The 43,203-nt window shown below is 46.5% G+C and carries 39 protein-coding genes and 1 pseudogene; 22 read left to right on the forward strand and 18 right to left on the reverse strand.

Going from position 1 to position 43,203, the window contains the following annotated elements; all coding sequences use genetic code 11:
* Positions 1 to 312: 312 nt before the first annotated feature.
* Positions 313 to 1,062, reverse strand: a complete 750-nt coding sequence (locus ACP2WE_RS23480) for a DUF4238 domain-containing protein (protein WP_425217950.1) — start codon at positions 1,060 to 1,062, stop codon at positions 313 to 315.
* Positions 1,063 to 1,369: 307 nt separating this feature from the next.
* On the opposite strand from ACP2WE_RS23480, the gene ACP2WE_RS23485 reads away from it, so the two are divergent.
* Entirely contained in the window at positions 1,370 to 2,209 is an 840-nt protein-coding gene (locus ACP2WE_RS23485; protein WP_425217951.1) for an SWIM zinc finger family protein, read from the forward strand.
* A 315-nt stretch (positions 2,210 to 2,524) separates the two neighbouring features.
* Here the strand turns inward: ACP2WE_RS23485 and ACP2WE_RS23490 are convergent, their stop codons facing one another.
* Both ACP2WE_RS23490 and ACP2WE_RS23495 read right to left on the reverse strand, forming a co-directional pair.
* On the reverse strand, positions 2,525 to 3,358 hold the full coding sequence (locus ACP2WE_RS23490; RefSeq protein ID WP_425217952.1) for a SirB1 family protein: 834 nt from the start codon (positions 3,356 to 3,358) through the stop codon (positions 2,525 to 2,527).
* Between the two features lie 67 nt (positions 3,359 to 3,425).
* Positions 3,426 to 4,574, reverse strand: a complete 1,149-nt coding sequence (locus tag ACP2WE_RS23495) for a hypothetical protein (protein ID WP_425217953.1) — start codon at positions 4,572 to 4,574, stop codon at positions 3,426 to 3,428.
* 318 nt (positions 4,575 to 4,892) lie between these two features.
* Here ACP2WE_RS23495 and ACP2WE_RS23500 point away from each other — a divergent pair, with 318 nt between their 5' ends.
* Positions 4,893 to 5,426, forward strand: coding sequence for a DUF2808 domain-containing protein (locus ACP2WE_RS23500; protein ID WP_425217954.1), 534 nt, complete (start codon positions 4,893 to 4,895; stop codon positions 5,424 to 5,426).
* Here the strand turns inward: ACP2WE_RS23500 and cobT are convergent.
* The 8 genes from cobT to ACP2WE_RS23540 all read right to left on the reverse strand — a co-directional run bounded on the left by cobT (position 5,423) and on the right by ACP2WE_RS23540 (position 11,142).
* A complete protein-coding gene (gene cobT, locus ACP2WE_RS23505) occupies positions 5,423 to 6,502 on the reverse strand; it encodes a nicotinate mononucleotide-dependent phosphoribosyltransferase CobT (protein WP_425217955.1) in 1,080 nt (359 codons plus the stop codon). The genes ACP2WE_RS23500 and cobT overlap by 4 nt on opposite strands.
* Entirely contained in the window at positions 6,499 to 6,642 is a 144-nt protein-coding gene (locus ACP2WE_RS23510) for a DUF2256 domain-containing protein (RefSeq protein WP_425217956.1), read from the reverse strand. The genes cobT and ACP2WE_RS23510 overlap by 4 nt, the downstream gene beginning before the upstream one ends.
* A 21-nt stretch (positions 6,643 to 6,663) precedes the next feature.
* Positions 6,664 to 7,488 (reverse strand): LmeA family phospholipid-binding protein, encoded by an 825-nt coding sequence (locus ACP2WE_RS23515; protein ID WP_425217957.1) that lies wholly within the window; start codon positions 7,486 to 7,488, stop codon positions 6,664 to 6,666.
* Positions 7,489 to 7,517: 29 nt separating this feature from the next.
* Complete coding sequence (locus ACP2WE_RS23520; protein ID WP_425217958.1) at positions 7,518 to 8,264, reverse strand: GvpL/GvpF family gas vesicle protein; 747 nt, start codon at positions 8,262 to 8,264, stop codon at positions 7,518 to 7,520.
* A 40-nt stretch (positions 8,265 to 8,304) separates the two neighbouring features.
* On the reverse strand, positions 8,305 to 9,270 hold the full coding sequence (locus ACP2WE_RS23525; protein ID WP_425217959.1) for a metallophosphoesterase: 966 nt from the start codon (positions 9,268 to 9,270) through the stop codon (positions 8,305 to 8,307).
* Between the two features lie 152 nt (positions 9,271 to 9,422).
* Positions 9,423 to 9,587 (reverse strand): hypothetical protein, encoded by a 165-nt coding sequence (locus tag ACP2WE_RS23530; RefSeq protein WP_425217960.1) that lies wholly within the window; start codon positions 9,585 to 9,587, stop codon positions 9,423 to 9,425.
* A gap of 22 nt (positions 9,588 to 9,609) precedes the next feature.
* Positions 9,610 to 10,200 (reverse strand): Uma2 family endonuclease, encoded by a 591-nt coding sequence (locus ACP2WE_RS23535; RefSeq protein ID WP_425217961.1) that lies wholly within the window; start codon positions 10,198 to 10,200, stop codon positions 9,610 to 9,612.
* A 255-nt stretch (positions 10,201 to 10,455) separates the two neighbouring features.
* Positions 10,456 to 11,142 carry a Uma2 family endonuclease gene (locus ACP2WE_RS23540; RefSeq protein ID WP_425217962.1) on the reverse strand — a complete coding sequence of 229 codons (687 nt, stop codon included), beginning with the start codon at positions 11,140 to 11,142 and terminating at the stop codon, positions 10,456 to 10,458.
* 213 nt (positions 11,143 to 11,355) lie between these two features.
* Here ACP2WE_RS23540 and zds point away from each other — a divergent pair, with 213 nt between their 5' ends.
* The 5 genes from zds to ACP2WE_RS23565 all read left to right on the forward strand — a co-directional run bounded on the left by zds (position 11,356) and on the right by ACP2WE_RS23565 (position 16,908).
* A complete protein-coding gene (zds, locus tag ACP2WE_RS23545; RefSeq protein WP_425217963.1) occupies positions 11,356 to 12,750 on the forward strand; it encodes a 9,9'-di-cis-zeta-carotene desaturase in 1,395 nt (464 codons plus the stop codon).
* A 284-nt stretch (positions 12,751 to 13,034) separates the two neighbouring features.
* Positions 13,035 to 13,415 (forward strand): photosystem II complex extrinsic protein PsbU, encoded by a 381-nt coding sequence (gene psbU / locus ACP2WE_RS23550; protein WP_330483288.1) that lies wholly within the window; start codon positions 13,035 to 13,037, stop codon positions 13,413 to 13,415.
* A 132-nt stretch (positions 13,416 to 13,547) separates the two neighbouring features.
* Positions 13,548 to 15,212: an L-aspartate oxidase gene (gene nadB, locus ACP2WE_RS23555; protein WP_425217964.1), complete on the forward strand. Its 1,665-nt coding sequence runs from the start codon at positions 13,548 to 13,550 to the stop codon at positions 15,210 to 15,212.
* Positions 15,213 to 15,284: 72 nt separating this feature from the next.
* Positions 15,285 to 15,794: a hypothetical protein gene (locus tag ACP2WE_RS23560; protein ID WP_425217965.1), complete on the forward strand. Its 510-nt coding sequence runs from the start codon at positions 15,285 to 15,287 to the stop codon at positions 15,792 to 15,794.
* A gap of 139 nt (positions 15,795 to 15,933) precedes the next feature.
* Complete coding sequence (locus tag ACP2WE_RS23565; protein WP_425217966.1) at positions 15,934 to 16,908, forward strand: ABC transporter ATP-binding protein; 975 nt, start codon at positions 15,934 to 15,936, stop codon at positions 16,906 to 16,908.
* A gap of 92 nt (positions 16,909 to 17,000) precedes the next feature.
* Here ACP2WE_RS23565 and ACP2WE_RS23570 read toward each other — a convergent pair whose 3' ends face one another.
* Positions 17,001 to 17,315, reverse strand: a complete 315-nt coding sequence (locus tag ACP2WE_RS23570) for a hypothetical protein (protein WP_425217967.1) — start codon at positions 17,313 to 17,315, stop codon at positions 17,001 to 17,003.
* A gap of 297 nt (positions 17,316 to 17,612) precedes the next feature.
* Between ACP2WE_RS23570 and ACP2WE_RS23575 the strand changes: the two genes are divergently transcribed.
* The gene (locus tag ACP2WE_RS23575) at positions 17,613 to 18,182 is read left to right on the forward strand and encodes a hypothetical protein (protein ID WP_425217968.1); all 570 of its coding nucleotides are present in this window, start codon (positions 17,613 to 17,615) and stop codon (positions 18,180 to 18,182) included.
* Between the two features lie 94 nt (positions 18,183 to 18,276).
* Positions 18,277 to 18,825 (forward strand): RNA 2'-phosphotransferase, encoded by a 549-nt coding sequence (locus tag ACP2WE_RS23580; protein WP_425217969.1) that lies wholly within the window; start codon positions 18,277 to 18,279, stop codon positions 18,823 to 18,825.
* On the opposite strand, the gene ACP2WE_RS23585 is transcribed toward ACP2WE_RS23580, so the two are convergent.
* Both ACP2WE_RS23585 and ACP2WE_RS23590 read right to left on the reverse strand, forming a co-directional pair.
* Positions 18,822 to 20,825, reverse strand: coding sequence for a bifunctional aldolase/short-chain dehydrogenase (locus ACP2WE_RS23585; RefSeq protein WP_425217970.1), 2,004 nt, complete (start codon positions 20,823 to 20,825; stop codon positions 18,822 to 18,824). The two genes, ACP2WE_RS23580 and ACP2WE_RS23585, sit on opposite strands and share 4 nt — an antisense overlap.
* 178 nt (positions 20,826 to 21,003) lie before the next feature.
* A pseudogene (locus ACP2WE_RS23590) lies at positions 21,004 to 21,327 on the reverse strand (cytochrome P460 family protein); the annotation flags it as partial.
* Positions 21,328 to 21,471: 144 nt separating this feature from the next.
* Between ACP2WE_RS23590 and ACP2WE_RS23595 the strand changes: the two are divergent.
* A complete protein-coding gene (locus ACP2WE_RS23595; RefSeq protein ID WP_425217971.1) occupies positions 21,472 to 21,735 on the forward strand; it encodes a Uma2 family endonuclease in 264 nt (87 codons plus the stop codon).
* On the opposite strand, the gene rfaE2 is transcribed toward ACP2WE_RS23595, so the two are convergent.
* Positions 21,713 to 22,195 (reverse strand): D-glycero-beta-D-manno-heptose 1-phosphate adenylyltransferase, encoded by a 483-nt coding sequence (gene rfaE2, locus ACP2WE_RS23600; RefSeq protein ID WP_425217972.1) that lies wholly within the window; start codon positions 22,193 to 22,195, stop codon positions 21,713 to 21,715. The genes ACP2WE_RS23595 and rfaE2 overlap by 23 nt on opposite strands.
* Before the next feature lie 100 nt (positions 22,196 to 22,295).
* Between rfaE2 and ACP2WE_RS23605 the strand changes: the two genes are divergently transcribed.
* Complete coding sequence (locus tag ACP2WE_RS23605; RefSeq protein WP_425217973.1) at positions 22,296 to 24,452, forward strand: tetratricopeptide repeat protein; 2,157 nt, start codon at positions 22,296 to 22,298, stop codon at positions 24,450 to 24,452.
* Positions 24,453 to 24,504: 52 nt separating this feature from the next.
* On the opposite strand, the gene ACP2WE_RS23610 is transcribed toward ACP2WE_RS23605, so the two are convergent.
* Entirely contained in the window at positions 24,505 to 25,365 is an 861-nt protein-coding gene (locus ACP2WE_RS23610) for a putative RNA methyltransferase (protein ID WP_425217974.1), read from the reverse strand.
* Positions 25,366 to 25,470: 105 nt separating this feature from the next.
* On the reverse strand, positions 25,471 to 26,040 hold the full coding sequence (locus ACP2WE_RS23615; protein ID WP_425217975.1) for a PadR family transcriptional regulator: 570 nt from the start codon (positions 26,038 to 26,040) through the stop codon (positions 25,471 to 25,473).
* 125 nt (positions 26,041 to 26,165) lie between these two features.
* On the opposite strand from ACP2WE_RS23615, the gene ACP2WE_RS23620 reads away from it, so the two are divergent.
* The 9 genes from ACP2WE_RS23620 (at position 26,166) to ACP2WE_RS23660 (ending at position 36,665) form a co-directional block, all read left to right on the forward strand.
* Entirely contained in the window at positions 26,166 to 27,014 is an 849-nt protein-coding gene (locus tag ACP2WE_RS23620) for an SDR family NAD(P)-dependent oxidoreductase (RefSeq protein ID WP_425217976.1), read from the forward strand.
* 1 nt (position 27,015) lies between these two features.
* Entirely contained in the window at positions 27,016 to 28,188 is a 1,173-nt protein-coding gene (locus ACP2WE_RS23625) for an ABC exporter membrane fusion protein (RefSeq protein WP_425217977.1), read from the forward strand.
* 130 nt (positions 28,189 to 28,318) lie between these two features.
* Positions 28,319 to 29,512 carry an ABC transporter permease DevC gene (gene devC, locus ACP2WE_RS23630; protein ID WP_425217978.1) on the forward strand — a complete coding sequence of 398 codons (1,194 nt, stop codon included), beginning with the start codon at positions 28,319 to 28,321 and terminating at the stop codon, positions 29,510 to 29,512.
* A gap of 9 nt (positions 29,513 to 29,521) precedes the next feature.
* Complete coding sequence (locus ACP2WE_RS23635; protein WP_425217979.1) at positions 29,522 to 30,268, forward strand: DevA family ABC transporter ATP-binding protein; 747 nt, start codon at positions 29,522 to 29,524, stop codon at positions 30,266 to 30,268.
* 185 nt (positions 30,269 to 30,453) lie between these two features.
* Positions 30,454 to 32,046, forward strand: a complete 1,593-nt coding sequence (locus tag ACP2WE_RS23640; RefSeq protein WP_425217980.1) for an AAA-like domain-containing protein — start codon at positions 30,454 to 30,456, stop codon at positions 32,044 to 32,046.
* 6 nt (positions 32,047 to 32,052) lie between these two features.
* Positions 32,053 to 35,652 carry a WD40 domain-containing protein gene (locus tag ACP2WE_RS23645; RefSeq protein ID WP_425217981.1) on the forward strand — a complete coding sequence of 1,200 codons (3,600 nt, stop codon included), beginning with the start codon at positions 32,053 to 32,055 and terminating at the stop codon, positions 35,650 to 35,652.
* 82 nt (positions 35,653 to 35,734) lie between these two features.
* Complete coding sequence (locus tag ACP2WE_RS23650; RefSeq protein WP_425217982.1) at positions 35,735 to 35,995, forward strand: ribbon-helix-helix domain-containing protein; 261 nt, start codon at positions 35,735 to 35,737, stop codon at positions 35,993 to 35,995.
* 55 nt (positions 35,996 to 36,050) lie between these two features.
* Complete coding sequence (locus ACP2WE_RS23655; protein WP_425217983.1) at positions 36,051 to 36,185, forward strand: hypothetical protein; 135 nt, start codon at positions 36,051 to 36,053, stop codon at positions 36,183 to 36,185.
* Positions 36,186 to 36,245: 60 nt separating this feature from the next.
* A complete protein-coding gene (locus ACP2WE_RS23660) occupies positions 36,246 to 36,665 on the forward strand; it encodes a hypothetical protein (protein WP_425217984.1) in 420 nt (139 codons plus the stop codon).
* A gap of 171 nt (positions 36,666 to 36,836) precedes the next feature.
* On the opposite strand, the gene ACP2WE_RS23665 is transcribed toward ACP2WE_RS23660, so the two are convergent.
* Positions 36,837 to 38,612 carry a SulP family inorganic anion transporter gene (locus ACP2WE_RS23665; protein ID WP_425217985.1) on the reverse strand — a complete coding sequence of 592 codons (1,776 nt, stop codon included), beginning with the start codon at positions 38,610 to 38,612 and terminating at the stop codon, positions 36,837 to 36,839.
* Positions 38,613 to 38,939: 327 nt separating this feature from the next.
* Between ACP2WE_RS23665 and ACP2WE_RS23670 the strand changes: the two genes are divergently transcribed.
* Together ACP2WE_RS23670 and ACP2WE_RS23675 are read left to right on the forward strand one after the other, a co-directional pair.
* Complete coding sequence (locus tag ACP2WE_RS23670) at positions 38,940 to 40,151, forward strand: DNA/RNA non-specific endonuclease (protein ID WP_425217986.1); 1,212 nt, start codon at positions 38,940 to 38,942, stop codon at positions 40,149 to 40,151.
* A gap of 280 nt (positions 40,152 to 40,431) precedes the next feature.
* Positions 40,432 to 42,699, forward strand: a complete 2,268-nt coding sequence (locus ACP2WE_RS23675) for an FdhF/YdeP family oxidoreductase (protein ID WP_425217987.1) — start codon at positions 40,432 to 40,434, stop codon at positions 42,697 to 42,699.
* Positions 42,700 to 43,203 lie beyond the last annotated feature (504 nt).

Here is a 43,203-nt window from a genome sequence, read left to right on the forward strand (position 1 = left end):
GAGAGGATAAAGGAAAACCAAAAACAACTAGAAAGCCCTCTAGATATTAATTCCTCTTGAAAATATAGAACTCTATAGAAGGGAAGAACTTAAGATTAATCCATCCAATATCGAGAATTCCATTTCTTCGGAATTCTCGATATTGGATGGATTGGTACTGCCTAAATTAGTTCTTGATATATGTTCAAAAAAAGAGGTTTATTTTCCTTGTTGACTTCCGTCCACCTCAGGGACTATGTTATGCAATTAAACTTGTAATATTTCCCCCTGATTCTCTCTATCCGAAATATTCTACGAGTTACCTATCTTTCTCTAGATAAGCCAACCTTTTGCTGCTATATCAACTGCTTCTTTTGATCGACCATATACAGCTATCGAGTCATAAATTGAGTCTTGGTTCCATTTAAGGACAGCTTCTGCATTAGCAGAAATCGGCTCACAAGTTGGATTGCGGTCAGAGCCTCCAAACTGTAGAAGTAGTCGAGAGCTTATTGGAAATAGTCCTAACACAATTCTTCCTTGACTACCACTTTGCAAAAAAACAGGGTCATCAGGACAGACAAAACCGTCATCTTCACTACGAATTAGGAAAAGGGGGAGCTGTTCAAGATCTTTACAGACTGTATGGTAAAGATCCATAAACATTGGCAAATCATATTCTGGATCAAGCTTCATCTGCACTTGTACTTCCATATTCATAGGTGATTCTTTAGCAATGTGAGGTAAAACAACACTGCTCATAAATTTCCTTGTGGCTGGAGAGCGTGCATGTTGAAGTGACGTAAAAAGTCTTAACTCTTTTTGTCGCTCAGATACACTCGGAAGTAGTTCTTCAGAGATGACCTCCTCCAAAGCTGGTTTGAGCCAGTTCTCTAGACCAGTCAATAGCTCCTCATAACATTCGGGTCGTTTATCGTGAAGTGTTTTATATTGATCCTTTTTGACAGCAACATTATTTACCTTAGTCCTTACAGGTAAGCCACCCCGTCGTTGCATCCAAATTTTGCCCTCTGCATCTGCAAAGTGCTTGAGAATAGATCTAGGTATGTGATGTTGTCGCATAACTATAGTATTAGGATATTAGGCAGAGTGTTTCTGAAAAATTACCCTGTATTAGGTTGTTATACGGAAACTTTCTTGATAACAAACCAATTGTGGCATTATACAGAATTTTTCTAGATATGATTCCGCATAGGGGTGTTATACGGAAAATAATAGGAATTTGGTTGCAATTGGTCTAAAACTCAGTCCTATAACGCTGTTTTCTGCGATTAGCTTTTGCTTTTAGACTAAATATTCTAGACTTGTGTAACAACTAAAGTCTCGCACTGCCAAAGTACCGTTTTGATTAGGGTTTTGGGACAATAAAATGGCAAAACACAGTAAAACATGGTGGGGACAAAAATTTATCAGCGCGTTGGAATCTTTCACTGACTCAGGTCGGCTGCAACGCGGGCGTTCTTATGCGGGTGATAGCCGCATTCTCAGTTTTGATATTACCAAAGGGATTGTGACTGCGATCGTTCGCGGCAATGTCAATCCTTATTTTGGGGTTTATAAAGAACCGAAGTATCACACCGAGGTTGCGATGGTGACGATCGCAGCGAAAGACTGGTCAACGATTATTCAGCATATGTCCTCCAAAGCAAGTGTCGTGGCGCGACTATTGCTCAACGAAGTGCCTGAGAATATTGAGGATAGCTTTGTGGAAGTCGGTCAACGTCTATTACCGCGCAGCCGCAAAGATTTGAAAACAGATTGCTCTTGTCCCGATTTTTCCAACCCTTGCAAACATATTGCAGGTCTATGTTATCGACTAGCTGGCGAACTCGATCGCGATCCTTTTCTATTATTTGAGTTGCGGGGTCTATCAAAAGAAGCTTTGCAAGCAGAGTTAGCCAAATCGCCTCTTGGCAAAGCCCTAGCATCGGAGCTAGACGAACATGCCCTTGAGATAAAGGCATCAACCTCTTACTTCACGAAGCCCGAAACTTCTTTGTGCGCGGAAGTACCCACACTCAAACAGTTTTGGCAAGGACAAAAGCGCTTACCCCAAGCCATTCCATTCTCACCGCCTAGTAGCGTGTCAGCGATCGCGATCAAAAAGCAAGGAGACAATCCTCCCTTTTGGCAAAAGGATAGTTCGTTTATTGGAACGATGGAGGAACTCTACGAACGAGTGAAAACAAAGAATTCAGCATTGCTATAGATTCCAGTACTCTATTAGAATTAATCCCCCAAGTATAGGGAGCGCACAAACTTAGAGAGTGTTTGAGAAGTCTAGTATCTCGTATAAATTTCTACTTTTACCCCCCTTAATTCCCCCTTGCAAAGGGTGAAACTTAAATCCTCCCCCTACCCTACGGGAAGTCGCTTCGCGGCTAGTGCAAGGGGGAGCTAGAGGGGTAAAAACTTCTCAAAACTGTCTTAACCCAAAATAATGCAATCAAAAAGGTTGCTACAAATGCTGGTCTTGCGCTATGCAGTCCTAGGTACGGAGTAATGCTTCTCTTAGTTGGATAATTTAATTCATTTCTTCGATTAGCTTCGCAATCAAGCCAGCATCTTCGGCGTAGGGAATTCTTTCCAAATAGTTTTCTAGATCGAGACGAGCCTCAGTAAATCGCTCTAGTTGATAGCAAAGCAAGCCATGGTCTCGCTGTTGCATCGGATTGTCGGGATAGAGCATTAGCAACTTCTCGATCGCAGCAAGGGCTTTCTCGGCTTGTCCTCGGCGCAGGTAGATATGTTTGAGATTGGTTAGCATGCGCTCTAAAATTTTGCGCGTACCCACAGGTTCTAAATACTCTGGGCGCAGGGTCATCTTTTCACCATAGACCTGAGTGAGGCGATGGGCGCAATCGTGCTTAAACAAAATCTCACCTTGATGAAAAGGATCGACAAAGATTTCCACGTCTTCGCGTTGTGGACGAATAATAAAATGCCCTGGTAAACTCACGCCGACAAATGGAAAGTCGATGCGATCGCCGATCGCCATATAGACAATCGAAAGCGTAATCGGAATGCCAGAGCGATGCTCGATCACATCGGTAATAAAACTATTGCACGGAGCATAGTAATCCGTTTCATTGCCACGAAATTTTTGCTCTGCGAACAGGTACTGATTGATCTCCCCAATGATTTTTAAAGGATAGGTGAGGTATTCGATGCGAGGACGCAGATGCTCAGCCATCCGATCGATCTCGGTGCGATAAAAGGCAAGATCGATGCGGGGATATTCTTCCCAAGCGATCGCCAAGGCCCCCTCAAGCAAATGCTCGTTCGTCATGTCTGACTCAGGCACTCTCGAAACTTGCCAAAATTTTTGTCGTGCTGGCGAAAGATTGAATGTGGTCATAGATTGTCTATCAAAAACCTCTCGCACTGATTTGTGCGCTGCATTTTCCGAAGATTGCTAATAATGACTAGAGCGCGTAGACATGACCGCCAAACAACAGGCGCGTGATTCCCTTTTGTGCCAACTTTTCGTGGGTGGCATAGATCAGATCGCCAGGAAACTTGATTACACGCTGATTTTGGTTAGAAAATCTACGGGCGATACGATGGTTGTCAAATAGCGCTACGGTTCGAGCTTGATTTTCTTCGGGGGGAATCATGCCTAATTCTTTAAAGTCACGTAGAGGACGGGTAATGATTTCCGCCGACTTATCTACAACCATGTAACAAGTTGAAGGCAATTCTGCATCTTCTAAGGGAAGTATATTTAGCGTTACACTCGCATCAATAGGATCGCCTCCTACAAACGTGGAGATATCCTCAAACTCACCATCGGGTTCATCGTCTTCTTCAAAGTCTTCATCTAAATCGTCTTCATCCAAAAGATCGGAATCATCGCCGTCTTCTTCATCTTCCTCATCAAACTCATCATCGACGCTGCTTTCAACGATAATTTCGTTGTTGATCTCGCTCAATAAAACTTCTGGATCGACGTCAAGATCGTCACCAGTCTCTGAAGCTAGATCGGAATTCAAGAGGGCTGGGGCATTGTAGGCGATCGCTTGCACGTCTGTTGCGTACAATTCTGGCGAAAGCCGATCTTGTAATACTGCTTGCTGCTTTTCCATCTGCTCCTCAGCTTGACGCTTGAGTTGTGCTTGTTTGGTGATCGGTTTACCAATATTTTTTTCTACAGGCGGAGTTGTTACTGTCGGGTTAACTACCACAGTCTCTCTGTAACCTGGTTCAAAGTCCGATCCAGAAGATGGGATACCAAATGACGACTTAAATGCGCCATGAAAGGAAGGTTGGGGATCGCTCAAATTATCGATTAGATTTAACTGATTAATTTTAGGTTGGGGAGATTTTTGGGGACTGGCTTTCGGTAAAGCGTCTGAAGATGCAATCTCTAAAGGGAATGCAGCAGACTTCTTAGCTTTAGACTGCTTTTGCCCCACAATCTGTTTATATTCCTCGGCTGGAATTAGTTCTTGTAGCAATCTCAAGACTGTACTCGAACTAATTTCGTACTGTTTGGCAAGTTGCGTCGTAGTCGCATCTGTCTCACAGTACAAACGAAGAATTTCTTTTTTATCAGCGATCGACAGTTTAGCCACAGCAATTAAGCCACAAGAGCAGGAGATGGAATTGGAAAGTCAACTTATATCTTAGCGTTAGAGCGGATCGGTTAGAGTTTTAAATGGAACAATTTACACTAGTACTACGTCAATCAGAGACGGTACGATTAGTTGAGGTGTTGGTTAGAAAGGTGTTATTCAAACCAGTGGGGTTTACAAAAGTCATAGGTATGAAATCTATGAAATAGAGTCCTAGTCGCTTCTTTATCCTCGCTTTTATGTCCTATCTTAAGCCTAGTAAATATGCCCTGCGATCTCACTCTAAGTATAAAAACATCAGTCAAATTAAGTAAATCAATGAAAATCAGTACGCTTCTAGTTTCTACCTTAACCTGTGCCACGATCTCAGCTTTTCCGATATCTTTTTTGATCCCCTCATCCGCACAGGCTCAAAATAACTTGGTATTGTTTGGTGCTGGCAAAGATGCAACGCTTGGCTACGTGATTCGCACAACGCGCCCCAATGGTAGGTTAAATTCTATTCGCTTTTTTGCCCCATTGCCCAAAAATAAGGCAGTCTCTGAGCTGCAAGTTCTCTACCCTCAAGGGTTTGGCAGTGCGATCGATCCTGACAATGTAGAAATTGTGATTCGCCAAACCCAGCAAAAGATCAATGTTAGAGAAGTTGTGGTCGATCGCGAAGTCCGCAGCGTCCGCTTTATTTTTCAGGAGCCGATCGCCAGTAAACCCAATCAAGATCTAGAGATTATTGCCAATGGTGTGACTAACCCCTCTAACTCAGGCATGTATCGCTTTGATGTGCAGGCTCTGGGAACAGAGGCAAATCCTTTGTTTGTGTATTTAGGTCAATGGTTGGTCACAATTTATTAATCACCCATTAAATGGCTCCATTGCGCTTCAACTGCTTTAAGTAATTGCGATTGCGTCCAGTTTTGGTATAAATGAGCCGCGATCGCGGCTCCTCCCGCACCGACACCCTCTTTGACAAATCCCTGCTCGTAAGCCCGTAGCTGGGCATATTGGGATTCCTCAAAACTTAACTGTGTGGCGATCAAAGGGACATCACCAATTAAGTTTGCCAAACCTACGGTGTTCCCTGTCTTGTCTTCTGCTACCCAGCGGGTTGTACCCACTACGATTTGAGCAGCATCCCAATCCAACTGTCTTTGGGTAGCGATCGCTCTGGACAGGGCATAGATTGCCAACATTTGGGTTCCTCCTGCTAAAAGCACTCCAACCTTACGACTGGCAGCGATCGCCATGCCTGCCACCACAATTTGCATGGGATCGCCCACGGCTGCCACTGCTGTAAAAGGATCGGCGGGAAGATCTAGAAAATGCTTTATGCCCTGTTGTACCAGTTGCCATTTTTGCGCGTGGTTGCAAGTGGGGTGCGAACTATTCACCTTATCTTTGGCATCAATTCCCAATGCGGTCAAAACAGCTAAAGCTGTCGTCGTGCCGCCCACAACACATTCAGCCAAAACCACATAGGCACCTATTTGAGCCAGTTGTTCGCCCCATGCTAATCCCTGTTCCCACAGATGGTTAACGATTGTAAGGCTGAGGGCTTGCCCCGAACTGAGACATTTAGCTGGCTCACCATGCAAATCGATATGCGGAACTGTTGGGGGTGTGGGCAGTCCCGCATTAAAAATGTAATAGGGCAGCACTTGACCTGCGATTACAGCACGAGAAATTAGTACAGGGGAGGCTCCTGCGGGTAAAGGGGGTAAAGGAAACTGAATCGCTTGACCTGTGGCTAGAAATTCGGCATCGGCGATCGCGGTGTATTTGCGATCTTCTGGTGTTGCCCCCGCTGCGGATATATGCGGAATCAGCCCCGTGTCTGTAAACCCTAAAATGCATGCGAATACGGGTTTCTGCCCTTTATATTTTTGCAACCACGCTTGTGCTTGGTCTGGTTGGGTATAGGCTTCGATCATTGCTTATGCTTGCGGCAGCGATCGCTGCAATATTTGACTTCATCCCAGCAATCAGCCCATTTTTTTCGCCAAGTAAAAGGGCGATCGCAAACTAAACAAGTCTTACTGGGTAAGTTGGCTTTATTGCCCTTGTAGCTCATAGGATTGCTATAGCTGAATTTTTACTTTCTCGACTCCAGCTTTTCGATAGAGTCCATCCGCGCAAAGCCAATCACCTGTAGCTTGCCATCGGTGATTTCTAGTTTTAACACCCTTGCAATGATACCGAGATCTTCTAACTGGTTTAGATTCACAACTTTATTGATCCCCTTGGCAAAGGCATGGGTAATCTGTCTAGGCACCTTTGCGCCTTGTAAATTAATTTGAGGATCGATCAATTCCAACCTTGTACCGTCAATGATTTTTAGCCCCGCTTCGACAACGACATCTAAAGGAGGCTTTTGTTGGGATTGGAGCACATTTGGGTTTGCAGGTACGGGCTGTAATTTGGTCGATAGCTGGATGCGGTTGTCATTTAAAAATTTAATTTCTGGATTCACAAAGTCAAAGATTTCAGCTTTACCTGTGCCAGAGGAGGACATGTCAATCTTAATGCCTTTAAAGGAATTGGCAATGGTGGGCGATCGCAGGGCTTGATTTAAATCTTCTGACTTTAACACCACTCTGACCGCAGCTTGGAGCGGTTGTCGCAACAACAACTTACCCGACTCGATCGAGGAAGGCTCAATACTAATGGGGTCTGTTTCGAGATCGACGGCTTCAACGCGTAGGTAGGGTAAGATGCATAGCCCCCTGCCTGCTAAACGAATGCGATCGACTTTCCCTTGTAAAAGTTGGTAATTTGGCGCATTGTCTACTCTGACCTCTAGGGTCTCAGCACAGGAGAGTTGGTTTCGCAGGGTATCAGCAGCCACGCGATCGATCACAATACCTGGCGTACCTGCTAAACCAAGTAAAGTTGTCAAAATCCCTGCGATTAGTTCCATATCATTCCTTTCTGACAACGAATAGCTGACTACTCTAACGTAACAAAGTTATAAGGAGCGGTGAAGTTGTTGTAACGAATCCTGAGCCGATTCTCAAATTGAGCATCTAGAGACTCTACAAGTTGGGCAAACTGGGGCTCCTTGTCATCATCAATCAGAAAAGAAGCGTTGTAAAGCATATTTTCTGTGAGCAGATCGCCCTCGATATATTTGTGGCAGAGAGGCTGCAAGGCATCCAAAAACGTCTCAATAATCGATCGCTGTCTTTTTTCTAGAGCCGCTTCTAACTCCTGCCCAATTTCGATCGCTTCGTCCATGCTGAGGGTCTTACCCATGAGAGATTCTCGCTTTTGGGCTAAGTCGAGATCTTCGGTCAAAGCGAGATTTAGCTCTAGTACTTGATCCCAAAATAGCTTAATGCCAACTTCTCTTTTGCCTTTAAGGTCATCCAGCAAAGCCATTAATGCTTCTTGGTGACCTTCGATCAAGTCAGTTTGAACCTGTGTCCAATCATCAATGACTAAGCCAAACTGTAAGGGTAAGGGTACTGCCTGCTTTACTTCTAGAGCTTTCATTAAAGACTCCTGCACCGTTTCATGGGCAAGCAAGTTGGCGCGACTAGCTAAATAGCGATCCTGTTGCGATTTGCTATAGGCTATCGCAAAGGGTGCTAAAGCGTGGAACTGGACAGATTGCTTATTCATGCCCTGTAGATCTAGATCCTTGACCGAATTTAGATCGGCTGCGTTAAAAATAGCGTACAGGTACAAACTCATGGGCAATCCTAACTAATCCTAACTATGCGGTGAATTGATTTTAAGTGGATTTGAGCGCAATCGTGCCGCGATCGAACACCTGTCCTTTGGTGTCAATTGCCTCGGTGACGATTTTGTCAGCATAGACCTCAAGCAAGACAAAGCTACGTTCTGCGGCTGAGTAGGCAGTGGTGGCAGATTTTCCAACGGGACGGGTATTGGCTCCCCCCCCATGCACGATGTAGGTTGTGCCTTTAATCGGCAGCGATCGCTCGTAGTCGTGATCGTGTCCGCACAGATATAGTTGCACATTGTACTTTTTAAATAAAGGCGATAGGTCGCGAATAAACTCGGCCGTATTGCCATAATGCCCTGATGAATAGATGGGATGGTGTCCGACCACGATTTTCCAAGGGGCTTCGCTGGCTGCCAAACTCTTGTCGAGCCAAGCTAACTGTTCCTGCCAAGGCGCATTGACATTGGTATCGATCGCAAAAAACTGTACCGCATCATTCGCTCCTGTACGGAAGGTGTAATAGCGAGTAGGCATATGGAAAGGAGCATAGGCAAGTTGATCGGCTCCATTTTTCGTGCGAATGTCGTGATTTCCTAGGACTGCGTGAAACTTTACACCTTGGTTGAGGAGTGGGGCGTAGGGTTCTTCAAACACAGCTTTAACTTTTTCGATCTCGCCATCGTTATAGATATTGTCTCCACCAAGGATGACTAAAGGGTAGGCTTTTTGCTTGTAGGTCGCAGCCATAGCATCGGCAACGGCATACTGTCCGCGATCGCCAGTACCTGTATCCGCCACGGCGGCAAAGCGTAATAGTGGCTGTCCAGAGGTATTAGCCGCAATTTGTGTAGGCTGTGACGTTGAAGGAGTCTGCGGCTTGGAATCTGGTGTGTTATTTGCCTGTGTTGGGTTTGGCTTACCTTGATTGAGCTTGGCAAAAACACCCCCTGCCACCAATGCCCCAGCACTTGCGCCCAAGCCAACAATAATAAAACGACGACCAATTGCCATAAAAATTAATCAGAAATTGCTAAATGTACGGATTTGATAACTAAGTCAGCTACCACTATAAGCGAATCTTTATCTCTGCTTATTTTAGCGATTCAGTCTCTTCCCCTTTACAAATTGCCTTGAGGATTTGCAGCAACTGTAAAGCGCGATCGCTATCGATCGAAATCTTCACGAGTTTGAGCGAGTTCTTCCTGCTCGGGTTGGTTGATGCTTTCTAAATTGAGCAATGTCGAAAATGCACGGCTGGGTAGCTTGCAAAAGCTCAAAAGACGATGTACTTGCTCTAGCGTTAAGTTTTTGGCGTTGAGGGTAAGCATATAGTTTTCTTCCAGCAGTAACTCATTTCTCTGCACTCAGTACTTCGAGGGCGGTCAACCCCAATTCTGGAAACGTTGGAGAAACAATTGTGAGATCGTCAGCAAACACCACATCATTGTAAGCTCCATCCTTCAGTACACAAACGGTTACTTTGAGCGCGATCGGATCGACAATCCAATATTCAGGAATATCTAAGACTGAATATTCGCTATGTTTTGCCCGATAGTCCACTGTTACCGTGGAAGGACTTACCACCTCTACCACCAATAAAGGCGGCAGTTCATTTAATGGAATTAAAGATTCCCGTTTTTTTAAGCCATTCCATTGCTCTAAAGGGAGTACCACTACATCTGGTACTCGAACGGTCTCCCAACGTGTGCCCCTCGGTGACTGAATCCCAATCTTCATATCCTTAGAAACCCAAGGCAGACCCACCCGCTTAATCTCAGCCTTGAATTCATCATTCAGGAATTCACAAATGTCACCATGCTCACCCGTCCCTAATGACATGGGAACTATCTCCCCATCCACCAGTTCGTAACAAGTGTCTGTGCCATCCTCATAGGTGAGGTATTCCTTTAGCGTTATTCGTTTTGTCGTGGCGATCGTCATGGGCTGATCTCTCCATTATTTCATCTTAATATCTGACATTGTAAAAGCTTTCATTGAGAGTTCAGCTCTAACGCATTTATTTGCTTTGCAGTATTTAAGTGGAATATACTCACCTGCGTCGATACATTCGTCAACTTCAGAAGCCTTAGCAATCAATTCTAAATCTTTAACAAACTGACCAATCGTGCACCCAAGTTGATGCCCAAAGATTAACCCTGAAAACAGAGAAAGCTATTCGCAGATCGTTGGTGGTCACTAGGCTTGAGAGACTGGCTTAGATTCGCTGGCGATCTGAAACTGTTTCATTAACCAACTACCAACTTCAGACTGGGACTTTGTGCGACTCATACTTAAAGCCTCTTGCAAAGTAGCGATCGCTAAGCCCGACACAACCTTGGACTGATGAATGCGATAGCTGCCTTGGTTGGCGATCGCAAAGGCAAAAATTAAAGCATTTTGCACATCCACCACCCAATATTCCGCAATCCCCATTTCTTCGTACAATAATCGTTTTTGTCCCAGATCGTCATTCAAAGAAGTATTTGCGACTTCGATCGCTAGATCGGGTGCTGACAGATCGTCTAAATCAATAACCGAATTACTTCGAGTAGCTAACTTGACGCGATCGCCGACATAGTAAGAAACATCAGGCTGACATTCTCGTACTTCCTTTTTTCGATAGCTACAATTGATCAACCCCTGGGCTGGGATACCTTGAAGCGTACAAAATAAGTTAACAGCAAAGTAAATAATTCCGTTGTCAAGTGCATGATTGGTACTAACTGGCATAGTTTCGACTCTCATGTAACCGTCGTGAAAGTAGCATTTTGCTTTGGCATAGATCGGATCGTTAACAAGAGCGAGATACTCATCCCAAGTAGCCGCAACCCATGTATCGGTTAGTAAGTTGGTCTGTATCGTGGCTTGTAATTGGGGGGGCATGACAGCATCCTCTAAATAGGTTTAATGGGAATGGCTGAAATTGTCAGAGCGAAATCATGGAGCGAACTATATAAATTTTAGTTCGATCGCTTTGAGGAGCGATCGCTCGGTAAGTGCTTGTGGCTACAAAAGTTTACAATGGCTTAAAGGTTCAGCAAGCTGGATCGACTCATATTTTAAAACGATTAATTCAGAATTATTAAGCAATAGAAGATGCGAGCAGCAATTATCGGGGCAGGTTTGGCAGGCATGACCACAGCCGTGGAACTTTGCGAACAGGGCTATGAAGTCGAAATCTTTGAATCGCGCCCCTTTGTTGGAGGGAAAGTCAGCAGTTGGCTAGATGCGGATGGCAACCATATTGAGATGGGGCTGCATGTATTTTTTGGCTGCTATTACAACCTATTTGCCCTGTTCAAAAAAGTCGGGGCATATCAACATCTGCGCCTCAAAGAACATACCCACACTTTTATCAATAAGGGTGGCAGGACTGCCGATCTAGACTTTCGCTTTTTTACAGGTGCGCCCTTTCATGGGTTGAAAGCATTTTTTACTACGGGACAATTATCGGCGCAAGACAAGCTACAAAACGCGCTCGCCCTCGGTACGAGTCCGATCGTCCGTGCCTTGATCGATCCTGTGGGTGCGATGAAAACGATTCGAAATTTAGATGGCATCAGCTTTAAAGATTGGTTTTTATCCCACGGTGGATCTCAGGGCAGTATCGACAATATGTGGGATGCGATCGCTTACGGATTAGGCTTCATCGACTGCGAGAATATTTCGGCGAGATGTATGCTGACGATCTTTCAGTTTTTTGCCACCAAAACCGAAGCCTCTGTATTGCGGATGCTGGAAGGCTCACCTGATGAGTTTTTGCATAAGCCAATTGTGAAATATATCGAAGAGCGCGGCGGTAAGATTCATGTGCGGCGGGGCGTGCGGGAAGTTTTGTTTGAAGGCGAAGGCGATAATACCCATGTCACGGGGGTGGTTGTCGGCAAAGATGACACCCAAGAAATTGTGAAGGCAGATGTCTATGTCTGCGCCACGGACGTGCCGGGCGTTAAACGCGTGATTCCAGAGGCATGGCGTAAGTGGTCGTTGTTTGACAACATCTATAAACTCGATGCTGTCCCCGTGGTAACCGTACAACTGCGCTTTGATGGCTGGGTCACCGATATCGACAACCTGCTCTATGCCGTAAAAGTAGACTTTTCTACCTTTGCCGATTTGGCGATCACCAGTCCTACCAACTATTACAAACAGGGAGAAGGCTCGTTACTCCAACTCGTGCTTACCCCTGGCGATCCATTTATTAAAGAAAGTAATGAAGCGATCGCACAGCATACCCTCAAGCAAGTCCATGAAATTTTTCCCTCGTCGCGCCATCTCAACATGACTTGGTACAGCGTGGTCAAATTGGCACAATCCCTCTATCGCGAGGCTCCGGGTATGGATGTGTATCGCCCCAGTCAAGCCACACCCATCTCCAATTTTTTCTTGGCGGGAAGCTACACCATGCAAGACTACATTGACAGCATGGAAGGGGCTACGCTGTCAGGCAAACAATGTGCAGAAGCCATTCTCGCTAGCCAGAATAAATAGATGGTTTCTTATTTGGAATTTACCCCACCCTAGCCCTCCCCTTGCAAAAGGGAGGGAACAAGATTTCAGATCTTCCCCTTTACAAGGGGGAATTAAAGGGGGTAAGTCCGACTTACGCATACACAATGAGATTTTCTATACTAGAAATGTCCAAATTGCCTAACTTTTACGATCGCTTGATTTACACTTATTCACGAAACAATAGCGAGTCAGGGTTCTTGGTTTCCCTTTTTCTGCTAATCTCAAAAGAATATGTAATGTTTTTTTAATTGAGAGATTTGAGCATGAAAGCACTAGTGCGCTTTTCAGTTTTAATACTAGCGATCGCTGTTACTTGGACATTTGGTCTTATCGGTAACCTAAGTCCCTCTGTTTTGGCTGACCAACTCCCCGATACCAGCTTTATCAAACAAGATATAAGCAAAATCGATCTAAACAATGCCAACATCAATGCTTTTCGTAAGGTAAAGGGTATGTACCCCACGCTCGGACGAATCATTGTTGAAAATGCCCCTTATGATTCCTTAGATGATGTGCTAAACATCTCAGGCTTGACGGATACTCAGAAACAAACGATCCGTGACAATGCTGGTGTTTTCACATTAAATAAACCAGACAATTCTATGAACCGCGAACGGATCAACAATAGCGTCTACAGACTCTAAGGCTTGCCCCAACTTACGGTATGTCATGACTATGTCTTTTGGTAGTAGGGGGATAAATTCTCATTCTGGGAGTTTATTCCCTTATTTCTATCTTTAAAATTTGAATAAATGCTTAATCTGTGAATTTAATCTGTGAATAAAAGCCAATTTGACGCAATCGTTGTCGGAGGAGGAGCAGCAGGGCTATATACGGCGCTCTCCCTTGCTAATATGGGCGATCGCCAAATTGCTTTAATCACCAAAGATAATCTCACGATCTCAGCCAGTGACTGGGCGCAGGGTGGCATTGCCGCAGTTGTAAGCGTTGATGACTCCACCATCCTTCATGCCGAGGATACTTTACAGGCAGGTGTGGGACTATGTGAGCCAGAGGCAGTTGAAGTTTTAGTGAACGCTGCCAAGCCACAAATCGAGAAATTAATTGAATTTGGGGTCGATTTCGATCGCCACGGTGATTCGCTGGCTCTGACCCTTGAAGCAGCACACTCTCGCCGTAGGGTTTTACATGCAGCCGATGCTACGGGGCGCGCCCTCGTAAGTACGCTTGCCAAACAAGTTTTAGAACAACCGAATATTCACGTTCTCAAGGAAACCCTCGTCCTCGATCTATGTATGGAGCGAGGTCGTTGCGTGGGAGCCTTTTGCCTCGATTTAGCCCAGAAAAATTTGGGAGAGCCCAATGCGCCAGAGTTATTTCTTGCGCCTGTTGTCGTCTTAGCTACGGGTGGAGGGGCTCAGGTGTTTGCCCAGACCACCAACCCCACGGCAAGTACGGGCGATGGCGTAGCGATCGCGTGGCGGGCTGGGGCATTAATTCGAGATATGGAATTTGTGCAATTTCATCCTACTGCTTTAGCGGTGACGGGTGCGCCTCGTTTTTTAATTAGCGAGGCAGTGCGGGGAGAAGGGGCATATTTGATTGATGCCAAAGGCGATCGCTTTGCCTTTACCTATCATCCTCAAGGAGAATTAGCCCCGAGGGATGTGGTTAGTCGTGCCATTTTTACCCATCTCCAAACCACGGACGAACCAACGGTTTTCTTAGATCTGTCGCCGATTTCGCCCGAAACGATCGCTTACCGTTTTCCCAACATCATCAAAATTTGTCAAAAATGGCAAATCGATATTTTCTCTCACCCCATTCCAGTTACACCTGCGGCGCACTATTGCATGGGTGGCATTGTCACAGACACTTGGGGCAAAAGCTCTTTGCCTGGACTATATGCTGTCGGTGAAACAGCGAGTACGGGCGTTCACGGAGCCAATCGCCTCGCCAGCAACTCGCTGCTGGAATGTTTTGTGTTTGGGGCGCGTTTAGCAGAAGGGGTAAAGCAAAGTTTCGCTACATCAAGTCAAATAGAATCTCTCTCCAGTCCTCAGATTTCCGATCTGGCGCAAGCATGGGAGCAAAGATGGTCAGAAAATCTTCAAATGATGCATTTTCAGTCAGATTCTCAAGCGAATCCTCTTGCAAAACTGCAAGGGATCAAAACAGCTTTGCGAGAGCTAACTTGGCAAGCGGCAGGCATCTGTCGGCTAGCGGACGAAATGGCAGCGGCTCTAGCCCAAATTCAACAATGGCGAAAAGAACTGACCAAGCTTACCTGTAGCGATCGCCTCTGGGGTGAGACCTGTAACCTCGCGGATTTTGCCTACTTGCTGGTGCGATCGGCGTTGTTTCGTACTGAGAGTCGTGGGGCGCATTACCGCAGTGACTATCCCAGCACCGATCCTGAATGGCAATGTCATACTGCGATCGAGACGGAGGTAATGTATCGGCAGCCCCTGAATTCATGAGATAGAGGGTTCTCGTTTAGACCTCCTTATCCTGTACTTTAAACTTAAATAGTAAGAGCATCGTTAAAACATATGAATTATCTGGTTACAGTTTGGCGCGATCGCATTGAAGCCGAAGCAGCTTACTCTGCTCTTGAGAAAGAAGGTTTACCCATGGACGCAATCAGTATCTTGGGGCGAGGCTATAAAAGCGCTGATGAATATGGACTGGTTGACCCCATGGATTCAGCACGCAAACAAGCATTATTTATGGCCTATTGGCTCGTCCCCTTTGGCTTTATCTCTGGTATTGGTTTTAGCGTAATTAGTCAACTTCAAACCTTTGCCTGGGCAGGTGACATTGGCAACCATTTGATTGGTGGTATTTTTGGAGGTATCGCAGGCGGCATGGGCAGCATGTTTGTTGGGGGGGGTGTTGGCTTAGCAACAGGGAGCAGTGACTCTTTACCCTATCGCAATCGCTTGAGTGAAGGGAAGTACTTAGTCGTTGTCAATGGCTCAGACAGCTTAATTATCCAAGCAAATCGGATCATGCGCCAATATCGCCCAGAAAACATAAAAAGTTACGCCGCTCCTTTGTAATACCAATTTTACTTAGATTTGCAACAGATCGAGATTTGAGTTCCGCGCTCCGCGCGGTCTTTCAAAAGATAATGCGTCGCATTATCTTTTGAAAATGGTATAAGCTTTTCGATTTATCCATTTGCATCATAGTAAGCATATGACTTCAGAACTAGCTGTTCGCACGCAGGGATTAACCAAACAGTTCGATAACCAAATTGCTGTCAAGAATGTCGATCTCCAAATCCTTAGTGGTGAAGTGTTTGGGCTAATTGGTCCTAATGGTGCGGGTAAAACCACCCTGATTCGGATGTTAGCTGCCGCTGAGGAACCTACGGCAGGTGAAATCTACGTTACGGGCGAGCGATTCTTAAGGGGGCAGAATAATCCCGACCTCAAGCGCAAACTTGGCTACTTGCCTGATGATTTTCCTTTATACGACGACCTCAGCGTGTGGGATTACCTCGATTATTTTGCGCGTCTCTACTTTCTCAAAGATCCAGTGCGATCGCAACGTCTTCACGAAGTGATTGAGCTAGTAGAACTAGAAAATAAACGGGATAGTCTGATTGGTACGCTATCGCGAGGCATGAAACAACGACTTAGCTTAGCGCGTAGCATTATTCATAACCCTGCGCTGTTGTTGCTAGATGAACCCGTATCTGGACTAGATCCGATCGCGAGAGTACAGGTTCGCAATATCATCAAATCTCTCCAGCAACAGGGAATGACGATTTTAATCTCTTCCCACATTCTCAGCGATCTGGCAGAGCTTTGTGATTCCATTGGCATTATGGAACTTGGCAGCTTAGTTGAAAGCTCTGGCTTACAGGATCTCTACGATCGCAGCAGTCAGCAAGAAATAGTAATTTCCACCTTGGGTAGCGCTGAGGATCTGCAGACCGAACTTCGCAAGCACGATCTGGTCAAGCGTTGTGAAGTTTTGCCAAGTTCAAGCTCAGGTGCAAATTCTGGTGCGAATAATGTTGCGATTCAGTTTGTAGGAAACTCAGAAGATAGTGCGGCTTTATTGCGATCGCTTGTTAATGCAGGCATTCCCATCATCGATTTTCATCGCACCCAAGAGAGCTTAGAGAATATCTTCTTTAATCTCGGCTATAAGCAAACTTCTTAGGAGGATTTTAGCAATTAGAAGCAAGAAAAGTATTTGATACTCGTCCATGAAGATTCCAACTGATCAATTGTCAAATATAGCCCCACATCAGTCTAGCTTTTTTCCTTCCACGTAAGGTCAGTTACCTCAATTGAGTTGATAGATCTTCCATCTCGTGTGAAAGGGCTGAAATTAAATAGAGGTTTACTGTCTTTGTCTTCTCTAATTACCATTATTCCACCAAAAGAATCTCCTTTGAGTAGCGTATCAAACAGAATCTCCATCTTTTCTTCCTCCCACACTAAGCGTCTCTGGATGACTGGAAGCACTATTTTTTCTGTCGTCAATATCACTAATAATGTCTGAAATACGGAATGCTTCCCAATTTGCCATAGTATTTTTCTTTCAGCTTTTAATGTATTGAGCACAATATTTCTATTCCAGCCTGAATTCCTTGTGAAATTTGAGAAAAATCCTCAAAATCTGGAATATATTGAATTCTTGTCTCCGTTTAATCTAGGAATCAATCTGTCTAATACATGATCGCTATACCCTCAATATAGGAATGGTGATGAGTAATGACGCGATCGCTTTGATTGGGCTTGGGGTGGGATTAAAGATCTACTTTGGGTTTTAGAGTGACAAATCACAAAGCTAAAGTTATTTTCAATTATACTAAGGGTGAAGTTTCATACAAAAGTACAAGAAAGTGAGGGGATCGAGCCATGAAATCTTACTCAACCTACTATGTGCGTACTGGTGACATTGAAAACACTCGAAGAGTTTTCTCAAAAGTTGAGGAGATTTCAGGTTCACCTTGGCTCATGTGCAATTATTGCAAAGATGATGGGCCTCCTGATGACGAAATTCTTTTTGGTGAAGACTCACTAGCAGAAGCAAAGTCAGCGGAAGTCGGCGAAGTTATCTTCTTGTATGGCGACACGTCTATAGACTCTTTTGTTTACGAACGCGCAAAGAATGGAGTACTCCTGCGCAAACTTGTTTGGTTTGCACTCTTGGATGATGACTGGACATCTGGATGGGTATGCGTCGAAGGCGAGCCAGAGGAATGGGAAAAAACTCTATTCCGAGAAGATACGCGCGATCGCTTTATTTACAACGAACGGCAAAGATACGAAGATGAAGGCAACGCAGATAGCTTTCCCGATTATGAAGCCGAGATTCGAGAAGCATGGAATGCCAAAGTGATCGTTGCTGGCAAAACCTATCCTAGCTGCGATGGAACCGTTGTTCTTCTCGTTGAGCAGGCTTACGACATCACACGACCAACTTAGCGATTTCAACGTATTTCTACGGTTCGTTCGAGCAAATCCCAAACCGCAGCAAGGTTAAAAGGTGCAGACATGACGTTTAGAGCAGATGATTATCATGAAAAATAATCGCATCACCACAATCAGCAAATTTCTCAGCAAATATTTGCGGCATCAGCCCGAGCAACTCGGCTTGCAATTGGATGTTGGAGGGTGGGTAAAAGTGGAAGATCTTCTCAAGGCTAGTGCGAAGCATAACTTTCCCATAAGTCCTTCTGAATTAGAAGAAGTTGTTGCTACAAACGAGAAAAAACGCTTTTCCTTCGATCCTACAGGTACGTTAATTCGTGCTAACCAAGGACATAGCGTGGAGGTGGATTTACAACTAGAGGCTGTTCGACCACCCGATCGCTTATATCACGGTACGGGTGAAAAAAGTGTGGAAGCAATCATGCAGTCAGGTTTGCAGAAAATGTCTCGCCACCACGTACATTTGTCGGGCGAACTTGCAACTGCTAAAGCCGTTGGGCAAAGACATGGCAAGCCTGTTATCTTTTCGGTTGATACGGCATCTATGCAAAAAGATGGCTATCTCTTTTACTGTTCTGCAAATCATGTCTGGTTAGTAGATTGCGTTCCACCTAAGTATTTACAAAAAATCGATTAAACAACCCTTTCATTCCCTCCGTCGATCGGAACTTGAGCTGCAGTCGTACAGGCGAACAGAGACCCGCACATTTCGGCGGCTAGCTCGGCAACGTCACGGCTAGTAACTTCAACCTTCAAGAGATTATTGGTCTTGTATTCCTCAACGGTCAACCCATAATGCTTGGCGCGGGACTGCAAAACATCCTCCGTCCAGATACCCGTATCAAACACGGCATTGGGATGGAGCGAGTTAATCCGAATGCGATCGCCGCTCCATTCTAAAACCGCAACCCGCATCAGTTGGGTCAACGCTGCTTTAGATGCAGAATAGGCAGCCGCTCCAGGACCTGGGGCGGGGACGTTCTTTGAGCCGATCGCAACAATGCGTCCACCTTTTGGAGCCAATTTGAGAAAAGGATAGCTTTCGCGCATCAAGATTAAATTGGCATCAAGATTTACGCGCATTACTCGCTGCCAAGTTGCCGTGTCAAGGCTATCGATGCGGCATCCAGAGGGGAAAATGCCAGCATTGAGAATCAAAATATCGAGTCCACCAAAGGTCTGGACGGCTCGTTCGAGGGCGTCAGCGATCGCAACTTCATCGGTAACATCGCAAGTAATTCCACAAAAATCTGAGCGATCGTATAAAGCCTCAATGGCAGGATTGATATCCAGACCGACCACTGCGGCACCACGCCGTAGCAGCGAATCGACACAGGCTTTGCCAATCCCCGATGCTGCCCCCGTTACTAAGGCGATTTCTCCTGTAAACGCTGGGGAGGAGCCTCCTTTTTTGAGCTTCGCTTGTTCCAACTCCCAATATTCCACAGCAAAGATATCGCTGGCAGGAAGTGCTTGATAGCCGCCCAAACTGGTGGAACGCTGAATGATTTCGATCGTATGCTGGTAAATATCCGCCACGATCGCCGCATCTTTTGCCGATCGCCCGATCGCACATAAACCCAGTTCGCGATCGAGGATGACTCGCGGCGCGGAATCGAGGATAGTAACAGGCTGTGTTGCCGTCTGGGCATGTTCGTTAAAATATACCTGATAGGCTTCTGCATAGACGCTGACATTCCTTCCAACCAAAGGCAATCGCTTTGTGCGAATCACATGATCTGGCGTGGCACATCCCTGCTGGGAAATCTGTCCGACATCTTCGCGCCTGGCAAAGGCTAGGCTGTGCTCATCGACCTGCCGACTCAAAATCACGGGAAATCCCGCCACCCTTGACACGTTGGCACGCAATTGGGCGAGAACATAGCGTAACGGCTGAGGTTCTAGTGAGTTAAATGAAGGCTTAGATGAGGTTTGGAATAGGGCTATCGGTGGAATTTCCCAGGCTTTATGCTTTTGCAAATAGACTTCGGCGCGATCGACGAGGGCAATCATGCGCTCGTAGGATTCAGCAGCAGTCGCACCGAAGGAGAAGATACCGTGATTCATGAGCACCATGCCAATCGTGCGATCGCACTTCTCAGCAGCGAACCTCTCCGCACAGACTCGGGCTAGGTCAAACCCCGGCATCACGTAGGGAATCACCACGACATCATCACCATAAATCTCGCGAATGCGTTCCCATCCATTCGACGTATTGGTGACAGAGATTACGGCGTCGGCATGGGTGTGATCGACAAACTTATAGGGCAAACTGGCATGTAAAATCGTCTCGACCGATGGCGCAGGCGCACTTGCCATGGTCATTTGGGTTTTTAACTCATTCACCATCTGTGAGTCTGAGAGAACAGACAGTTTGGCTAGCTTTAATAAATGAGCCATGCGGACAGGGGCAAAACCAGCCTCAGCGATCGTCTCTAAATCCCAACCACTGCCTTTGACATAGAGAATCTCTTCTTCTTCACCGACGAGATTTTGTTCGCGAATTTTGACTGAAGTATTGCCACCCCCATGCAGCACCAAGGAAGGATCGCGTCCTAACAAACGTGACGTATAGACCCGCAGGGCTAAATCCCCTTGATACTGCTTCGCTTCGCGATCGTCCCACAAACTTTTCACGGCTACCTCAAAGATGTTCTTTTCCCGAATTCTACATCATATAATCTTTTGGATTTTTGTGAAAATCTTCAGAGCTAGGCGTTTTACGATCTTGGCAACTAAATCGATTTAACGAATTTTCTTGGGGTTGTTGAAGCAGACTCCAAAGATGACAGCTTTTCAGGATCTTTGAAGCAGGTCACTTAGGTAGATAGGTGCGAAAAACATAGTCATTCCGTTGTTGGGGCACATGGCAACCCATACAACTCGCCAAAGCACCCCTTGCTTGTGTCTTTTGACTGTCCCCTGAAACCACGGCGAATTCCCAACCACCAGCTTTATGGTTAAAGGAAGGTTGATGCTTGATCATGACTGTGTATAAAAGAGCGACATCCTCCAGCGATCGCGGATCGACCTTCTTTTTTACAATGACAGAGCCGATTGGAAAGGGGATCGATTTTGCAGACATCATGGCATCCCGCCCAATAGGATTCACAAAGACTGTAATGGCTTTATTGGCATGAGGGTCGTTTTCTGAGCGTAGTTGCGCCTTTTAGAAATGACAAATGTAGTGCAGCAATTAAATTATCCAACAAACTAATTGAGTTGATTTTACTGGGTTGAGCAATTACCTTATAACTTTGGCACAGAGAAAGAGATTTCTGATTTGTGTAAAGAGGTCGTGGTGACAAGTGGAAGTACGCAAAAGCTCAGAAAATATCAATTGTGTGGTGTACCCGAAGTTTGGTTTTGGGAAGATGGGAAGATAAACATTTATTGCTTGCAGCAAGGGAAATACGAGCAAAGGCAGAGCAGTTTATGTTTGCCCGATCTGGATATTCACCATCTAGAGCAATGTTTGTTAATAGATTCTCATCTAGATGCGATGGTTGCTTTTGGGGAGAGTCTTAGAGAGATTGAGAGTTGTTAAGAATCTTTTGAACGATTTTTGTGGTTGAGGTGGGGATTTCTACCTTAATTAATTCTAGACTTGCGCCGCAAGCCTTTACTGCTGGAGTCTCTGGCAAAGTTTCGGGCGTATAGTCCCCACCTTTGACATAAATATCGGGTGCGATCGCCTCAATGATTGCCACCGCTGTTACTTCTGAAAAAATTACCACGGCATCCACAGATTTTAGAGCCGCTAAAACTTCGGCGCGTTGGGCTTCGGGTACATAGGGGCGCGTATTGCCCTTAAGTTGTTGCACCGAGGTGTCACTATTGACCCCTACCACCAAGGTCTTACCTAGTGCCTTAGCCGCAGCAAGATAGCGCACATGCCCCACATGAATCAGATCGAAACAGCCATTGGTAAACACTAAAGGCCGCCAATCTTGTGGCGACTGGGCTATCAGCGTTTGTAATTCTGCTAGGTCGTAAACTAGATGCATAGAGTAGTACGCTATGTGAGCAACTGGTATAGTTTATAGGCAATCTATTAGAATAATAGAATTGCTTATGTGTTGAAATATCCTAATTGAGTGCTACAGATTGAGCGTTATTGAAAGTTTGGCGATCGCCTCACAAAACCTAGAATATAACCCTATGGTGACTAGAATTTTTCTTTGCGATGAGCAAGTTGAGCCCGAAATCAGAGATTTTCTCGCTGAAGCGATCGAGGATATTGCCGAGGGGGAGCAATATATCATCACTTGGAACTGTGCCAATATTCAAACCGTTAAAGTTGGCGACAGGGCATACTTTAAGCGCATTGGTAGCAGCCTTCAGGGCTATTTTGCCAGCGGTCAGGTCGTACCTGCCGATCGCGAATATCAACTAAGACTCAAATCGCCGCGCTACCGAGAACTGAGCGAGGCCTATGACATCGATTCCGCGCCCAATAGCTTTCGGGTGTGGATTGCGATCGATGCTTGCGTCAGCTTTGACGAGCCACTAAGAATTGATAAACTGCGCCAACTACCCCAATTTGAGGGTCTGCCCCTCGAACCTCAAACCGAGGCAGGTGTATTTCGCGAAGAATATACGCGCTTGCTCGATCGCGAATGGGATCGATTTTCTCTACAAGCGGCAAAAAAACGCAAGGGCATCAGGATCGTCGATGTATTTTATCGCTGGGGGCTTGAAGATAGCCAACAGGGATTTACCGAAGATGCGATCGATTCCTTTACCCAAGCGATCAAATCTAGATCTAACTTCGTGCGTGCCTACATTGGGCGTGGCGATGTTTACTTTGGCTTAAAAGAATATAAAGAAGCGATCGTTGACTATACCCAAGCGGTTTCGTTTCGTCCTGACAAGGCAAAAGATGCTTATTACAAGCGCGGTCTCGCCTATTTCAAGTTAGGGCAATATGAAAAGGCGATCGCCGACCATTCCCAAGCGATCGAAATCGACGCAGGCTATACAGATGCTCTGTTTGCCCTCGGCAATACCTTTTTTAAACTCAAGAGTTTTGAGCAAGCGATCTCAAACTACAGCCGTTATTTAGAAATCGATCCCAGCCAAGAGCAGGTGTGGTTCCGACGCGGGCGGGCGAATTTTATTCTTAAGGAATATCCAGATGCTGTGCGGGATTTTGGCGAAGCGATCGCGCTCAAGTCTGACTTTGCCGATGCCTATTATTTCCGTGGTTTAGCCCATTCCCAACCCGAACTCAAGGATGACAATGCTGCCAAAACAAATCTGCGTAAAGCAGCCAAGCTTTATAAGGAACAGGGCAAACTCGATAATTATCAAAAAGCGAAGGTCCTAATCGAAACCCTTGCCGAAGAATCTGAAGCCGAACCCACGACAAAATTACTTACCGAGAAACCCGATTCGTCGAATCTATCGCCCGAGCAAAACTCCCATCAAACCAATGGATTAAACGAGGCAAAGCGAATTGCTTTAGATTTCTCTACGCCCGATCGCGAGCGCGCCAACCTGCCCCATGAAGTCCCAGAGAGGCAACCCCTATCCGCTAGAGAGTCGCGAGAATATCGATCCGAATTCACGCCTGAAGCAGAGCCCAAGCTTGAGTATCGGCAAGATTTCCATCCTGCGGATGAAACAAGGGAACCAGAGCAACGGTTTTCCGAGCGGACTCCATCCCAAGTACCTGTAGTGCAGGACGACGTGGAATCCTCGCCTCAGATCGTGATCCAAAAAGAGATTGAAACTGTTGAGGTTATCGTTGAAAAGATTGTTGAAGTAGAAAAAATTGTTGAAGTTGAAAGAGTTGTAGAAAAAACTGTCGAAGTCGAGAAAATTGTTGAAAGAGTTGTAGAGCAGCCCGTTGAAAAGATTGTGGTTGTGCCCTTAGGTGAATATAACTTCGCCGATCGAACCGCGATCATTACCGTGACTTCGCAATATATTCTTGACGGCTGGCAAGTGCGATCGGTCGAGAGAGCCGAATCAATCTACGATCTGGAATGCACCAAAGAAGATTTGCGCGAGGATGTCTCGATCAAGAGCTTCTCCTTAAATTCCGATCGCCAGATCTCCTTTACGATTACCTGTACGGAAATAGAAGCGGCGAAAACCAATCCCAATTTCGTACTTTGGGCGGTGAGTAAAGAGTTTGATTTTTCCTTGCATCAGTTTACCCACCACCGCTGGACTGGCGCAGAAATTCTGGCTAAATTCGATCTCGAAGCGATCGCGTTTCTAACGAAACAAAAGCAAGAACAGATGGAACCCATGTAGGGGCACTGCTTCTGCTTAGGCTCCCAATGCCTAGCATAGAAAGATTGCCGATTTAAGCCACTACAAGAATGCGGAAGTTGACATCGACCGTAAATGCGAGTTGCTTAAGTTGAGCCAGAGCAGTTTTGCCTGATTGGGGGCTGCGGAAGTAATGAGGGGTCATAGCGAACAAATCTTGAATATCTTCCGATCTGGATACTTCCGATCGATAGGACAGATTGTAACGATCCACTAGGTTAAAGCCTTCTGCTTCAGTCGATGCGATCGCGGGTGATATTTTTTCCCTTAATTCGGAATAAATCACTTGACGCATCTCAATCAGGTGATTTACACCAGGATCGACCAGAATAATTTTCCCCCTTGGCTTGAGGATATGACGAAAGTCTTCAAAACTTGGAAACCCAAACGCGCAAACGATCAAATCAATCGACCTTGCAAGAAATGGCGGACGACGGTTACTGCCTACAATCCAAGTAATTTCTCGACTGCGTTTGGCGGCTGACTGAATCGCCCATTTAGAAATATCTAGCCCGATCAAGACGGCCTCTGAGTTCCATGTTGCAGCTTTTTTGCCCATCCAATCCAGATAATAGCCTTCGCCACAGCCCGCATCAAGAATCGTAACCCGTTCCGCACAAGGGATATGTGCTAGATGCTTTTTTGTCAAATCGGCGATCGCATGGGCAATGGGTTCGTAGCACCCAGTACTCAGAAACCTTGTGCGTGCAGCCACCATCTCTTTGGTATCGCCTGGGTCTCGGGATGCTTTATGTTGGACGACGAGCAGATTTAGATAGCCCTGACGGGCTTTATCAAAGTTATGCCCTTTCGGACAGGTCAAACTATGTTCGTGGGGCGTGAGTGCAGAACCATCAATGGGACAAACAAGATTATTTGCGAATACCAATTTCATCACTCAGCGATCGCTCTAAACAGGAAAGAATCCTATTCTATCCGCAATTGTCCCTTTGCCTACATCTAAAGAAATTGACTTGACTCCTTCGCTTTGCCAGCTCTTTTATTGGGACAAGTCTGTTTTACTCGCTTTAATTTCCCTTTCAATTGCTTGCAGGGCTTCGTCACACCATGCCACCCAATCTTCCTGATAGCGAATGGCACGACGAATGACTAGGTGCATATAGAGATCTTTGAGTTCCAGCGATTCTAAATGGTTGGCAAAGTGTTCGTCTAGCTTTTTGACCTGCTGCGCCATGTCGGCATGGAGCTGTCGTCTTCGTTCGATTTCGCGGACGATCGCTTGATGGGGCACGAGATGTCCCGCCAATCCCATAACGCCGAGATCTTCGCGAATCGCAGTGGGTTCCATGGGTTTGGTCAGCCAATCGGTGAGTTCTTGTTTGCCGCGATCGGTAATGGAATAGATTTTCTTGTCTAGGCGTCCTGGTTGGGGAATTGCCTCATAGGTGACGTCACCTTGCTGTTCTAATTTGGTGAGTTCGGCATAAACCTGTTGCTGGCTGGCTTTCCAAAAGCATCCCCCAAACCCTTCAGCAAATTCTTTGGCAACTTCATAGCCGCTCAGCGGTTGCCGCGATAGAAAGGCGAGAATGGTGTGCTTGAGAGCCATAGACTTGCGTTTTTAAAATATAGAACTTAAAAAATACGGACTAAAAATTGCTTGACGAATTGAATTGTTTCAGTGTACCTTATTTTTTGTACTCAAAAACTTGAATACAAAAAATATAATTTGCAATGGGCAACAGAAATTCGGCAGCAAGATGCCAGAGGCGGTTGTATGACCGCTATGGCTCATGGGCAGTGGTTACGGGTGCTTCGTCTGGCATTGGTCGTGCGATCGCATTTAGGTTGGCTGAGGCAGGGCTAAATCTGGTGCTGGTGGCGCGGAGCCAAGCGGCGCTAGAGGGGATGGCGGAGGATTTGACTGCGCAGCATGGGATTGACGTTGAGGTTGTGAGACTCGACTTAGCATTCGAGACAGCAGTTGAAACCCTCGCTGCTACTACTCGCAATTTGGATGTCGGTTTGCTGGTGGCAGCAGCTGGTTTTGGCACATCGGGGCAGTTTCTCCACTCCCGGCTGGAGCAAGAGATGGAAATGCTCAATGTGAACTGCCGATCGCTTTTGGGCTTGAGTTGGCACTTCGGGCGGCGGTTCGCAGAACGCGGTCGTGGTGGCATCGTTCTGATGAGTTCGATTGTGGGGTTCCAAGGAATGCCCTTTGCTGCTCACTACGCTGCCACGAAAGCCTACGTGCAGACCCTTGCCGAGGCACTATACGTGGAGCTTGCGCCCTTGGGGGTGGATGCGATCGCTTCCGCTCCAGGCCCAACCAATAGCGGTTTCGCCAATCGTGCGGGGATGCAGATGGGCAAGGCGCTGAGTCCAGACGAAGTCGCTGAGGCAACCTTGAAGGCTCTGGGTCACCAGTCCACCGTGCTACCAGGATTTTTATCAAAGCTACTTGCCTATTCGCTGGCACTGTTGCCTCGGTGGGCGAGGGTAAGAATTATGGGCGGCGTCATGCACGGCATGACGAAGCATCAACAAGGAAAAAACTTGGGTGTGGCGAGGGTTGAATAGCATGAGCCTGACATGGACAAAAAATCGCTACTTCTCGCTGGCATTTATAGCGATCGCCTCTTTGAGCGTCGGTGCGATTGGCTATGTCGCGATCGGCAATCGTGCAACAACACCGCCGATCTCCCAAACTCCCCCTAAAGTAGAGTCGGTTTCTGCTTTGGGGCGATTAGAACCCGATGGTGAAGTGATTCAGGTATTCGCTCCCACTTCCTTAGATGGGGCGAGGGTTGAGAGTCTCAAAGTGACTCACGGGCAGCAGATTAGCAAGGGTGAAGCGATCGCACTTTTGGATACTTACGCCCGTAGGGAAGCAGCGTTTCGCGAGGCACAGGAGCAGGTTACCGTAGCATTATCTCGCCTGCGGCAAGTGGAAGCAGGTGCGAAGTCAGGGCAAATTCGAGCGCAGGCAAGGGTGGTCGATCGCCTCCAGATCGAATTGCAAACGGAAACGGCGACACAAGAGGCAGCGATCGCGCGTTTAGAAGCAGAACTTCGCAATGCAGAGCTAGAAGGTCAGCGGTATCAATATCTCCAGACCGAGGGAGCTGTTTCTGCTTCCTTGCGCGATAGCAAACGATTAACCGCAGATACCGCCCAGCAAAGATTGCAGGAGGCACAGGCCGAACTGAGTCGAATTCGCCGATCGCGGCAGCAGCAGGTGGCAGAAGCCCAAGCGACACTCGAGCAAGTTGCGGAGGTGCGTCCTGTGGATGTGGATGTTGCCAAAGCACAGGTGGCACAGGCAGAGGCAAGTCTAACAAGGGCAAAAGCCGAACTGGATCTGGCGATCGTGCGATCGCCACAGGATGGACAGGTTCTCAAAATTCATACCCGCGCGGGAGAACTCGTCGGTAGTAAAGGTGTGATTAGCTTGGGACAAACCCAGCGCATGGTGGCAGTCGCAGAAGTTTATGAGTTGGATATCAGTCGCATTCGGATCGGACAGTCAGCGATCGTCACCAGTAAGAACAATGCCTTTCCCGATCTACTGCGGGGCAAGGTTGTAGAAGTGGGGTTGGAGATTAACAAGAAAGATGTCCTGAATACCGATCCTGCGGCGCAATTTGATGCGCGGGTTGTGGAAGTGAAAGTGCTTTTGGATGAAGCATCTAGCCGTAAGGTATCGGGGCTAACCAATCTCAGCATTCAGGTAGCGATCGATGTCCAGTCTTGAGGAAGGTCACCATGACATATAAGCTGCTCGAATCTATAGCAATCCTAAATAAATTGTAATTAATTTGTAGCGCAGGCATCTTGCCTGCAAGAGCTAGAAGCCATGTTCACAAATAATTAAGGATCGCTGTATGAAAGAAAAGATTGAGAAGAGAGGAACTGGCCAGAAAAAGAAAAAGCCGCTGTTTCTCTCTTGGTTGCAATTACGGAAGGAACGAGCTAGGTTGCTGGTGGCGATCGCTGGGATTAGCTTTGCCGATCTGTTGATGTTTCTACAAATGGGCTTTCGTGGCGCTTTGTTTAGCAGTGCTGTGGAGTTCCATCAAAGTTTAAATGGCGAAATTGTACTCTTAAGTAGCCGATCGCGATCGCTCATTTCCCTAGACAGGTTTACCGAAAGAAGACTCTATACCGCCGCAGGTGTCACAGGAGTGGAATCCGTCAGCCCGATTTATCTCAATTTCATTCAATGGCGCAATCCCTACAGCAAGGAGATTTGGGACATCTATGCCATTGGCATCAACCCCGAACATCACGTCATGAGTTTAGCTGGTGTGCAAGCTAATCGAGCTCGCTTGAGGGAACCCGACACAGCCCTATTTAATGCCAACTCCCGCAGCGAATTCGGCGGGATCGCCCAACACCTTCAGGCAGGAGAACCCGTCACGACAGAAATTAACGAACGTCAAGTTCAGATCGGGGGACTGTTTCGGCTCAGCCCCACCTTTGGCATCAATGCCTATCTGATTACCAGCGACATCAATTTCCTGCGTATGGCTCCCTTCCGTCAAAAGGGGCTGATTGATGTAGGTGTGGTTAAGCTCAAACCAGATGCGGATGTACAAAGGGTTCTGGCAGAGTTGCGATCGCGCCTGCCCAATGATGTCAAGGTCATGACCAAAGAAGAATATATTCAAGCTGAAGTTGCTTTTTGGAATGCCAGTACGCCGATTGGCTACACTTTCGATTTAGGAGTGGTAATTGCTTTTATCGTCGGGGCTGTGATTGTCTATCAAATTCTCTATAGCGATGTCACCGACCATTTGCCAGAATACGCCACGCTCAAGGCAATGGGGTTTCGCGATCGCTATTTACTGATTGTGGTCTTCCAAGAATCCTTGATCTTAGCGGTATTGGGTTTTCTCCCGGGCACAGCGATCGCCTTAGGTGTTTATCAGGTTACGAAGATTGCCACATCCCTACCGATGGCGATGGATCTTGGACGAATTGTGTTTGTCTTCCTTCTTACTGCAATCATGTGTTCTGCTTCTGCTGCGTTGGCAGTGCGCAAGTTGCAGACTGCCGACCCTGCCGATATTTTCTAGGAGCCGCCTATGTTTCCATCTCACGCGCTAGAAATCCCCGAATCTATCCATACATCCTCTGAACCTGTAATCTCGATTACCGATCTCAATCATTACTACGGGCAGGGTTCGCTGCGCAAACAGGTGTTATTTGAGATTAACCTGCAAATTCAGCGGGGCGAAATCATAATTATGACGGGACCATCGGGTTCTGGTAAAACTACGCTGCTAACGCTGATGGGCAGTTTGCGATCGCCTCAGATAGGCAGTTTATCCATTCTCGGGCAGGAATTGCTCAACGCTAGTCGCGAACAGATGACCTTGGCGCGTCGCAATATTGGTTATATCTTTCAAGCCCACAACCTCTTGAACTTTCTCACGGTTTATCAGAATGTCGAAATGGCTTTAGAAATCCACGATATCACCGAAACAGAGGCAGACGATCGCATTCGGCATGTCTTAACAGCAGTAGGTCTAGCCCATCGAATGGATTACTATCCCAGCGATCTGTCAGGCGGACAGAAACAAAGGGTGGCGATCGCTCGCGCCCTCGTCAGCCAACCCAAGATTATTCTGGCGGATGAGCCCACCGCTGCTCTCGACAAGAAATCAGGACGCGATGTGGTGGAAATTATGGAGAAACTGGCGAGAGAACAGGGTTGTACGATCCTACTCGTAACCCACGACAATCGCATTCTCGACCTCGCCGATCGCATCATTTATATGGAAGATGGATATTTGGTGGATCGCTCTGATAGCGAAGCGATCATAAAGTAGTAGTCCCAAAAAGGCAAAGCCCCGAAGTATCTAGGCAGTTTAGGCATTATATAGAGATTAGGCGATATGATGCTACAAAGTCTGAATCTGAAAAATTTGAGTATACTTCGGCTTTTTTAGCCTTGGCATCATAACGTAGGGGTAGAGCTAGTAACAGCTACTTTTAAGCTGTTGGTTTGAAATGTATGGCAACTAAAAAAATCTTGATTTTGGCAGCTAATCCCCTAGATACAGTGAGGTTGCGGCTGGATAAAGAGGTGGAAGAAATTCGCACGACATTGGAGCGATCGGCAAATCGCGATCGCTTTGTTATTGAGTCACGCGGCGCAATACGCCCTCAAGATTTACAGTCGTACTTATTCAACCTTAAACCGCAGATCGTACATTTTTCAGGGCATGGTGGCGGTGAGCAGGGTTTAGCTTTTGAGAATGAGGATGGCGGGGTAAAGCTGGTCAGTACGCAGGCTCTAGCGAATTTGTTTAAGCTGTTTGCCAATCAAATCCAATGTGTGGTGCTTAATGCTTGCTATGCAGAGGTGCAGGCTGAGGCGATCGCGCAGCATATTCCCTATGTGGTCGGCATGAATCAGGCGATCGGTGATGAGGCGGCACGGAAGTTTGCGGAGGGGTTTTATCGGGCGATTTGGGACGATCGCTCGATTGAGGATGCCTTTGCGTCAGGAGTGAATGCGATCGCTTTAGAAAGTATTCCTGAAGAATTTACGCCTGTATTACTAAAGCGCGATCGCAGTTTGCCAAAGCTTAATCGTAATACTGATATTTCGGTGGTGGCAAATAATGGCTACTTTTATATCGTGCGATCGCGGTTAGAGCAGCGCTGTTATGAGGAGGTGGTGAAGGCAGGGACTTTGATCAGAATTAAATCGCCCGAACGCATGGGGAAATCGATGATGATGGGGCGAGTCTTGGAATATGCCACCCAGCAGGGATATCGCACGGCGGCGATCGATTTGCGCGAGGCGAATAAGGAAATATTTGCGGATATTAACAAGTTTTTGCAATGGTTCTGTGCCTATGTTGGTGACTGCTTGGAGATCGAGCAGCGTCCTGAGGATGCTTGGAAAGGATTTTTGGGCGCAAATACTAATTGCACGAAGTATGTCGAAAAGTTCTTTTTAAATAGTGCGGATTCGCCTTTGGTGATTGCGATCGATAATTTTGATTGCGTGTTTAGATATCCCGATATTGAGGCTGATTTTTGCGGTTTGTTGCGCGGTTGGTTTGAGAAGGTGAATACCAGTAAAGTCTGGGGTAAGTTGCGGCAAATGATTGTTTATTCGCAAGAGTCCTATGCTGCCCACAATATTAATCAATCACCGTTTAATGTGGGATTGCCAATCGAGCTAGGTGAACTAGAAGCTCCAGAAGTACTAGCTTTAGCCAATGCCTATGGGTTACCTTGGGCTGAGTTAGAAACTTCTCAAATGATGGATACGATCGGCGGGCATCCCTATTTAGTGCAGAAGGCGATCGATCGCATTGCTCATGAGGATATTGGGCTTGAGGAGTTGGTGCGCACTGCGCCGACGGAAGAGGGAATTTTTGGGGATTATCTCAATGAGAGGTTGCAGCAGTTGGAGGCGAATCCCGAACTGGTGGCGGCGATGCTTAAGGTTGTCAATACTGATGGTGCAACCAGATTGGGATCGAAGGAGGCGTTTAAACTGGACAGTATGGGATTGATTAAACGGCAAGGTAACGATATTGTAACTCGATGCAATTTATATCGCTTATATTTTAAGGATAGGTTGAGCTAGTAGGTTATGCCATCAGAATTACCCAATGAGCCATTAGCTAGTACTTCGGTCTACCGCGTGGGTGGTAGTTTGCCTGTGGATGCGCCAACCTATGTGGAGCGACAGGCGGATCGGGAGCTGTACGATCGCCTGAAAGCGGGGGAATGCTGTTATGTGTTTAATTCGCGGCAGATGGGGAAGTCGAGCTTGCGGGTGCGGACGATTCAGAAGTTAGAGAGGGATGGGATACGTTGTGCGACGCTCGATCCGCAGACGATCGGCACGCAGCTAGATCAATCGCAGTGGTATGCCAGCGTAATTAGCAGCCTTGTGGAGAGTTTTGGGTTAGAGGATCGCTTCGATCTAGAAACTTGGTGGGAAGCGCGACCTTTGCTGTCACCCGTGCGCTGTCTGAATGATTTTATTTCTAAAGTTCTTTTAGTTGAGATTTCGCAGCCGATTGTAATCTTTGTGGAAGAGATTGATAACCTGCTCAACCTGAAGGATGAGATGGCGGATGACTTTTTTATGTTAATTCGCTCTTTTTATGAAAGTCGCGATCAGGACTCGAAGTTCAATCGGTTATCCTTTGCTTTTGTTGGTGTGACTACGCCTAGAGAGTTGATTCGCGGACATAATCACTCGGCTTTTAATATTGGTGTGGCGATCTCGATGGAGGGCTTCCAGTTGGAGGAGGTGCAGCCCTTAGCGATCGGTTTAGAGGGGAAGGTGAGCGATCCATCGGCAGTGATGGTGGAGGTGTTGAATTGGACGGGGGGACAGCCTTTTTTGACGCAGAAGTTGTTGAGTTTGGTGATTGGTGAGTTAGAGCATGGGAACGATCTATCTGGGAAGGATATTGCGGAGTGGCTTGCGGAAGTTGTGCGGGTGCGAATCATTGATAATTGGGAAGCACAGGATGTGCCGCAACATTTAAAGACGTTGCAGGATCGGATGTTGCGGATCGATGAGCGAGGGAGGGGGCGGTTGTTGGGGTTGTACCAGCAGGTTTTGGGAGATGCCCCCCTAGCCCCCCAATTCTGGGGGGAACAAGAGGAAGGTTCTCAGCCCCCTTTTGCAAGGAAGGGAGGGGGGATCTCTTCGGGAGGTGTGAGTGAAGATCCCTCCCAGTCCCCCTTATCGAGGGGGGGAGAAGAAAAGTCTCAGCCCCTGTTTGTAAGGGTGGGAGGGGGGATCGCGGCTGATGATAGTGATGAGCAGATTCAATTGCGGTTGACGGGGTTGGTGGTGAGGCGGGGGAATAGGCTGACGGTTTACAATCCTATTTATGCGGCAGTATTTAATCAGCCTTGGGTGGAGCGGACTTTAGCGGATTTGCGTCCCGCTCTTTATGCGGAGGCTTTGAGTCAGTGGAAGGAGAGTGCCGAGCAGAAAGAGTCATTTTTGTTGCGGGGGCAGGCGCTAGAGGATGCGGAGAATTGGGCGAAAGGGAAGCAGCTAAGTAAGGAAGACGATCGCTTTTTGAGTGATAGTCGGGAGATGGAGAGAGTAGAGAGTAGCCGCAAGTTTGAGGCAGAACAGCAAGCAAGGGAAATCGCCGAAGAAAAAGCAATTATTTTAGGAGAAGCAAAATTAAAAGCCGATCGGAGGGTTTTTGTTGGTTCGGGAATTTTGGCGGTGACGCTTTTGTTGGCAGCAGTGGCGGGGGGATGGGCGACTAAGTTTGTGAATGAAGCGAATGTCAAGGTTGCGGATACTCAGAAAGAGGCTTTGGCTAATTCGAAAAAGGCGGGTGAAGATTTGCGATCGGTAAAAACTGAGGCTGATGCGATCGCGAAAAGGGCGGATGAGATTAAACAACAGGCGGCAAAGACTGAGGCTGAGGCGAGACAAAGTATTAAGGAAGCATTAACTAAGAAAGAAGAAGCGGATCGGAATGTGGAAGAAGCCCAAAAAAATCTAGAAGCGGCTAAGGCTGATGCGGAGAAGGTATCACAAGAGTCGGCTGAGAAGGTGGCGGCGGCGCAGGCGAAAATTGCGGATGCGGAAGGGAAGGTCACGATTGCTTTAGCGGAGCAGGCAAAGGCGGCAAAGGCTGTGAAGGTGGCAAATGAGGATATTCAAATTGCTGATGCAAGGATAAAGAGTCTCGATGCTATGGGCGACTTTAAGGACGAGCTAGTATTTGATGCTTTGATCAGGGCAGTTAGCGCGGGACGGAAACTCAAGGACTTAGGCTTAGATCCTGCAATCTGGAAAAGAGACGAGAAAAATACGCAAATGCTGGTGATGGCTAATTTGTCGCGGTTTGTCTATGGAGTCCAAGAAAAAAATCGCTTTGTCCATAGCGCTATTGTCATTAGCGTAGCCTTTAGTCCCGATGGCAAGACGATTGCTACAGGAAGTTGGGACAACACCGTCAAATTGTGGAATCTCGAAGGTAAAGAAATCCAATCCTTCAAAGGGCATAGCGGTAGTGTCATTAGCGTAGCCTTTAGTCCCGATGGTAAGACGATTGCCACAGGAAGTGGAGACAACACCGTCAAATTGTGGAATCTCGAACGTAAAGAAATCCAAGCCTTGAAGGGGCATAGCGCTAGTGTCATTAGCGTAGCCTTTAGTCCCGATGGCAAGACCATTGCTACAGGAAGTGCGGACAAAATCGTCAAATTGTGGAATCTCGAAGGTAAAGAAATCCAATCCTTCAAAGGGCATAGAGCTAGTGTCAGTAGCGTAGCCTTTAGTCCCGATGGCAAGACGATTGCTACAGGAAGTTGGGACAACACCGTCAAATTGTGGAATCTCGAAGGTAAAGAAATCCAATCCTTCAAAGGGCATAGCGGTAGTGTCAGTAGCGTAGCCTTTAGTCCCGATGGTAAGACGATTGCCACAGGAAGTGGAGACAAAACCGTCAAATTGTGGAATCTCGAAGGTAAAGAAATCCAATCCTTCAAAGGGCATAGCGGTAGTGTCAGTAGCGTAGCCTTTAGTCCCGATGGTAAGACGATTGCCACAGGAAGTGGAGACAAAACCGTCAAATTGTGGAATCTCGAAGGTAAAGAAATCCAATCCTTCAAAGGGCATAGCGGTAGTGTCAGTAGCGTAGCCTTTAGTCCCGATGGCAAGACGATTGCTATTGCTGCAGTAAATGCGGACAACACCGTCAAATTGTGGAATCTCGAAGGTAAAGAAATCCAATCCTTCAAAGGGCATAGCGATAGTGTCTTGAGCGTAGCCTTTAGCCCCGATGGCAAGACGATTGCTACAGGAAGTTGGGACAACACCGTCAAATTGTGGAATCTCGAAGGTAAAGAAATCCAATCCTTCAAAGGGCATAGCGAGCTTGTTTATAGTGTTGCTTTTAGTCCCGATGGCAAGACGATTGCTTCAGGGAGTATGGACAACACTGTCAAATTGTGGAATCTCGAAGGTAAAGAAATCCAATCCTTCAAAGGGCATAGCGCTAGTGTCATTAGCGTAGCCTTTAGTCCCGATGGTAAGACGATTGCCACAGGAAGTGGAGACAAAACCGTCAAATTGTGGAATTTAAATCTTGATGACCTGATAGCAAAGGGTTGCGCGTGGTTGCACGACTATCTCGTTAATAATCCCAATGCCACCGATGACGATCGCCAAATGTGTGGCATTCCTCCAAGGCAAAAGTAAAAAGGTAAAAGGGAAAAATAGGGATAATGTTTATTATTTTCTCGTTAGATATAATCGATATAACAATCGCATTAACTAACCTATGCCTATCACCCTCCAACCCGAACAAGAGCAATTCATTCAAACCCAGCTTGCCACAGGGCGCTACACCAACGCCACTGAAGTAATTGCCGAAGCATTGCAACTTCTAGAAAAACGCAACCATTACGTTAGCTTGCGTGGCGGAGCCAATCGCTGGGTCGAAGAACTCGGCAACAAAATCGACATAGCCGCCGCAGAACTCGATCGCGGAGAAGGCGTTGATGGTGAAACAGCTATTAATCATCTTCTATCGCGTCATTGATGAAGACATAGAAATTATGCGAGTGATTGAGGCGATCGGAATCTAGAAGCCATATTTGAAGAAAATCCTTAGTTCCTTTCCAAACGTCAAGGATTCTCTAGGCTTAGATACAAAGGGTTTAGTATTTGAGCGATCGCAATTTTTGGTGATGAATTTAGCGATCGCTGTTTTATCTACAAGGCTCTATTGACTTTTTGACTTAGCGATCGGCAATATCGCTAATATAGATTAAGCTATCACTAAAAAAATTATGCAAAAACTGACATTAGAGCTACCTGAGCCACTTTTTCAACAGTTGACTCGCATTGCCGAGCAAACTGCTCAACCTTTAGAATCGTTGGCTTTACAGAGTATTACAGGTAATCTGCCACCCTCAGTCGATAACTTGCCATTAGAAATGCAAGCTGAGTTATCGAAAATGCAATTATTAAATGTCAATCAATTATTAGAAATTGCCCATAGTCAAGTCTCAGAAATACATTGCGATCGTCACCAGTATTTGCTTGAGAAAAACCAACAGTCTGAACTTTCAGAAATAGAATATCAAGAACTCCAAGATTTAGGAAAAACAGTCGATCGGATGATGTTAACCAAAGCTCATGCATGGGCAATCTTACGGTGGCGCGGATATCCAATTCCAACCCTAGATGAGTTGCCACCAGAAGCATAATGTCATCTATCCCAAAGTCTATTCGCCAACAAGTTATTTCTGAAGCATCGCATTGCTGTGAGTACTGTCTCACCTCTAGTCGGCTAATCGGTATGCCATTAGCGATCGATCATATTATTCCAAAATCGTTTTTTCGTTCCGCAGCGTTCGCACTTTGGTTCATGTAGGTTGCTATAGTTCGTCCCAATCGCGCCATTCCACTTGCTGTACCTCTAAATAGCGATCGACGGCTTGACCAATGGTCGGGAAAAAATTCTCAGTGCCCAACTTGCTAAACAAACCATAACGTTTCAGCCGATCTTTAACGGGCCCTTTCATCTCAGCAAAACACAGCTCGATGCCCACATCTTGCAAGGTTCGATCTAGATCGGCGATCGCATCGGCTGCGGTGACATCAATATCGGTTACAGGTTCTGCCGCCACGACCACCCATTTGCTTGGGGTTGGCGCATCGGCAACCGATCGCATGACTTGATAGTTAAAGGTTTCGGCATTGGCAAAAAATAAAGGGGCATCCCAACGAAAAAGCACTAACCCAGGAATCCGTCTTGCTTCGGGATGTCTAACAATATCGTGATAGCCTTTGAGTCCATCTACCCGACCGAGTACCGCATAATAGGGTCGCCACGCACTCCAAACAAACGCCAGCAAAGCCAGCCCCACCGCAATAAAAATTCCTTGAATTACCCCCAATAAAGCGACCCCCAAAAAGCAGACAATCGATAGAAAAAACTCAAACCGACGCAGTTGATAAAGGCGCAAAACATTGGAAATTTCCACGATCGCAAAAGTTGCGGAGATCACCACTGCACCGAGGGCAGCGTGGGGCAGGTCTTGCAGCAACATTGGCACAAAAAATAGCAACAAAGCAATACATAATGCTCCCACCACACCCGTAATTTGGGTTTTGGCTCCCGCTGACTCCGCCACGGGCGTACGCGATGCACTGCTGCTGACCGAAAAACCTTGGAAACATCCCGTCGCAATATTCACAATGCCCAAAGCAATTAGTTCCTGGTTGCGATCGACTTTATAGCCACCCCTTAGAGCAAAGGTACGCGATAGCACGCTCATATCGGCAAAAGAGACTAAAGCGATCGCTACAGCACTCGACAATAAAACATTGAAGTCACTCGGCGTAATCTGGGGAATTTGAAAGGTCGGCAAACCCTGAGGCAATATCCCGACAACCGAAATATTTTTAGTCGTTGCTAGCCCAAAGCTCGAAGTAATCAAAGTTGCACCGATCGCGGCAACCAAGACACCTGAGATTTTAGGGAAAAATCGCTTAAATCCCAAGATCGTCGCTAGGCATGATATGCCAATCGCCAATGCCGTCCAATTGGTTTTTCCTGCGAGAATCCCTTGCACCAGTTCGTTCAATTCTTGTAAGAGGCTATTCCCATGCACAGAGAAACCAAATAATTTGGGTAATTGCCCGATAAATACAGTCAAGGCAATCCCATTCAGATAACCATAGCGAATGGGTTTCGATAGTAATTCCGTAATAAATCCAAACTTAGCAATTCCCGCAAAAATACAGAGGAATCCCGATAAAATCGCCAACATTCCCGCGATCGCTACGGTACGGTTCGTATCGCCATGGGATAGTGGCAGTACCGTGGCAGCAATCAGGGCAATCAATGCGGAGTCAGGGCCTAGCACCAAAATCCGACTGGGACCAAAGATGGCATAGGCGATTAAAGGAACGATTGTGGCATATAGACCATAAATAGCGGGTAACCCTGCGGCTTCGGCATAGCCCATGCCAGCGGGGATGAGAATTGCCGTAAGCACCAATCCCGCACTAATATCTCGAAATAGCCATTGGGGCTGATAACTGCGCAGCACCGTGAGAATGGGAAACCAACGAACGAACCCGTAGGGATAGGGGGAAGGGTTAAAGGGATTATTTGTGGGAGGGGGAGAAGGTAAAGGATCTGTCAAGAATCTGCCTCGGTAACTAGCTGTTGCTGAGGTTTTTCTCGTTCCCCAACAGAATTAGTCTACTTGACACTTGACACACCATGAAAGGAAGGTTCTAAAACATTGCAGTTATAGCTTTACGGGCTTTCAATGTCAAATGTACCCATTGAAGTAATACCATTTTCAAAAGATAATGCGTCGCATTATCTTTTGAAAGACCGCGCTCCGCGCGGTCTCAAATCGAGATTTGTTGCAAATCTAAGTAAAATTGGTATAAATTGAAATTGGTATTAGGCTGAATACATCATTCTTAACACAGCCAAATTCTTAATACACCCAATAAAGTTAATGGCTAATAAGAACAGCGCTGCAATTTGGGCAACGTCAGCCGTTTTAGGGGGCTCGCTATGCTTAATTGCTTTACATGCTGGTTCTCAATTTTTTAAGCAACCCGCCAGCGTACATTTGACCATGGGAAATCCCAGTGGGGCTACGACCGATCGCCAAAATATCGACAACTATCTGATGCTAAAGCAGGGATATGCGGTGTCTTACAGTCGCCATCGGGGGACACCCAACTGGGCAAGTTGGCAGCTTAATTCGTCGTGGCTAGGCGCAGCCGAGCGTTCTAATGCTTGGCGTAACGATGGTGGCTTGCCTCCTGGCACAGTTCAAATCATGCCAGACGATTATGCAAAAAGTGTCTACAATCGCGGACATATGGTGCCTTCGGCAGATCGTACGAAGAACAATTCACTCAATGCCGAAACCTTTTTAATGACCAACATCATTCCGCAAGCTCCAAAAAACAACCAAGGTGCGTGGAACGATCTAGAAACCTATACGAGAGAACTTGCTAAAGAGGGGAAAGAACTCTACGTCATGGCTGGCGTAATCGGAGAGAAAGAAGCGATCGCGAATGGAAAGGCGATCGCGCCTCAGCACGTTTGGAAAGTGATTGTCATCCTCGATCGTGTCGGCTCAAATTCAGGCGATGTTGGTTTCAATACAAGGGTAATTGCCGTCAATATGCCCAATGAAAACAGAATTTCTCAGGATTGGAAACAGTACGTTACCAGTATCGATCGCATTGAAGATGAGACAGGTTACGATCTGCTCTCAGAAGTTCCCTTTTTCGTGCAATTGGCGATCGAAGCAAGGGTCGATGGTACGGATAGACTGGAAATCGGTTATCGCACGATTGCTAGCCTTCTCATTCCTTGCTCGATCGCGGGTGGGTTAGGGATATTCACATACAAACTGCTGCGCCGATCGTCAATAAGGCAAACAAAACAACAAACAAAACAACCACAAAAGCGGCTCAAGCCTTCACCAAACCGCGATCGCGATCGCGCCCCCATTCCCCAAAGCAAGGCTTTAACAACTTTTCATCGCTTAGAGCAGGATGCCCAAAAAACGCCTCCCTCAGCCCACTCTGCAATCGATGTGAATCACGAACGAGACCTCGACACCGAGTTGGAATTCCTTAAGTCTCAACTTTCAGATGGCGAGCGAACTCCTCCACAGTCAACAGATGAGGCTGGGGATGGCACTAAATAGACATGGTATTTCATCTTCTCATTGCTCTCCCACCCTATAAACCTGTTCTAACGACTCCGTCATAGAGTTCATAGCGACCATAACCATCTGGATACCAATCCAGAAATTCATGAAGGGTTATGCCTTTAGGTACAGTTTGGAACATAAAAAGGGTGCTTCCTGTTTACCTACAATGGCTACTATCTTAGCAAGCAAGTGAGTATTGTGGGGGCTATGCTAAAAAAGTGGGGTGTAATTTAAACAGCAGATATACTCAAAGATATCTGTATCCATCAAGTTTATGTCCGACGAAAACGCAGAAAACACCCAATATCCTGCCCAGAAGCCAACTGTAGGTGGCGGACTACCCGTGCTTTCCTATTGGGCAGAAAAAACCTTGCAACCTAAAGGCGCACTGCTATGGCAGACCTTGATGCATAAAAGTGCCTGTTTATCTTGTGCTTGGGGAACTGGTGGACAAAAAGGAGGCTTTCGCAATGAGGATGAGGAACTCTTACAACGCTGCGCCAAAAGTGTAGAAGCGATCGCTTCAGAATTAATGGAGCCGATTCCGACCCATTTCTTTGCTCGTTCCAGTCTTGAGGAACTGCAACTGCTTAACTCAATGGAAGCCGACCAACTCGGTCGTTTGAGCTTTCCTGTAATTAAACGTGCAAACGCTTCGCACTTCGAGCGCATCTCATGGGACGAAGTGTATGAAATTGTCGAGGCAGCATTTCGCAAATCCCCCGATCGCATTGCTTCCTATAGCTCTGGTCGCTCTTCTAACGAAGCTGCTTTTTTACTGCAACTGATGATGCGGGCAAGGGGTTCAAATAATTTAGCGGATTGTTCCGACCTCTGCCATGCGCCTTCCACGGTAGGTTTGAAGCAAATGTTTGGCTCGGGTACTTCGATGGTCAGTCTTGCTGACCTCAAAAAGAGCGACTGTGTGGTACTTATAGGTTCCAATGCCCCCGCCAACCATCCACGCCTGATGAACGAACTGATTCAACTACGCGATCGCGGTGGCAAGGTAATCGTCGTCAATCCCTTAATGGAGGTTGGTTTAGTTAAGTTTGCCTCACCTGCCTACCCGATCGAATCCCTTCTCACAGGCTCTGAAATTGCCTCACACTATCTACAGCCAATCTCAGGCAGCGATGTCGCACTATTTGTAGGAATCCAGAAGTCTTTACTAGAGAAGGGTTTCGTCCAATATGATTATCTGCGGCAATACACAGAGGGCTGGGAAGCAGTCATCGAGCAGGCTAGAACAACAGATTGGGAAGAGATTACAAACACCTGTGGTATTTCCCAGCCAGAAATAGAAATTGCCGCTCAGATGATCGGCACTTCGCAGGGGGTGGTGTTTGCTTGGGCAATGGGAGTTACCCAACATGCCAATGCTGTGGATAATATCTTTAGCATCGCCAATACGGCTCTGCTCACAGGCAATGCTGGCAAGGAAGGTGCGGGTACAATGCCAATTCGCGGACATTCCAACGTGCAGGGTTTTGGCTCGATGGGTGTGACGATTCAGCTCAAACAAGAGATTCAGGAGGCTTTGGAGAAAGTCCTGCAACGCCCTCTCAGTCGCAAGTTGGGCTACGACACTCGCGCTCTGATTGAAGCCAGCGATCGCGATCTGATCGACACATTGCTCTGCTTGGGTGGAAATCTCTATGGGGCAAATCCTGACTCTGGGCAAGCAAAACGCGCCTTGTCGAAAATTGAGACGATTATCTATGTTTCCACCAAACCCAATTTGGGGCATTTTCACGGACTCGCCAAGCAGAATACTCTGATCGTCCCTGTATTCGCTCGATTTGAGAACCCCCATAAAACCACCACCGAATCTGGCAATAATTTTGTCCGCTTCAATGAAGAAGGTACTTCCCATCTTCAGCAAAGAGAAGATACAGACTTGATTTCAGAAGTGGAGTTTCTCACGGAAATCGCCGATCGCATTCACAAAGATACGCCTGTAAATTGGCGATCGCTGCAAGATACAAAGTATATTCGTCAATTGATTGCTCGGACGATTCCAGGCTATGCCAAAATCGGTGAAATTGACGACACCAAAAGAGAATTTACGATTGACGGTAGAATCTTCCATCAGCCTGAATTTGGCACGCCCACGCGGAAGGCACAGATGTTTGCGACGCCAATACCCAAACTCACCCTGCCAAGTCTAGATGAATTTGGATTGCCTCATACTACAAAGGGAATTGTATTAGCGCTAGGGACGGGGCGCAGTTATGGTCAGCATAATACGGTCGTGTACAAGCAGGGCGATTATTATCGGGGAATGCCTCACCGCAACTGTATTTTGATCAATGCCATGGATGCTCAATCTGCGAATTTCCACGAGCATCAGCGCGTCACTGTGCAGGGAAATGAAGGTAGACTAGAGCAGGTCGAGATTATCTACGGGCAGATTCGCCAAGGCTCGGCATTGATGTTCTATCCAGAGGTGAATGCGATTTTTAGCGTTCCCATTGACGATCGCTGCGGTACGCCGGCTTTTAAGCGCGTTCCTGTGGCTGTGTATGCCAAAGAAGATTAATATCATACCGTTAGTTCACTTTTCGCTGTAACTTTAGCGAAGCGATCGCTGGAATCGAATTATAGATTTTTCTATAAGTAAATCATAAGAAATATATTGAGGAAAATTTACAATTTCTATACATTCTTATGTATCTTTAATTTATGCGCTGTTTCAACTTTTCCAAAATGACAAAACCTATTTAGAGCTAGTTTAAGGATTGAAAATAATTTATCTTTTTCCTTTTAGACGTAATTTCTAATATTTGAATTTAGTTAAAAGCAACAGAAAGAAAGCTAGAGACTTTTATTTTCCATTCAGTCATTGAATGGGGTTTCTATAACATTTCTATTTGATCTATGAGAGGTTCTTTCTTCTGTGTAGACCTGTAGGGGCAATTTATGAATGGGAGCATCTCAATTAGGCACTGAGCAAATATACTTAGGGGCATAGAAATAACCGTTGAGGTAAGCACAACGATGCTTCAAGACTTGAGCAACATTGTGACGGTTCCATTGAGCACCA

Origin of the sequence: Tumidithrix helvetica PCC 7403 (assembly GCF_965232925.1) — a bacterium.
Taxonomy (GTDB): Bacteria; Cyanobacteriota; Cyanobacteriia; order Pseudanabaenales; family Pseudanabaenaceae; genus Tumidithrix; species Tumidithrix helvetica.

What these genes read in the sequence shown, in the direction of transcription:
- psbU (WP_330483288.1), top strand. Translation starts at nt 13,035, where the DNA reads ATGAAAGCACTAGTGCGCTTTTCAGTTTTAATACTAGCGATCGCTGTT.
- ACP2WE_RS23510 (WP_425217956.1), bottom strand. Translation starts at nt 6,642, where the DNA reads ATGAGCTACAAGGGCAATAAAGCCAACTTACCCAGTAAGACTTGTTTA.
- ACP2WE_RS23650 (WP_425217982.1), top strand. Translation starts at nt 35,735, where the DNA reads ATGCCTATCACCCTCCAACCCGAACAAGAGCAATTCATTCAAACCCAG.
- cobT (WP_425217955.1), bottom strand. Translation starts at nt 6,502, where the DNA reads ATGATCGAAGCCTATACCCAACCAGACCAAGCACAAGCGTGGTTGCAA.
- ACP2WE_RS23660 (WP_425217984.1), top strand. Translation starts at nt 36,246, where the DNA reads ATGCAAAAACTGACATTAGAGCTACCTGAGCCACTTTTTCAACAGTTG.
- ACP2WE_RS23500 (WP_425217954.1), top strand. Translation starts at nt 4,893, where the DNA reads ATGAAAATCAGTACGCTTCTAGTTTCTACCTTAACCTGTGCCACGATC.
- ACP2WE_RS23575 (WP_425217968.1), top strand. Translation starts at nt 17,613, where the DNA reads ATGAAATCTTACTCAACCTACTATGTGCGTACTGGTGACATTGAAAAC.
- ACP2WE_RS23670 (WP_425217986.1), top strand. Translation starts at nt 38,940, where the DNA reads ATGGCTAATAAGAACAGCGCTGCAATTTGGGCAACGTCAGCCGTTTTA.
- ACP2WE_RS23535 (WP_425217961.1), bottom strand. Translation starts at nt 10,200, where the DNA reads ATGACGATCGCCACGACAAAACGAATAACGCTAAAGGAATACCTCACC.
- zds (WP_425217963.1), top strand. Translation starts at nt 11,356, where the DNA reads ATGCGAGCAGCAATTATCGGGGCAGGTTTGGCAGGCATGACCACAGCC.
- ACP2WE_RS23485 (WP_425217951.1), top strand. Translation starts at nt 1,370, where the DNA reads ATGGCAAAACACAGTAAAACATGGTGGGGACAAAAATTTATCAGCGCG.
- ACP2WE_RS23480 (WP_425217950.1), bottom strand. Translation starts at nt 1,062, where the DNA reads ATGCGACAACATCACATACCTAGATCTATTCTCAAGCACTTTGCAGAT.
- ACP2WE_RS23490 (WP_425217952.1), bottom strand. Translation starts at nt 3,358, where the DNA reads ATGACCACATTCAATCTTTCGCCAGCACGACAAAAATTTTGGCAAGTT.
- ACP2WE_RS23560 (WP_425217965.1), top strand. Translation starts at nt 15,285, where the DNA reads ATGAATTATCTGGTTACAGTTTGGCGCGATCGCATTGAAGCCGAAGCA.
- ACP2WE_RS23530 (WP_425217960.1), bottom strand. Translation starts at nt 9,587, where the DNA reads ATGCTTACCCTCAACGCCAAAAACTTAACGCTAGAGCAAGTACATCGT.
- ACP2WE_RS23625 (WP_425217977.1), top strand. Translation starts at nt 27,016, where the DNA reads ATGAGCCTGACATGGACAAAAAATCGCTACTTCTCGCTGGCATTTATA.
- rfaE2 (WP_425217972.1), bottom strand. Translation starts at nt 22,195, where the DNA reads ATGCATCTAGTTTACGACCTAGCAGAATTACAAACGCTGATAGCCCAG.
- ACP2WE_RS23580 (WP_425217969.1), top strand. Translation starts at nt 18,277, where the DNA reads ATGAAAAATAATCGCATCACCACAATCAGCAAATTTCTCAGCAAATAT.
- ACP2WE_RS23515 (WP_425217957.1), bottom strand. Translation starts at nt 7,488, where the DNA reads ATGGAACTAATCGCAGGGATTTTGACAACTTTACTTGGTTTAGCAGGT.
- ACP2WE_RS23610 (WP_425217974.1), bottom strand. Translation starts at nt 25,365, where the DNA reads ATGAAATTGGTATTCGCAAATAATCTTGTTTGTCCCATTGATGGTTCT.
- devC (WP_425217978.1), top strand. Translation starts at nt 28,319, where the DNA reads ATGAAAGAAAAGATTGAGAAGAGAGGAACTGGCCAGAAAAAGAAAAAG.
- ACP2WE_RS23615 (WP_425217975.1), bottom strand. Translation starts at nt 26,040, where the DNA reads ATGGCTCTCAAGCACACCATTCTCGCCTTTCTATCGCGGCAACCGCTG.
- ACP2WE_RS23635 (WP_425217979.1), top strand. Translation starts at nt 29,522, where the DNA reads ATGTTTCCATCTCACGCGCTAGAAATCCCCGAATCTATCCATACATCC.
- ACP2WE_RS23645 (WP_425217981.1), top strand. Translation starts at nt 32,053, where the DNA reads ATGCCATCAGAATTACCCAATGAGCCATTAGCTAGTACTTCGGTCTAC.
- ACP2WE_RS23620 (WP_425217976.1), top strand. Translation starts at nt 26,166, where the DNA reads ATGGGCAACAGAAATTCGGCAGCAAGATGCCAGAGGCGGTTGTATGAC.
- ACP2WE_RS23675 (WP_425217987.1), top strand. Translation starts at nt 40,432, where the DNA reads ATGTCCGACGAAAACGCAGAAAACACCCAATATCCTGCCCAGAAGCCA.
- ACP2WE_RS23540 (WP_425217962.1), bottom strand. Translation starts at nt 11,142, where the DNA reads ATGCCCCCCCAATTACAAGCCACGATACAGACCAACTTACTAACCGAT.
- ACP2WE_RS23525 (WP_425217959.1), bottom strand. Translation starts at nt 9,270, where the DNA reads ATGGCAATTGGTCGTCGTTTTATTATTGTTGGCTTGGGCGCAAGTGCT.
- ACP2WE_RS23640 (WP_425217980.1), top strand. Translation starts at nt 30,454, where the DNA reads ATGGCAACTAAAAAAATCTTGATTTTGGCAGCTAATCCCCTAGATACA.
- ACP2WE_RS23520 (WP_425217958.1), bottom strand. Translation starts at nt 8,264, where the DNA reads ATGAGTTTGTACCTGTACGCTATTTTTAACGCAGCCGATCTAAATTCG.
- ACP2WE_RS23565 (WP_425217966.1), top strand. Translation starts at nt 15,934, where the DNA reads ATGACTTCAGAACTAGCTGTTCGCACGCAGGGATTAACCAAACAGTTC.